Below are 57,671 nucleotides of genomic sequence, written 5' to 3' on the forward strand. Positions count from 1 at the left end.
CAACGTCATCCTCGAGATCTTTTATCGAGGATCTGCCTTGCTGTAATAATCACTTGAATTCAAATGGACTAACTGCAGATTCCGGCTCAGAAGCATTGCCGGAATGACGTAGAGATAACCATTGCCGGAATGACGTAAACATAAATAATATCGTGAATAACGTGAATAACGTGAATAACGTGAATAACAAGCAAAAAGTAACAAGCTTTGATTTTATAAGGTGAATGTAAACCCAACCACAAACAAAAAGAGCCACCATTCGAAAATGCTGACTCTTTCTCATGCGTTATGCAAAAGTGTTAGTCTAAGACCAAATTTTGTCATCTTCGTGCATTTTAAACAGGCTTTCAGCACGAGATACTAATAAGTTAGCAAACTTAAGCTGTGTTGCATCTCGTGTTGCTCCAGACTTATGTAAGTTTTCTGCTTTAAGTTGCCACATTAATGAAAAATGACGCACGGCTTCACGGGCTGTTTTGGCCACTTTCACATCAACATAGTCTGAAGGTAAATCACCCGACATAACCCAAAAAGTTTGCTTAGTAGGTTGTTTTGAATCCATTTTCCAAATAGCCAAATAAGGTGCTAGGTAACGACTTTCTTCAGGAAAAACCTTATTAGGAATAACACCCTTCTCCGCTAAAAAACTGTTGGCTTTTTGAAACTGAGTCCTTACCCATTGTTGTCTTAATGCTTCTTGATCCACTGTTTGCTCAGTTGCAGTGTCAACTACTTCTTCCGTCATGATAATTCCTATCTTATTGTTATTCAGTCATTAATGATTTTAAAACAATCAAAAATTAGTGTATTTATTATCCACAAACTCAAAATAGCTTACGTTTACGTAAAGTGGCAAGCAAAATTGCCAGCCCGATGATAAAAATTACACATTGATGCTTTATCGAGAGTATCGCTAAATGCTATCTTGCTGCAATACCCAAGACCACATTGAATAATCAATTAAGTGTTAAGTGCATTCAATTTGGTAATCATTTCCTGTGTTAGCCAAATGCTAACATTAGACCTTAAAGTAAGTGGAGAGTTTACGTGGCGGTATTTAATCATGTCTCGTTTGATGAGCACGAACAAGTGGTGTTTTGTCATGATAAAGAAAGTGGCTTAAAAGCCATTATTGCGGTTCACAATACCAATAAAGGCCCTGCTGTAGGTGGTTGTAGAATGTGGAATTATCAATCAGATGATGAAGCATTAAATGATGTATTGCGCCTTTCTCGTGGCATGACATACAAAAACGCCCTGGCGGGTTTAAATATGGGTGGCGGTAAAGCGGTGATTATTGCCGATCCTAAAACCACTGACCGTGAGAAACTATTCTTAGCTTTTGGCAGATTTGTCAATAGCTTAGGTGGTAAATATTATTCTGCAGAAGATGTTGGGGTATCAACGTCAGATATGATGATCGCTCATCAAGAAACACCTTTTGTTGCTGGTTTAGAGGGTAAGTCGGGTGACCCTTCTCCTTTAACCGCTTTAGGTACCTATTTAGGCATTAAGGCGGCGATTAAGCATCAACGCGGAATCGACAGTCTTAAAGGTATTAAAGTCTCTGTTCAGGGGGTGGGTCATGTTGGTTACTATTTGTGTAAACATTTACATGAAGAAGGTGCTGAGCTAATTGTCACTGATATTCATCAATCGTCTTTAGACCGCGTTGCAACCGAGTTTGGTGCCACCGTTGTTGAACCACAAGATATCTATAACCAAGATGTTGATGTCTATGCTCCTTGTGCATTAGGTGCAACCATTAACGATATTACTATTCCACTATTAAAAGCGACCATAGTAGCAGGCTGTGCAAATAACCAATTAGCAGAAACACGGCATGGTGAAACATTAAAGAAAATGGGCATTTTATACGCGCCTGATTATGTGATTAATGCTGGCGGCATCATTAATGTGTCATTTGAGAATAACTACGACAAAGCTGCCTCGGTTGCTAAAGTTGAACAAATTTATCATACCTTATTAACCATTTTTGAGCGCGCTGAACAAGAAAACCGTACCACTGGCGATGTCGCTGATGAAATGGCTCGCGCGATTATTAACGCATAAAGGTATTCACTCAATAAGGCATGACGAGCATTACCATCATTTGGTCATGCTCGTTATCTTATAAGCGGTTGTTCTCGTCTGCTTTGAATGGCTATCCTCGTCTGTCTTGAGCGGTTATTCCCTACATCCTTGAATGTTTGTTCTTGTCTTCCTTGAAGCTTGTTCTCGTCATCCTTGAAGCTTGTTCTCGTCATCCTTGAGGGCTTTTATCAAGGATCTGCTTTTGGGATTAAAGGCGTTAAGTCATATGAAAAAAGCTGATTCCGGTCCAAAAACATCACCGGAATGACGGGTATTTTAAGCTTTTACGGAATAACGAGTATTTGAAGCGGTACTGGGATGACTAGAAGTTTAAATGTTAGCTGAATGGCGTGTACAAATCTCATAGTGGTGAAACAGATTACATGCTAACTTATTGTTGTACTATACTTTCTTAACAAAATGCCGCACTTTTGGGATATTGTTGAGTGTGAAGATTCAGGAGATAAGTATGTCAGCAACAATCACATTAGTCCGCCATATTATGGTTACTCGACTGGTTACTATTTCAATGGATGATAGGTTAACTGTCGCTAAACATATTTTCGATAATGTCCATTTTCATCATTTACTGGTTGTAGATGAACATGATCAACTGCAAGGCGTGTTGTCCCACCGTGACTTTCTTAAAGCATTAAGCCCAAATTTAGGCACCGCTGCGGAACTGGTTCGTGATACAGAAACCTTAAATAGACGGGTGCATCAAGTCATGACTCACGATCCTATTTGTATTTCGGCAGATGCCAATATTAAGCAAGCAACTCAACTTATTCTTCAACACAATATAGGCAGTTTACCGGTAAAAGAAAACGGGAAACTGGTAGGCATTATTACCTGGAAAGATTTATTAAAAGCCTACTGCTCATCCGAAGAAGCTTGATGTTACATGAAAGTAGTCAATTTTTTAAAGCGGCAAAATTTTACACCAGCTTGAAACGTAAATAAGTGTATAAGGCCAATTTAAGCAAGAAAATATAATTAAAAAAAATTTTAGTTTTTGAACAATCAATTATCCAATTTTTATAAAAACTTCATTTTTTGGTACTGGAAACTGTCACATTGCTTTGCTTAGATTATAGGTATAACGGCATTACCTAACGGGGCAATATTGTGATTAAATTTAACTATCGTTTTGATCAAGATCAGCTTGAGTTACAAGCCAGTAGTTGGTGTGGGCTTGAGAAAGTGCTACTCAATGGTAAAGTGGTATCTAAAAAATTCAACTTCGGCATGTTAAGCAATCACTATATCTCACTGAATAATGGGAATAAATATCAATTTAAACTATTGTTAGACCCACAAACTAACTTACTGACCTGTCGTATTTACAATCAACAAAACTTAATCACTATTCTTAAACAAGGTAAAAACCAATTACAAAAAAGCCAACGTCTAATAGAAGCTGGCTTAGTGTGTATGTTGTTCTCAGTTTTAACGGTTTATGTGATTGCCTAAAATAGTCTATAAGCCATTGCCAAATTAGCCTTAACCTTAGCAATCTAATGTATCTTCATCGTTTAATCTAATCTGTAATCACTTTAAGCTGCGACTACTTCACCGTTGATAAACTTAGCAATATAACGCCCCATTAATTAACATTATATCAATTACTGACCATATAACGTTACAACAGCAGCACCGCCTAAACCAATATTATGCTGTAAAGCCAATTTAGCTTTGGGGACTTGTCGATTACCTGCATTACCGCGTAATTGCAACACGAGTTCTGCACATTGAGCTAACCCTGTCGCACCAATAGGGTGACCTTTAGACATTAGCCCCCCTGATGGGCCAATGACACATTTTCCGCCATAAGTATTACTGCCTTCAGTAATAAACTTTATTGCCTCTCCTTCTGGGCACAATTGTAATGCTTCATAAGTAATTACTTCATTGGGCGTAAAGCAGTCATGTAATTCAATAACGTCAATGTCTTCGGGGCTGACTCCAGATGAATCATAAACCTTATTTGCGGCTTGTTGGGTCATCGATTGACCCACTGCATTGATTGGATTTTTCCATGAGTCTTTTGTATCTGTTGTCATCGCTTGTGCGAGTATTTTTATGGGAGAATTAACACCATGCTGCTTGGCAAATTGTTCATTACATACGATCACTGCTGCTGCGCCACATGTTGGAGGGCAAGCCATTAAGCGAGTTAAGTAATTATCGTAAATAATTTTTTCAGCAAGCACTTGGTCTGCACACAAAGGCATTCTAAATAAAGCATGAGGGTTATTCATAGCATGACGGCGTGATTTTTCAGCAACTTGAGCAAACAACTTTGCACTGACATTATACGTGTCCATATAGTAACGTCCTGCTTGTCCAAATGCCTTAAGTGCCACAGGTCCTTGAGGTGCTGCAAACTCTGCTAATACTTGCTCAATTCTTGTCAAGGGAGACTCTCTATTAGACCATTGTTCTGTTAATGCACCGGGTTGCATTTCTTCAAAGCCAAATGCTAAGGCACAATCAACTTCACCAGACATTACCGCTTGTCTAGCCAAATACAGCGCAGTAGAACCACTAGCACAATTGTTATTTACATTGATAATTGGAATACCGGTTTGCATCACTTCATAAAGTGCGTGCTGACCACAAGTACTGTCACCATAAATGTACGAGCAAAAAGCCTGTTGAATTAAGTGTGGCTCTATATTTGCGTTAACTAGAGCTTGGCTAATGGCATTCGCTGCCATTAACCGATACGGCTTATGTAGGCCCGGTTTACAAAAAGGAGTGAGTCCAACACCTGCAACTGCCACATAATTCATTGGTTTTCCTTACATAACATTAAAGTTTCAGGTGTAAAGCATACTTGTTGAATATTTTGGTAACTTCCGCTACCTGCTGACACGGTGGTAATATTAATCGCTTGCATATCGTCTAATATTTCAACACCTGCAATAGTCCCATCCCGAGGAAAACTGACTGCACTAATAAAGTCACCAACAGAAAGATCATGGTACAGTTTGACTGTAATAGAACCGATTGATCTTGGCTCAAGCTGCCCTTCTTCTACCACAATGGTAATGTGATCATTGATAATAAATGCTTTTAAATAACCTGCATCTTGATGCTGACTTACTTCACCGCTTGCTTCAACTTTATGAGCAAAACAGCATAAAGATAACATTATCAATAAGCCAAAAAGATTGTTAAGTTTCATGTGGTTTACCTTCTTTAGGTTGATAACAATATGGATGACAATCTATCAAAACACAAATTTGCTGGATGTTTTTTATACGCCCTACTGTAGCATTCCACAAATTTATTTGACCTAAATCAAACTTAAGTAAATTTTTGTAACTAAACTGTTGTCATATTTAACATTCAAGGCAAACTGAATATTAGATTAAAAATATCTTAATAGTTATTAAAGTGTTTTGAATAAGGGAGGAGTAATGGCGGCATTGAAACAGCTTTTTACCTCCATGTTTAATAGTTTCAAAGATCTAGTCCCTATCATATTTGTTGTTGGATTTTTTGAAATATTTATCTTACAGCAAGCCCCCGATCACCTTGGTTCAATTTTAATAGGCTTAATCTTTATTGTCCTAGGGCTCACTTTTTTTGTATTTGGTCTAGAAATGGGTTTATTTCCTATAGGCGAATCACTAGCTGAAGCTTTAGCGCGTAAAGGCAGTATTGTTTGGTTAGTCATTTTTTCTTTTTCATTAGGGTTTGGGACGACATTAGCAGAACCGGCTTTAACCGCCGTAGCAAACGAAGCCGCTCAAGTAGCTGCTGAATCAGGTGCTATTCAATCACATCCACAAGCCCTTGCAGAATATGCTATGGGATTAAGGTTAACAGTGGCGATTTCAGTTGGATTGGCGATATTACTTGGGGTGATTAGAATTCTTAAAGGTTGGCCTATTCAATACCTTATCATTGGAGGGTATATCATTGTAATGGTACTCACGGCTTTTGCCCCCCCTAGCATTATTGGTATTGCTTATGACTCTGGTGGCGTGACAACCTCTACCATTACAGTACCGTTAGTTACCGCTCTAGGGGTTGGGTTAGCAACAGTGATTAAAGGTAGAAACCCAATGCTTGATGGTTTTGGTTTAATTGCCTTTGCCAGTTTAACGCCGATGATTTTTGTCATGCTATACGGCATGATATTTCTATAAGGAGCCTAAATGATCGGTCAACTATTGGATACCTTATTACTGACCGCCCGAGACGTTATACCTATAGCGGTAATTCTTTTTGGCTTTCAGCTCGGAGTGCTAAAAAGGCCCATTGCTAATTGGCGAAAAGTGGTGCTGGGTTTTATCTATGTGATCATAGGATTAACCTTCTTTTTAGTTGGCCTTGAAATGGCGCTATTTCCCATTGGCGAAAGCATGGCTAACCAACTCACCTCTCCTGAGTTTTTACACCCCAACGGAGAAGCTACGCCTTTTATTTGGCAAGACTATTTTTGGGTTTATGTGTTTGCAGCTGCAATTGGCTTTAGTACCACCATCGCAGAGCCCTCATTAATTGCGGTGGCGATTAAAGCGAATGACGTGTCAGGCGGAACCATAGGGATACAAGGTTTACGAATATCTGTGGCGATTGGAGTGGCATTTGGTATTGCTTTGGGCTGCTTTAGAATAGTGGTTGGCGATCCAATTCATTATTACATTATGGCTGGTTATATCGTGGTCGTTATTCAAACCTTTTATGCTCCTAAAATGATTATCCCCTTGGCATATGACTCAGGAGGTGTAACCACTTCAACGGTCACTGTGCCATTAGTTGCCGCCCTTGGTTTAGGCTTAGCAACCAATGTTGAAGGTAGAAATCCATTAATTGACGGCTTTGGATTAATTGCCTTTGCGAGCTTATTCCCCATCATTTCGGTTATGGCTTATGCCCAAATAGTAGAGTACTTAACTCAACGCCGAGACAACAAAAAGAACTTAGAGGAGCATAAAGATGCGCTTTAAATTGATTGTCGCCTTTGTTGATGATGATTGTACTGATGAAATACTCACAGCGGCTCGCTCTGCTGGCGCAACTGGCGCGACAGTGATCAATCATGCCAGAGGCGAAGGGCTTGAAAAGAAAAAAACCTTTATGGGCTTAGGCTTAGATGTGCAGCGAGATGTTGTACTCTGGCTGGTTGAAGAACATATGGCAAGACACATTCTAGAAACCATTGCTAAAGTTGGTAAATTCGATACTAATAAAGGTCGAGGTATTGCGTTTCAAATTGATGTTGAAGATGCCGTTGGAGTCGCCCATCAAGTAGAAGAACTCACAAAAGAGATTGAGGACCAGATATGAGCACCAAACACCCCATCAAAAATCGTGATGTATTAAATCAAGACTACGTTATGGTTGATGGCACAATTACGGTGTCGGAAGCCATCACAAAAGCCATTTTGAATAATGTCACCATCCTAGTGGTGAATAAGCGAACCGAACATGACGAGTACGGTTTGGTATTAATGAGTGATATTGCGCGCAAAGTATTAGCTAAAGATAAATCACCAGACAGAACAAATGTATATGAGATAATGATTAAACCGGTATTTTCAGTAGATGCAGATATGGATGTACGTTATACGGCCAGATTGTTTGAACGTTTTGGGATCAATAAGGCTCCAGTCATTGATGGTGGAAAAATACAAGGCTTTGTTACTTACAATGATATTGTGCTTAAAGGAATGATCGAACAATAAGCACAGAACTCACGGCTACTCCAATATAATTGTTTATTGTAAGTATGAACTCAACATAATATTAATCGTTTGAGTATATTGATAATTGAGTGAAGCATTACCATGTTGGCGTGATAAAAACATCAAAAAAATTAACCATAATATCTAGCTCATTTACAACAATATCAGGCTATACTGTTGAATTAGCCCCGCTGTTTTAACACTTTTTGACAAGGAATTCCCAATGGTAAGATGCAGTAAACTGATCGCCAGTATGCTTCCGTTATTCGCCCTAACTACCCAGCATGCTTTGGCTGATGACAAACAGGACTTTTCTTCTATGCAAATGCAAGGTGTAGAGCAAATTGAAGTTAAAGTGGACTTAGATAATGCAGTGAAACGCTTATCAAAAGCCGTTCAATTTAAAACCATATCTAATCAAGACAGAAATGATTTTGATGAGCAAGCTTTCAATGACTATCATGAGTTTATTAAACAATCCTACCCTTTAGTGCACAAAACACTCAAAAGAGAGATTATTGGCGACCCAAGGCCTTTCAGCTTACTTTATACCTGGAAAGGAAAAGACCCATCACTCGCACCCGCTATTTTTATGGCTCACCAAGATGTGGTACCTATTGCTGAAGAGTCACGTGATCAATGGCTAGTTGAGCCATTTTCAGGTGCAATTAAAGACGGTTATATTTGGGGGCGCGGCGTTTTAGACGATAAAAACCAAATCCATGCAATTCTTGAAGCAACGGAAATGAAAATTAAACAAGGTTTTCAACCAAGCCGTACTATCATGTTTGTGTTTGGCCATGATGAAGAAGTGGGTGGCCCAGAAGGCGCCAAAAGTGCTGCTGACTTACTAGAAAAGCGTGGCATTAAAGAAATTGCTTTCGTCATTGATGAATCTGCACCTCTTACCCCAGGTATTTTCCCTGGCATTCGAGAAAACACTGCATTAATTGGTATTGCTCAAAAAGGCTTCATTAGTTTAGAGCTCGCAATTAACAGCGTGGGTGGTCATTCATCACAACCTCCTTTAGAGTCAAACATTGTCGCATTAGCCAAAGCGGTTACTAAAGTTGAAGCAGCGCAATTCCCTTATAAACTTCACGATGCTGTACGCTACCAATACCGCTTTATGGGACCAGAATTACCTAAAGAGCAGCAAGCCATGTATAAAGCGGTGGCCTATGGTGATAATGACAATCTGACGCAACTTGAGAAAGACTTTATCAATGCTATGGCGGCAAACCAAGTTACTCGCTCAATGATTCATACCACAACTGCTGTGACTATGTTTAATGCCGGGATTAAAGATAACGTATTGCCCCCTTCAGCAACGGCTGTAGTCAACTTTAGACCGATGCCAGGTGATACCCCTGAAGTGATTATTGAACATGTTAAGAATGCGATTCAAGATGAACGTATTACGGTGCGGGACATATCAGCATCAACACCTGCAACCAATGTCGCCAACCCACATGGTCAAGGCTATAAACTGCTTGAAAAAACCATTCGTCAAACATGGGGTAACGACTTAATTGTGTCACCTTTCTTTGTGATGGGGGGGTCAGATTCTAAACATTTCCAAGCACGTTCGTTCGCACCTGATGTGTATACCATCACCGGGATTCAATTAGAGTCGACTAAAGAGTTTGAAGGCTTCCACGGAGTTAACGAACGTATTCTAATTGAAGAGTATGGTCGCTCTATTGGCTTCTTCTATTCGTTAATCGATAACCTAGAAGATTTATAACAAGCGATTTTTGAATAATATTAGGGTGTAGTTAATTTTAACTACGCCCTTTTTTATGAAAAATTCATCACTATCAAACAAACCAAGTTTAAGCAGTTATACCAATCACGATATGTATGTGATCAGAATTAGCGTAGGAAAAATGCTTGAGAACAAGGTAGATTTTTTCGATAAGTAGTTATTCTACAATCAAAAAATCTAACGCTGTTATCGAGTATTTTAACAAGCTAGGGTGAGCAATTATTTATCACGATTGGTATTAGCCCCAAATACAGCTTTATGCTGCTTAGAATTAATACATAGCAAAGTAAAACTATCGACTTTTTACGGCGCCGCGGCAACAGTTCTTTCACCACAACGGAGCCATGGTCATCAAGTAACTGTGACTTCCATAAAATAAACCACAAAATGGTTAATTTAAATGTCTGCTGTTGTATAACAACGGTCTGATGTTTTATTGGCCATAGAACCAAAAATGACAATAGAATTTGTTGATTGCTAGTGATACTAAAGCGAGTTGTAAAGCGATCGTAGCTAATCAGGATTTGCTCACCCGCAATGGTATGTGTTTGTTGTTGGGTCCGTTCGAACGGCATAGACTACTATCCATATATCGTGTCGCTTTTAAAAGCAAGTCACAAAAAAGGACGCCGAAGCGCCCTTTTACTTGTTGTTACTGATAGGTATTGATTACCAACCAGTACGAGTACGTAATGCTTTACCAATATCCGCTAATGAACGAACAGTGGTTACGCCAGCCGCTTCTAAAGCAGCAAATTTATCAGCAGCAGTACCTTTACCACCAGCGATGATTGCGCCAGCATGACCCATACGCTTACCTTCTGGTGCAGTTACACCAGCAATGTAAGAAACAACAGGCTTAGTTACGTTTGCTTTGATATATTCAGCCGCTTCTTCTTCAGCAGTACCACCAATTTCACCAATCATAACGATGGCTTCAGTTTGTGGATCGTTTTGGAACATTTCCAATACGTCGATGAAGTTAGTACCTGGAATTGGGTCACCACCAATACCAACACATGTTGATTGGCCGAAACCTTCGTCAGTAGTTTGCTTAACCGCTTCGTACGTTAATGTACCAGAGCGAGAAACAATACCTACTTTACCTGGCTTATGAATGTGACCTGGCATAATACCAATTTTACATTCACCTGGAGTAATAACACCTGGACAGTTAGGACCGATCATGCGAACGCCAGTTTCTTCTAGCTTCACTTTCACTTGTAACATGTCTAATGTTGGGATGCCTTCAGTAATACAAACGATAAGCTCAATGCCTGCATCAATTGCTTCTAAAATTGCATCTTTACAAAATGGTGCTGGTACGTAGATAACAGAGGCTGTTGCACCTGTTTCAGCTACTGCGTCTTTCACTGTGTTAAACACAGGAAGACCTAGGTGAGTTTGACCGCCTTTACCAGGAGATACACCACCAACCATTTGTGTGCCATAAGCAATTGCTTGCTCAGAGTGGAAAGTACCCTGACCACCAGTAAAACCTTGACAGATAACTTTGGTATCTTTGTTAATTAATACAGACATTATTTGCCCTCCGCAGCAGCAACAACTTTAACAGCAGCGTCTGATAATGACTCAGCAGCAATAATATCTAGGCCAGAGTTAGCTAAAACATCACGACCTAATTCAGCGTTAGTTCCTTCTAAACGAACAACAACAGGAACTTGAACACCCACTTCTTTAACTGCACCGATAATACCTTCAGCAATCATATCGCAACGTACGATACCACCGAAAATGTTAACCAATACCGCTTTAACATTGCTATCAGATAAAATGATTTTGAATGCTTCAGCAACACGTTCTTTAGTTGCACCACCACCTACGTCTAGGAAGTTAGCTGGCTTGCCACCGTGTAGGTTTACAATGTCCATAGTACCCATTGCTAGGCCTGCACCGTTAACCATACAACCTACGTTACCATCTAATGCAACATAGTTAAGTTCGAATTTAGCCGCGTGAGCTTCACGAGCATCATCTTGAGATGGGTCGTGCATGTCTTTGATTTTTGGTTGACGGAATAATGCATTGCCGTCGATACCAATTTTGCCATCTAAACAGTGAAGATTGCCTTCATCAGTAATCACCAATGGGTTGATTTCTAATAATGCGAAATCATGGTCATTAAACATGTTAGCAAGACCCATAAAGATCTTAGTGAACTGTTTCATTTGAGTTGGGTTTAACCCTAACTTGAAACCAAGATCACGTGCTTGATAAGCTTGAGGACCTGTTAATGGATCGATGATTGCTTTGTGAATTAGTTCTGGTGTTTCTTCAGCAACTTTCTCAATCTCAACACCACCTTCAGTTGACGCCATAAATACAACACGACGTGTTGCACGGTCAACAACTGCACCTAGGTACAATTCATTAGCGATGTCAGTGCAGCTTTCAACTAGAATTTTAGCAACTGGCTGACCTTTTTCGTCAGTCTGATATGTTACTAAGTTTTTACCTAACCAGTTTTCAGCAAATGCTCTGATTTCTTCTTTATCACCGGTAACTTTAACGCCACCAGCTTTACCACGGCCGCCTGCGTGTACTTGACACTTAACAACCCACATATTTCCGCCAATGTGGCCAGCTGCTTCAACTGCTTCTTGAGCAGTATCACATGCAAAGCCTTCAGAGACTGGTAAACCATATTCGGCAAATAAAGATTTTGCCTGATACTCATGCAAATTCATGATGATCTATCCATATACTTCTAATCAAATCCTACTGGCTCAAATGAGCCAGCTGCGAGGGTGTGTCTAGTTGACTCTTATAGGTCAAGCAATAGACGAGTTGGATCTTCTAAGAAGTCTTTAATCGCGACTAAGAAGCCAACAGACTCACGACCATCAACGATACGATGGTCATAAGAGAGTGCTAGGTACATCATTGGTAAGATTTCAACCTGACCATTGACTGCCATTGGGCGATCTTTAATAGCATGCATGCCTAAGATAGCGCTTTGTGGCAGATTTAAAATTGGAGTAGACATTAGTGAGCCAAAAACACCACCATTAGTCACTGTGAAGTTACCGCCGGTCATGTCATCAACAGTCAGTTTACCGTCACGACCTTTGATAGCTAATTCACGAACCGCTTTTTCAATTTCAGCAAGGCTCATAGTATCTGTGTCACGTAATACTGGCGTTACCAATCCACGTGGCGTAGATACTGCAATGCTCACATCAAAGTAGTTATGATAAACAATATCATCACCATCAATTGAGGCGTTTACTTCAGGGAAACGTTTTAGCGCTTCAGTCACTGCTTTTACATAGAAAGACATAAAGCCTAAACGAATACCGTGTTTTTTCTCGAATATTTCTTGGTACTGTTTACGAATATTCATAATTGGCTTCATGTTAACTTCGTTAAACGTGGTTAACATTGCCGTTGAATTTTTCGCTTCTAATAAACGATTAGCAATGGTTTTGCGTAAACGAGTCATAGGAACACGTTTTTGGCTACGACCTTCTAAAGGTGCAATTGGCGCAGCGGCTGCAGCAGGTTTAGCCGCAGAAGCAGACTTAGCAAACGCTTCCACATCTTCTTTAGTGATACGTCCACCAACACCTGTGCCTTTAATTTTTGAAGCATCAAGATTGTGCTCAGCAATTAAACGACGAACAGATGGGCTTAATGCGTCGTTAGATTCGTCAGACGACTCTTGTGCAACTGGCGCATCTTCTGCTTCTGCTTTTGTTACTTCTTGGCCTGCAACCGCACCCGCAACAAATTTAGCAATAACTTGTTCACCTAAAACGGTATCACCTTCTTGGAATAAAAATTCTGAAATTGAACCATCTTCAGGAGCAACAACTTCAAGAACAACTTTGTCTGTTTCAATATCAACTAAGTTTTGATCACGTGTTACCTGCTCACCAGGTTGAACATGCCAAGTAGCAATGGTTGCATCAGCAACTGATTCTGGTAATACCGGTACCTTAATTTCGATACTCATGGAAAGCTTCCCTTTATATAAATTATCTTTACGACAGTTTTAATGCGCTATTCAATAATGATTCTTGCTGTTGTACGTGTAACCCTGGATAACCACATGCTGGAGCAGCTGACGCTTCACGACCGGCATAAGTTAATTTTGCACCCGCTGGAATATTGGCCCAGAAGTGATGCTGGCTACAGTACCATGCCCCTTGGTTTTGCGGCTCTTCTTGACACCATACAAAATCCGTAACGTGTTGGTATTGCTCTAAAGCTTTACGCATTTCAACATCAGGGAATGGATATAATTGCTCAATACGAATGATGGCAATATTAGTCAAATTCTCTTTGCGACGTTTTTCAAGCAGCTCAAAGTATACTTTACCACTACAGAAAATGACTCTATCAACTTTGCTCGCTTCAAGGGTATCAATCTCACCAATCACGTTTTGGAATGTACCTTCTGCAAGTTCTTCCATACTCGACACCGCTAATGGATGACGTAGTAATGACTTAGGTGACATCACCACAAGCGGACGACGCATAGGACGCACGACTTGACGGCGTAACATGTGGTAAACCTGAGCTGGCGTAGAAGGAACACAAACTTGCATATTGTGGTTAGCACATAACTGCAAGAAACGTTCTAAACGTGCACTTGAATGCTCAGGGCCTTGTCCTTCATAACCATGAGGTAAAAGCATTGTTAGACCACATAAACGGCCCCATTTTTGCTCACCAGATGACAAGAATTGATCAATCACCACTTGGGCACAGTTAACAAAGTCACCAAACTGCGCTTCCCAAATAGTTAATCCACCAGGTTCTGCAGTGGCATAGCCATATTCAAATGCTAATACTGACGCTTCAGATAACACTGAATCAGTAATATCAATTGGCGCTTGTTCATCCGCTACATTACGTAATGGTAAATAAGTCGTCGCATCATTTTGATTATGTAAAACCGCATGACGGTGGAAGAAAGTGCCACGACCAGAATCTTGACCGGTAATACGAACGCGTTTTTTATCTTCAAGAATAGACGCGTAGGCTAAGGTTTCAGCAAAACCCCAATCAAGTAGCTTCTCGCCTTTTGCCATTAACACACGGTCACCATAAATTTTGGCAACACGAGACTGTAACTTATGGCTTTGCGGAATATCGACCAATTTATTGGCTAAGTTTTGCAGGCGCTCCATCGACATAGCACCAGCATAATCTTCATCCCATTCGCGATTCAGATACGGAGTCCAATCTACCGTATGTAGTGTCATTGGTCGCCATTCTTTAACCACACAATCACCTGCATCTAATGCATCACGGTAACCGTTAATTAATCCAGTGACTTCATCTGCCGCAATGCTGTTTTCAGCAATTAATTTATCTGCGTAGATTTTACGTGGTGTAGGATGTTTTTTGATTTTGGCATACATCAATGGCTGAGTTGCACTTGGCTCATCAGCTTCGTTATGGCCATGACGGCGATAACACACTAAATCAATGACCACATCACGTTTGAATTCATTACGGTAATCAACAGCAAGCTGTGAAATAAACGCTACCGCTTCAGGGTCATCTGAATTGACGTGGAAAATAGGCGCCTGCACCATTTTTGCGATATCTGTACAGTATTCAGTTGAACGCACATCAGCATGGTTAGATGTTGTGAAACCCACTTGGTTATTGACAACAATGCGAATACTTCCGCCAACCTTAAAGCCACGAGTTTGTGACATATTAAAGGTTTCTTGAACAATACCCTGACCCGTTATCGCAGAGTCACCATGAATGGTAATAGGCATAACTTGTAGGCCATCGTCACAGCCACGACGATCTTGACGTGCGCGCACGCTACCGATCACCACTGGGTTAACAATTTCTAAGTGAGATGGGTTAAACGCTAACGCTAGATGTACATTGCCACCAGGGGTTTCAAAGTCAGATGAGAAACCTTGGTGGTATTTAACGTCACCTGAGCCATGAGTATCAGCGTGTTTACCAGCAAACTCGTCAAATAATTCACTTGGACGTTTACCCAGAATATTCACTAATACGTTTAAACGACCACGGTGAGCCATACCCACAACAATCTCTTTGGTTCCGGCTTCGCCTGCACGATAAATGATTTCGCGCATCATTGGAACCAACGCATCACCACCTTCTAATGAGAAGCGTTTGGCACCAGGGAACTTAGCGCCAAGGTATTTTTCCATACCTTCGGCAGCATTTAAGCCTTCAAGAATACGCTTCTTAATTTGTGGGTTGTAATTGGCTTTACCTAATGTTGGCTCTAAACGTTGTTGAATCCAACGCTTTTCATCCGTATCAGTAATATGCATATACTCTGCACCAATAGAGCCACAATATGTGCTCTTAAGGGCATGAATAAGGTCGCCTAACTTCATGGTTTCACCGCCTAAGGCAAATGAACCCGTGTTGAACTCACGCTGCATATCTTCGGCTGTTAAGCCATGATAATTAGGGTCTAACTCTTGAACAGCTTCACGCTTCCATAATCCTAAAGGATCTAAGTTGGCATTTTGGTGGCCACGGAAACGGTGAGCATTAATAAGCTGAAGCACTTTAACTTGCTTTGCATCTAGCTCTGGGTCGCTTACGCGAGCAGCGCCTTTTGCACGGCTTTCGAGCGCTAAACTGCGGAAATAGTCACGCACTTTAGAGTGTGCCGCTTCAGGAGCTTCAGGTGAAGTACCATTAACAGGAGGGAGATTATCAAAAACAACCTGCCAATCAGCTGAAACTGATTGCGGATCTTCTTGATAGGCTTCATACATCTCTTCTACGTAGGTCGCATTCGAACCACTTAAGTGAGACGATTCGAGCCAGGCTTTCATGATGCCTTGGTGCATTGTTATTCCTTTCAAACTTGATACACGTGCTAGCCATAATGCATAACAATATTTCACATTGCTATACTTAACGTCTTACTCTGCCAATGACTTGTACTAAATATCGGATTTAACAAATTAGTGACAAAGAGGTTTCCAAAAAACACAAAAGAGTCATCTTCACTAAGGAAAATGACTCTATCATAGAGCTAATTAAATTGTCTAAATGGCTCACTTGCGTTCATTAAACTGCTCGCTTTAGCAACATCGACTTAATGTGACCGATAGCTTTTGTTGGGTTAAGTCCTTTAGGACAAACATCAACACAATTCATGATTCCATGACAACGGAAAACACTATAAGCATCGTCAAGCTCTGATAAACGCTCTTCAGTAGCGGTATCGCGGCTATCGATTAAAAAGCGATACGCATGTAATAAACCACTTGGTCCCACAAACTTATCTGGGTTCCACCAGAAAGATGGACAAGCAGTTGAGCAACATGCACACATAATACATTCGTACAAACCATCTAAGTGCTCACGCTCTTCAGGTGATTGTAAATGTTCACGTGCGGGTGTTTTTTCATCATTAATCAAGTAAGGTTTGATTTTCTCATATTGCTTGTAGAATTGAGTTAAATCAACTACTAAATCACGAACAACTGGCATTCCTGGCAGAGGTCGGATTTCAAGTTTTTTACCTTTGAATGTAGAAATAGGTGTAATACACGCTAATCCATTTTTACCATTCATATTAATGCCATCAGAACCACACACACCTTCACGGCATGAACGACGAAACGCTAGCGTAGGGTCTTGTTCTTTAAGCTTAATTAATGCGTCTAACACCATCATATCAGTGCCTTCTTGCACTTCAAGGGTGTAATCCTTCATGTATGGTTTAGTATCTACATCAGGATTATAACGGTACACTGCAAATGTTAATTTCATCTTTGCAACTCCTGCTTAGTAGGTACGTTTCTTCGGTGGGAAGGCTTCACGTAACTTAGGCGCCATGTTCACATCACGTTTTGTCATTGATGTTGCAACAGGGTCAAATAGACTATGGCATAACCAATTGTCATCATCACGCTCTAAAAAGTCTTCACGAGAATGCGCACCACGGCTTTCTGTACGGAAATTAGCAGCATAAGCTGTTGCTAATGCGGTAGCCATAAGGTTGTCTAATTCTAAACATTCAATACGTTGTGTATTGAACTCTTTAGAGTTGTCAGACAATTTAGCATTTTCAAGACGTTTTTGAATTGCTTGAAGTTGCTCTAAACCTTCAGCCATTGCTTTACCAGTACGGAAAACAGAGAAGTTTAGTTGCATACAAAGTTGTAAATCTTTACGGATAACCGCAGGATCTTCACCATCAGTATTACTTTCCCAACGATTTAATCGCGCTAATGAAGCATCGATGTTGGCTTGGCTAGCATCTTTAGGATCAGCCGTTGCGTCTAATGCTTTGCCTAAGTGTTGTCCTGCTGCACGACCAAATACCACTAAGTCAAGTAACGAGTTACCCCCTAGACGGTTTGCACCATGAACAGATACACAAGCAATTTCACCTACTGCAAATAAGCCGGTTACTTCAGATTCTGAACCGTCATTATCCATACGAATAACTTGACCACTCACTTTAGTTGGTAAGCCACCCATCATGTAATGACAAGTTGGTAAGACTGGAATTGGGCCATCTGCTGGATCAATGTGGGCAAAGGTACGTGAAAGCTCACAAACACCCGGTAAGCGTGCTTCTAATGTTTCTTTACCTAAGTGATCAAGCTTCAGTAAACAATGTGGACCTAATGGACCATCTAAACCACGACCTTCACGAATTTCAGTCATCATTGAGCGGGCAACCACGTCACGCGACGCTAAGTCTTTTGCATTAGGTGCATAACGTTCCATGAAACGCTCGCCATCTTTATTTAAAAGATACCCACCTTCACCACGACAACCTTCAGTTACAAGTACACCTGCGCCAGCAATACCCGTTGGGTGGAACTGCCACATTTCCATGTCTTGTAATTGCACACCTGCACGAGCAGCCATACCAACACCATCACCAGTGTTAATGTGCGCATTGGTAGTAGAAGCATAAATACGCCCTGCACCACCCGTTGCTAAAATTGTTGCTTTCGCTTTGAAGTAAACAATTTCACCTGTTTCAATTTCAATGGCAGTACAACCAACAATGGCACCGTCATCATTTTTAACTAAATCAAGTGCATACCACTCAGAGAAAACTTCAGTTTTATGCTTAACGTTCTGTTGATATAAGCAATGCAATAATGCATGACCTGTACGGTCAGCTGCAGCCGCGGTACGAGCCGCTTGCTCACCACCGAAATTTTTAGACTGACCACCAAAAGGACGTTGATAAATTTTACCATTTTCAAAACGAGAGAATGGTAGACCCATGTGCTCTAGTTCGATAATCGCTTCTGGACCGGTTTGACACATAAACTCAATAGCGTCTTGGTCACCGATAAAATCAGAACCTTTAACGGTATCGTACATGTGTTGTTCCCAGTGGTCTTCATGGGCATTACCTAACGCAACAGTAATACCACCCTGCGCTGAAACCGTATGAGAACGAGTTGGGAAAACTTTTGATAAAAGCGCACAGCTTTTACCTTCTTTAGAAATCTGTAATGCTGCTCGCATACCAGCGCCACCTGCGCCGATTACGATTGCATCAAATTCGCGTACTGGAATACTCACTTATACACCCCACACTATTACAATGCCGGCCGCTAAATAACTGAATGCGGTCACAACAAAGGTAAACTGTAATACACCACGTAACGAGGTACATTTCACATAATCAGTCAGTACTTGCCATACACCAATCCACGCGTGAATTAATAAAGCAACTAATGCGAGTAATGTGAATACCTTCATTGGCAATGAACTAAATAAACCTTGCCAAATTTCGAAAGTTAATGGCGCACTACATGCTATAAAGCCAACCAAAAAGATGGTATAGCAGGCTAAAATAACTGCGCTGGCGCGTAATAAAATAAAGTCATGAACACCGCTGCGTCCAAAACTTGCTGCATTTGTTACCATACCCAAATCCCCGCTATGACTGAAAAGGCAACGGCTAAAACAAATACTGCTTTAGCTGAAGCTGCACCTGACGCTAATTCTTCCCAACGACCGGTATCCATAATTAAATGACGAATGCCACCTAATAAGTGATAACCCAGCGCGGTAAGAATGCCCCAAAGGATAAACTTCATTACGAAACCATCGAACAAGGATTGGACGCTAGCGAATCCCTCAGCAGAAGTTAAAGTTGAATTTAACAACCACAAAAGAATACCGGTAGCAAATAGCATAATAACACCGGAGATACGGTGTAGAATTGACGCGATCGCTGTCGCAGGGAAGCGAATCGTCTGCAGGTCTAGATGGACAGGTCTTTGCTTTTTCACGTTCTGCTCACTCAGCTCCATTGAGCATTATTTTTGTTATGTATCTCTTTTTTGCTTAAAACATCAACGCCAAAAAGTGTTAACAACATGTTTAAGCAAAAAACAAACTACTATCAAACACCTAACCAGTTGAGGGATCACTAATTTAGTTTGTAAAGTAATAATTTCTAAACTGTGATGTTTGTCGCCCTTAGGGACGCAGGCAAGTATACTCGTGAGAATTGTCAAATACAAACCTCACATTATGCAAATTCTGTTTTTTTATGAATTTTTTATTCTAAGACCCATGTCACATGGGTTTTGAAGCGTTATATACCATGGTCTAACAAATTTAAACGCTTATTTAAATTGATCTATGAACTAAATTCACTGTAAAGTAATGTCCGCTTAACATGCCGCACTCAATAAGAGAATGAAGTAAGGAGAACGGGGTATGGCTGAAAATATAGCCAAATTAGAGTTACCAGGTAACGATTCAATCGACTTACCAATTAAATCAGGTACTGAAGGTTTTGATGTAATCGACATTAGTACATTGGGGAAAAAAGGCTATTTCACTTTCGATCCAGGCTTCTTAGCGACGGCTTCTTGTGAGTCTGCAATTACCTATATCGATGGTGCACAGGGTATTTTATTACACCGTGGCTATCCAATTGATCAACTAGCTACTGAGTCAACCTACTTAGATTTATGCTACTTGTTATTGTACGGTGAGTTACCAAGTAAAGCAGACTTCGATAAGTTCGAAACCACAGTAAAGCAACACACTATGGTTCATGAGCAAATTGAATTTTTCTTCAGAGGTTTCCGCCGTGACGCACATCCAATGGCGATGCTTTGTGGTGTGACTGGAGCGCTTTCTGCTTTCTATCAAGACTCTCTTGATGTAAATAATCCTAAGCACCGCGAAATTGCTGCGTATCGTTTAGTGTCGAAAATGCCTACTATTGCTGCAATGTGTTACAAGTACTCAATGGGTCAACCATTTGTATACCCACGTAACAACTTAAGCTATGCGGGTAATTTCTTGCATATGATGTTCGCAACGCCTTGCGAAGATTATGTCGTAAATCCTGTTGTTGAACGTGCAATGGATAGAATCTTCGTATTACATGCTGATCATGAGCAAAATGCGTCAACTTCAACCGTACGTTTAGCCGGTTCATCGGGTGCAAACCCATTCGCTTGTATTGCTGCAGGTATTGCTTCACTTTGGGGCCCTGCACACGGCGGTGCTAATGAAGCATGCTTACAAATGCTTGAAGAAATTGGCAGTGTTGATCGTATTCCAGAGTTTATCGAGAAAGCGAAAGACAAGAATGATCCATTCCGTCTAATGGGCTTTGGTCATCGTGTTTATAAGAACTTCGACCCTCGTGCAAAAGTGATGCGCGAAACTTGTCATGAAGTCTTGAAAGAGCTTAAAGTGGTTGATCCGCTGTTAGATGTAGCAATGGAGCTTGAGCGTATTGCCTTAGAAGATGAATACTTTATCTCTAAGAAACTTTACCCGAACGTTGATTTCTACTCAGGTATCATCATGAAAGCCATTGGTATTCCGACTAGCATGTTCACAGTGTTATTCGCACTGTCACGTACTGTTGGTTGGATCTCTCACTGGAAGGAAATGCTTGATCAACCTGGTCACAAAATCAGCCGCCCTCGTCAATTATATACTGGCGAATCAGCTCGTGAATTTGTTAGCCTAGATAAACGTTAATAATTTAATTAATGTTTTGTTCAAAAAAGCGCCTATTTAGGCGCTTTTTTATTGTCGCTATCTATGTGCACTTGGTTCATTTAATAAAAAATTGACCATATGCTAGGTTATATTTCTTTCAGTAACCAGTCAGTTTTTGGTTAAAAATCAAGCGAACCTGTCATTTTTAAGTCAATTTTCGCCCACGATACAAAGTGTAGCAAAATAATTTATTGCTAATGAGTAATCCATAATAACGCTAAACTATCGCCATTTATTAAACACTTTTAAAAAGAAAATCTACTTTCGACCACTAAATTTTGCTTACTGCTCTGTCACTTTTCAATTTTGTTTAGTGCACAAAAAAAGCTAGGAGCATCTGCCCTAGCCTTTTAGTGATAAATCAAAATAGATGTATTTAATGCTTAATTCAGCCTCATTAAATACGGATCTTGAATTACTTGTATAATTAGAACGGCATTTTCATACCAGGGGGTAATTGCATTCCACCTGTTACTTCAGCCATTTTCTCTTTCTGATTTTCTTCAATTCGACGAGCAGCATCATTACATGCCGCTGCAATCAAGTCTTCTAGCATTTCTTTATCATCTTCCATAAGACTTGGATCAATTTCAACACGTCGAACATTGTGAGTGCCAGTCATAGTCACTTTAACTAGTCCTGCGCCTGCTTCACCGGTCATTTCTGCACGTGCGATTTCTTCTTGTGCCTTAGCCATTTTGTCTTGCATCATTTGGGCTTGCTTCATTAAGTTGCCCATGCCGCCTTTTCCAAACATAATCTTTATCTCTTTCTTTATTAAAAATCTAAGTGGTAGCAAGTCGCCTGAATGGGCGTAATCTTACTGAATTTATTTAAATTAGCAAACCGCTAAATACAATTATGCGAGTTAGATTACTTAGTTTGCTTAATTTGATTCTTTATCTTGGTTCTGAGCTAATAACGCTGGTATTTTTTTAGCTACTGCGCCTAATTGCTCCGTTGGGTACATTATTGAATCATCGTCTAATTGTGCGTCAAAACGATTAATCATCCACTGAATGTTGTCGTCGCCCAGAATATTATTTTTCGCTTGCTGAACTAACTCACCATGGAAACGCTTGCGCAGTTCTAGGGGTGTTTCACGAGTGTTGTCTTGGCCAATACTCACATTAACGTTAATTTGTTCACCTAAAAATTCTGACAAAGCGGCTTGTAATTGTTCAATCGCCACCTCTGCACTGAGATGTTTTTGATCAGGTTTTAACGTTAGCTGCAGATTAGCGGATATCTCATGACATAACGAGTTTACGCCTAACTGTCTTACTCGGCCACCCACTTTTATTTGAGTCATGATTTGGAACCAGTGCAAATCTATAGGGTTTCCAGTAATGGTATGACCAATATTAGCCAGCTCGCTATGTTGCTCAATTTGATGATGACTAATTATAGTATTTGATTGAGTTACCCCTTCCGCTTGAGCTGTAACACTTTGCTGTTGAAGATTGGCTTCAGGTAATTTAGTGCTCGTGACGATTGGGCTTGGTGTTGCTATGTCACTTTTGGGGGCATTAGCGGGCATCTGAGCAATTTGACTCGCTTCAGTCTCCTCCTCAAGATGAGTCACTTGTTGATGAGTAACATCTTGTGGTGGTTTTTCCCATGGAGGCCGATCATACTCAGCTTCAGTGCTTACATCTGCACTCATATCATTGCTGGTTTCTGATGCTGCAGTAGCAGGTTCAGAGTCAGAGTCAGAGTCAGGTTTAATAGCCTGCTTAATGTTACGCGGTTGAACCGTTTCAATAGTAGAACTTGAATTTGGTTTACTCTCTGAGGTTTGCTGATTTTTGATAGCATCAACATCAGCCAATAATGAATTACGGCTGGCTAGCACAAGATCTAAAATATCATCTTCTTCTGTCGGGGTATTATCGCTAATTGCCGAAGTATCGCTAACGTCTGAAGAAGAGCTGACAATAGAGGTATTTGTAGCAGGTGTGTTTACAGGTATAGGCTCAACACTCGCTTGCTGATTAAAGGCTAAATAGTCTTCATAGTCATTATGTTCATTTTGCTCATCTTCTAAATCAGTATAACCAGCCGTTTCATATGATGAAAATGCATCATCAGCCCTCATAGATAGAGAGTTTTCATCTACTAAATCAGCAGATGTTTGTGCCAAAGGTTGATTAGTGATGTCTTGAGATAATGTCGATACAACGGGCTCACTTTGCGCAATAGGCTCATCTGGAGTTGTTGACTCAAAACCCATCGACTCAGCTTGATTGATCAGCATCGCTTGTTGCGCATTTAACGCTACAGTCTCTTCTGAAACAACTGGATCATCGACTTTATTTAAATGATTATCATCTAAGCTTGATGGCTCTTTTATATCACTAGGCGCTTGCACTTGTTGCTTATTATCGGCAGTGTTTTGCAAGTCATCAGCTTGGGCAGCAATATTTGGGTCTTGAGTTGCTACTGTTGCCTGCTCATCAATGGGCTTTGGGCGAGTCTCAATGACCTCTTTATTAGTTGCTTGCGAATCCTGAGATGAAGCGGTTAATTCTGGCAGGTCAATTTTTGCTGGCTGCTCAGTCTCCCAACGCTTAATTTGTTTTTCTGGCACAAATGCCACCGCACGTAATAAAGCCATTTCCAAACCAGATTTAGGATCTGGCGCATACGGTAGGTCTTTTCTGCCTGCCAGTAACATTTGATAATAAAGCTGAATCTGTTCGGCTGAGATTTGCTGGGCAAATGCCTGAATTTGTTCACTGTATAACGATGACTGTGCAGCAGCTGGGGCAAATTGAGTTAAGGTAATTTGATGCAATAACTCCAGTAAACTGCGAAGCACTTCTTGTGCATCTGCACCAAAAGCCAGTACTTTGGCTACTGTTTTCATTAGTGGCTCAACGTCAGCATCACATAATGCTTTAAGTAATGCGATAACTTGCTGCTGGTCAATGCTGCCCAACATAGATTGCACTTGTTGGTGCATCACCTGCCCTGAACCAAACGCAATAGCTTGATCTGTGAGACTTAATGCATCACGCATGCTGCCATTGGCGGCTTTAGCCAATAACGATAACGCCTGCGGTTCAAATTCTAATGCTTCTTGGGTTAGCACATAATCAAGCTGTTTGACAATTTCATCTTGAGATAAACTTTTCAAATTAAACTGCAAACAACGGGATAACACTGTCACAGGCAGTTTTTGAGGATCAGTTGTCGCCAGTAAAAATTTAACGTGCTCAGGGGGCTCTTCAAGTGTTTTTAGTAAAGCGTTAAAACTGCTACGCGAAAGCATATGTACTTCATCAATTAAGTACACTTTATAACGACCACGAGAAGGACGATATTGAACATTATCAAGTAGCTCACGGGTATCGTCTACTTTGGTACGAGATGCCGCATCGACCTCAATTAAATCAACAAAGCGACCTTGGGCAATTTCTTCACAACTGGAACAAACTCCACAAGGGTTAGCAGTCACTCCTTGCTCACAATTGAGTCCTTTAGCAAACAAACGAGCCAAACTGGTTTTGCCCACTCCGCGTGTACCAGTAAACAGGTAAGCGTGATGTAAGCGTTGTTGGCTTAAAGCGTTAGTCAATGCCAATAAGACATGAGACTGACCCACCATTTGTTCAAATTTGGCAGGGCGCCATTTACGGGCTAACACCTGATAAGACATGAAATTCCCCAAACTAATTTATTCGGGAAATCTTCCCGCTAACTTAAGTCAAACAATACCATGCAAAACTCATTCAAGCTATTATTTGACTGCTGTTAGCTGGCTTTATCTACAAATTAAAAGATAGCAATATGGCAATTATTCACCGTCAAAGTCACATAAACTCAGTACTTCAATATTCATTGCTTTTAATTTCGCTTCACCGCCAATATCAGGCAATGAAATAACAAACGCTGCGTGATTAACTTCACCACCTAACTGACGGATAAGTTTTACGGTGGCTTCAATGGTTCCACCGGTTGCTAATAAGTCGTCTATAACAAGTACTTTGTCGTTTTCATTTATTGCATCTGTATGAATTTCTAGTGTATCAGTACCATATTCAAGCTCATAGCTTTGAGCAATAGTCGCGCGAGGCAGTTTGCCCGGTTTTCTTACCGGCACAAAACCAATACCTAACTCTAGTGCCAAAGGAGCACCAAACAAGAAGCCACGCGCTTCCGTCCCGACGACCTTGGTAAAACCTTTTGATTGATAATGCGCGACTAATAAAGCAATTGTCGCTTTGTAAGCTTCAGCATTTTCTAGCAAGCTGGTGACATCACGGAACATAATGCCCGCTTTTGGGTAATCTGGAATAGTTTTAATGCTTTGCTTAATTAGCGATAAACTGTCTTTATTGATCATAATAAAAAGCTCTTTGATATGTTAAATGCAATAAAAAAGTCCCCTACGGGACTCATTTCATTTTTAGACTGATCTTATGCCTGTTGTGGACGCCTTGCAACTATTGAGCAATTATTCTGTTAAGTCTGGGATCCGCCACAAGAAAAGTAATAATCCACATAACATACAAAACAACATCACCTTAACCCAAACAAGGGGCACAATCATGATACTGACGACAAAACTTAGCGTCGTCATAATCATAGCTCGTTTTTTTAACTTCTTTGATAACGCGCGTTTTGTTTGCCAATTATTCAATGCTTCAGAAAACCAAGGATGAGTCATTAACCAGTTATGTAAGCGGTCACTTGAACGAGCAAAACAATATGCAGCTAGCAAAATAAAGGGCACCGTAGGTAATAATGGTACCACTATACCGATCGTCCCCAAAGTGACACTGGTTAAGCCAATCAACAAAAATAAGCCACGCTTTAACGCCATTTAATTCAACCCTTAAAAATAAAAAACCACTCATTAGAGTGGTTTGAGTCTGTGGCGTTAATTATAACGTATACCCGAGACTAAATTAAGCCCGCAAACTTTAACCATGAAAGGCTAGCAGGTAATGTTGGTATTAGTAAAACAGCAATAAAACCTAATAAATATAAGGCATTGAAAGGATCTTTAAACGGCTTGCTCATGATTATTCCTTGGGCATAAAAGATAAGTTATTGTTGCACTTGTGCTCAAGGTAGCATTCAGCATTTCAACTTACGCAAAGAATGTGAACCTGATCACAACCCGCGCATTCTACTGATTAAACTATCAAATATAAACCATAAATTAATTAAGGGATTATGTGTAAAAACTAAAAATGCTGCTACCTAGTGGTAACCACAATATGTTTGTCTATCATTTGTGATAATAATTGTACACAGCCATCATAAAGTACCTCATTATCCATTGTCGGATAACACTCTACTAGCCATGCCATAAGATCATCAAACATTAACGTGTCATGTTGATTTGTGTTTTGCTCAATGAATGCCAACACTTGCGCGGTTAATGGGTTCAATTGTAAAAAAGACACTTCTTCTTGTTGATCTCGATAAACACAAAAGTACTGTGGTTGTTGTGGTGGCTCTATAGGTTGGTAATCGACACTAATATGCTGAACATCAAATTGGTATTGAGCGACTTTGGCTGAACTAGCCATTTGCAAAGGAGTGCTTTGCAGCACATCAACCGAAAAACTTTTTTGTGACTGGTTTGATTGTACAGTGGCAATATAAAGTTCTAACCACTCATAGTGAGCCAATTCAAGCATAAAAACAGGATCGTTTTCTGTTAACTCATATTGCTGTAAGAACTGCAAAAACTCCCCTGCTATATCGATAAATATTGGCGAATGACAATCATGCTGACTGAAGAACTGTTGAACTAATGATAACCAGTGCTCTTCAGCATAAAGGCTATTGAGTACCGGGAAAGCATTAGTCACAAAACCGTTAACATTATTAAAAAAGAGTTCGCGATACACCTTCATTCGTCTAGGTTCAATATCGGCCGGCAATGGTTTTTTCGGGTCGCGAATATAGTCCATAAACCCTTGCTGAGTTTCAATAAAATGCATTAGGCTGTCCTTGTCGATAAACCCGCTAGTGCGCGCTGTTGATATTGGTGTATCTGATTTATTTCAGTTAATAACACTTCTGTTGGTGGGATATTAAAATCTCTTTCTAGCAATGTTGGGTGAACTCCATGAATTTGATAACACTGAGCCAATAAATCCCAAACAGGATCAATAATATCGGCACCATGAGTATCGACCATTAAATCGATATCCTCTTGATAATGACCTGCGATATGTAAATAAGCGATACGCTCAGTTGGCATGGCAGCCAAAAACTCTGCGGCATTGTATTGGTGATTAATTGAATTAACATAAATGTTATTGACATCTAATAACAACTTACAGTTGGCTTCTGCTAATACCGCATTGACAAATTGTTGCTCGCTCATTTGGGCACCAGGAGCAGCATAAAAAGACACATTTTCAGCAATAAATGGTCGCTCTAAAATATCTTCGACTTGTTTAATTCGATTAGCGGTATGAATAACAGCTTCATCTGTAAAGGGAATGGGCATAAGGTCATACATATGACCGGCTCCAGAACAATAGCTTAAATGTTCAGAATAAATTTCAATGTCATGTTCATCAAGAAACGCTTTGATATTTTTAACAAAATCAGTATCTAACTTTGCAGGACTGCCGATAGATAATGATAAGCCATGGCAAAAGAAAGTATGCTGCTCAGTAAGTTGCTTGAATTGACGGCCAAACTTACCCCCTAATGTCATCCAGTTTTCAGGCGCCACCTCAAAAAACTCAATCGCTTTGGGAGTGGTTTGACAAAACTCGTCCAACATTTCTCGTCTTAAACCTAAACCAACACGAGGTAAACTTGTCGGTAGTTCAACTGCAGACATGGGAAAATCCTTAAGTTAAATAGAACTTAAAATATTATATAAAAAAAGGCCTGATATTACAGGCCTCAAAAGTGATGGTATCAGCTAGTTAAACAGTAGCAATTATTTCATTCCACCGCACTTGCCTTCACCACATTTACCTTCTTTGGCTTTGTCAGCTGCTTTTTTCATATCACCGCCACACTTGCCTTCACCACACTTGCCTTCTTTGGCTTTGTGAGCCGCTTTTTTCATATCGCCGCCACACTTACCTTCACCACATTTGCCCTCTTTGGCTTTGTGAGCCGCTTTCTTCATGTCGCCGCCACACTTACCTTCACCACACTTGCCTTCTTTGGCTTTGTGAGCCGCTTTCTTCATGTCGCCGCCACACTTACCTTCACCACACTTACCTTCACCACATTTGCCTTCTTTGGCTTTATCAGCAGCTTTCTTCATATCGCCGCCACACTTGCCTTCACCACACTTACCTTCACCACCATCAAGTTGATAGCCTTGAGTTAATTGTTCAAATCCAAATGGGTTGGCTTGTGCTTCTGTAACAACGCCAGCACTCATCACTACGGCACCTAAAGCAACTGCAACAGTAGTTTGTTTAATCGAGTTCATAATATCTTTCCTTTTAAATTATTTTTGAATGATGACCAACATCATTGCTGGCTTGCATTAATAGACCTACCAAGTTAACAAATAATTTCTAAAAAATTCAAATTATTTTAAATAGATCCTTTATTTTCTAAAAAATACGCGCTAGGGAGTCATTTACAACTCAATAAGCATAGATTATAAATCTTTGTTTTCAAGGGCTTTAAATTCACAAACTCATATCATTAAAACTAACACTGGCATAAGCAGAATATCAGGTTAAAATAGCGCCCTTTTATTGATAATGAGAAATAGCTGTGCGACTGATATTAGCGCCGATGGAAGGTGTTGTTGATGATTTGATGCGAGATATTTTGTCTACCATCAACCCTTTTGATCTTGTAGTAACTGAATTTGTTCGCGTGGTAAACCAGTTATTACCTGAAAAAGTCTACTATAAATTATGTCCCGAACTTCACAATCATGGGTTAACGCCCAATGGTACACCTGTCCGTGTACAGCTTTTAGGCCAAGAACCCAATTGGATGGCAGAAAATGCTTATAGAGCAGTCGCTTTAGGATCATGTGGCGTTGATGCTAATTTTGGTTGCCCTGCCAAAATCGTTAATAAAAGTAAAGGTGGCGCTGTTTTACTGCAATACCCAGACAATATTCATAATATAGTCAAAGCCATGCGAGAAGCAGTGCCAGCTGAACAACCGGTCACCGCAAAAATTCGTCTAGGCTACGAAGATAAGTCGTTATTTATGGAAAATGCTTTAGCTATCTATGAAGCAGGTGCGACAGAAATTGCCATACATGCACGTAGTAAAGTGGATGGCTATAAGCCCCCCGCCTATTGGGAATATATTACTGAAGTCAAAAAGCGTCTACCCATTCCGGTTATCGCCAATGGTGAAATCTGGAGTGAAGCTGATGCTAAACGGTGTATGGAAGTTACTGGTTGTGACGATATCATGATAGGTAGAGGTGCCATTTCATTGCCCAACTTAGGGGCTTGCATCAAAAATAGTAGTCACGCCTATACTTGGGAACAAACTTTAGCCTTATTACTCAGTTATACTGACAAACAGCTAAATGGCCGTAAAGCCGACTATATTCCAGCACGGATCAAACAATGGTTTACTTATTTGAATCGCCAATACCCTGAGGCTGATACATTATTCAGAGAGTTACGGGTTTTTAAAACAACTGAAGAAATCATCACCGTTTTACAACAAGCACAACAAAAGTTGCCTTAACACTTGCCCCTATCAATCCATTTTAACAAAGTCACGGCTTAAGCCAGTAGATTAATAATTATTAATCTACTGGTTAGCCATATTGGGTAATTTCTTACTCAGAATTGATCTTTATCATAACGACTTTCATACAAACTCGTAGAATTAAATCCTATACAGATATTCATTTATCAAGGATATACGGTGGTAGATCAGCATATAAATTTACAATTGGCACATATCGGCATGCAATTACGTTCTGAAATCGCCATACTGTTAACTCAACAGAATATGCCCCTCAATGATGTTGACCAACTGAACGGCCAAGATTTATCGACATTGATAGATTTTTTAAGCCTGCATAAGTTAACAGACGAACCTGTTTTTGAACGATTAATGCGTTTAGATGCCGCTATTTGCCAACTAGAGTTAGGGCTGTATGGGTTATGTTCTGACTGTGAGTCAGAAATAGAGCAAAGTCGATTACAATCCGACCCTACAGAACAACGTTGTGAAGATTGTGCTAAGCGTCACAGCCAAGAACATCGCCAAGAGTTAAGACTGAATTACTAACAAGTTATGGTGCTAATAAATTAGGGGATAACATGTTCTTATCCATAAAAAAACCTCCGCAAGCGGAGGTTTTTGAGTCTCTAGGGAGTAGAGTTTTATATTAGAACTTTTGATTTAGACGTAGGTAAACAGTTCTACCTAATACGTCATAAAGGTTAGTGTTGATGTCACGATAATCAGCATAATCATAGAATGTAGGTGCTGTTTCATCTAACACATTATTCACACCAATTGTTACCGAACCATTGTAAGCATGTTGGTAAGCAAACTGGATGTTATGCTTGAAGTATGCATCGTAATCTTGATATCCATCAAAACCAGTTAGGTCACGATAGTACTGAGCTGATTGGCTACCGATATAAACGGTTGTCCAAGCTGCAGAATAATCATCGTAGCTCCAGCTTAGTGCTAAGTTACCACGTAAATCTGGAGTATCTTGAAGACCAGCATAGTCAACCATTTCAGCGTCAGCACTTGACTGCTCTTTAAAGTCTAAGATGTGGCTGATGTCTGCTTTGATGTTAAAATCACCTACAGATGTCTCAAAGTTATAAGCTGTAACGAAGTCGATACCTGAAGTTTCAACAGTTGCGATGTTACGTACACCAGACTCGATGTATAAGATTTTGCCTGTGGCAGGGTCACGAGTTACGAACTCAGAAGAACCGTCACGAATCTCATCACGTAAAATATCATCAATACTTACTGACTCAATCTTGTTGTCATAAGTAATTGAGTAATATGAAAGCTCAATGTTCCATGCGTCAGTTACGTTCCAAACACCACCAAATGTGAATGAATTACCTTCTTCAGCTTCTAACTGAGAGTTACCACCAAACCAAGTTTTATGTTGTTGGCTAGGGTCACAGTAAGTTGGGTCAACATTACCTGGAGTGTTACACCATAAATTATCTAAAGAATCTTCAAAGCTTAAAGATTGTGAAGAGAACATCTCGCCCATATTAGGTGCACGGAATGAATCACCATAACTAGCACGTAGCAATAACGAATCAATCGGTCTCCAGCTTAAGCCAAGCTTTGGAACTACCGCATCAAAAGTAGATGAGTTAACAACTACACCTTCTGGACCAGTTAAAGAACCTTCTTGCTCATAGCGCTCATAACGAACAGCAGCAGAGATTTCAAAATCAGCAGGCAAACCTACTTGGAACTCTAAATAACCCGCAGTACGGTCACGTGTTGCGTCTACGTCATCACCACCTGAACCACCAGAAATGATGCCAGCAGCAGACTCTGGATCAGAAACTTGCTTAAAGTCAATCATTTCGTACTCTGCACCAGCAACCATAGCAACTGTTACATTGTCACCGTCAAGTAAAAGTGTAGAAACTAAACCATCAACTTGTGTGCTGTTAAATTTACCTTGATAAACACCAGTGTGAGCAGCAGCAGAGTACAGCTGAGTCATCTGCTTGTTCCAATCATCAAATGACATGCCAGTAGTGTTGAAGATGTCATATTTCTCAGAATCTATTTCACGTTGAACAATGCTGTCATTGACTAAGTTGTAGTTGAATGAGTTAGTTGTAGAAGCTGAACTTTGAACATTAACTTCCCAATCCAAACCATTACCTACATCTGCATAACCAACTAAACCAGCTAAGATATCGAAGTTGTTTGTTTCTGTTAATGTGTCACGTTCACCGATTTGAACAGAACGCATATAAACAGTGATATCTTCTCCACCTGTTGCAGCATATGGGTTATACATGTTATCAGCAGACATTACAGGGAAGTTAGTTGATACAGGAGTACCTGCATAACGAGTGTTTGTTTCTGCTAAAGAAGCGGTTGCACGCCCACGGAACTTAATATCATCAGTTATATCGTAGCTGAAGTTTGATAAGAAAGAGTTACGCTCTACATCACCAAATAACTTTGTTACTGCACCGTAGCTATATAGACAACGACCGTCGCTGATACCTACTGTATTTTCAACTTCGTCACATAATGCTGAATTATCAACCCAACCAGACTTTGAAGCACCATTTGGTACAGAACTAAATGTACTGTATGCACCGTAAGTAGGGTCGTCCATACGCCATACATCACGATCCATTACTGAATCTGCTTTGTAGTACTCATAAGTTAGCGTGATATTACCTTTATCAGTGTTATAGCCTGTTGCTAGAGAAAAACGAGTAGCATCACCACCTTCAACTTCAGGCATTTCATGACTTAGGTCTAATTGAACACCATCAAATTCTTTTTTAGTGATAATGTTAATAACACCAGCGACAGCATCCGAGCCATAAACAGCTGATGCACCATCACGTAAAATTTCAATACGCTCAACAATAGACATTGGTATTGATGAAGTATCAGCTTCAGCGCCAGAACTAGAGCTAGTACCAGGCATACGACGACCATCTAATAACACTAATGTTGCAGAAGAACCTAAACCACGTAAGTTAACGCTGCTAGTTGAACTTGCACCAGCACCATAACCAGATGTACCACGCCATGAACCGAAACTGTTAATTGCAGAGTTATTTAATACGTCTGCTACAGTTTTTTCACCGGTCATTGCAATAGCTGAGGCATCAATTACTGTAACTGGTGATACAGTTTCCATATCAACTTGTTTGATACGAGAACCCGTTACTTCTATACGCTCAACTTTTGCACCCTCTTCAGCCACCGCTGAAGCACTTATAAATCCAGTTGCCGCAACCGATGTGGCAGCAACAGCTAATAAACTTCTTCTCACAGCTTTAGCTGTCAATGTTACAGAACTCATTTTTAATCTCCCTTTACGTTAAAAAAAGATAACGCAATGTTTTTTATTGTTTTAACAGTTAATCGGACGTTAACTGCTTACCCCGATACTGTTAAGTTTCGGTAACAACCGCAATCAGCAAAACAACAAAACAACAACAGAAAAACATCTTGTAACAAGTGTGAAATTTAAGATTAGAAAAACTAAGCACAAAGCATTGATAACCACGTCACGCACAACAAAGCTGTAACAAGCTAACCCAAAAGAACGCGACGAAACTTATTGATACAAGATTTAATTATCGGTTAAAGAGTCGCGCTTTTGCGCAACAACATAGGCAGTCAGGGAGGGGGTAAATGATGTAAGAAGGTATAACAAAATTGAAATGATGCTTAAGCTAGCTAACGAAGCGCATTAAGCTAGAATTAATACTCTATGTATGGAAAGCCAAATCAGTAAGTTGATGAGAAAAACAACATAAAAAAGCCCTAGCAAGTGCTAGGGCTAATATTGTTACATAAGATTAGAAACTAGATCTTATAATTGCCGCCTAAGAAGAATGCGCGACCCTGTGTGTCGTAATAGCCAGCGCCATCATAAACATATGGGTTACGTGGTGGTGCTTTATCAAAGGCATTTTTAACACCAAATCTTAATGTAAAGTCATCAGTAAAGTCATAACGTCCAGTGAAGTCCCATACGGTATGTGATGGAATATCGTTGTAGTTATTGTTCTCTGGTAACCAATCATTACTTGCTACTGCTGAATGGCGGTAGTTAGAACGAGCTTCTAAACTAAGATCTTGATAATCCCACCCTAAGCTAAACATTGCTTTCCAGCGTGGATCAGTATACTCACCGACATCAACTTGCAAGTCAGCTTCAAAACCCGTTGGGTTATATTCCCATTCCTCTAGGTAGGTCGCAATTAAGTGAACGTTAAAGTTACCTATACTTGCAGTCTCTAAAGTGTAGTTACCTTCTATATCAACCCCTTTAACATTAAATGAGGCCGAGTTAACTGGTTTTTGAACAAAATCAATGATATCGCCAGTGGTGTTATCACGAGTAAACAAATCACAATAAATATTGTCTAAAGACTCTGAGTCATAACAATACTTAACGGCTGTTCCAACAGTGATATAATTGATCGCATCTGAAATATCAAAAGCCCAATAATCAACGGTAAATGATAAGTTATCAACATAACTAGGGCTATAAACAAAGCCAACAGTATAATCATCTGATACTTCAGCCGTTAAATCTTCATTACCGGCATTAAAACCAGGATGATTACTTAAATACCAAGAATCACTTGGGTTCCAACCGTTGCCAAGACCTACTGCTTCACAGTTCTTTTTACGGTTGCCATCTGAACCTAACTCGATGTTTATTTTGTCACACACGTCGGTGAAACTTGAAAAAGTTTGACCTGGAGGAGAGAAAAGCTCACCAATATTAGGTGCTCTTACTGATTTAGAACGCGTTGCACGAATTCTTAAATCTTCAATTGGCGACCAATTTAAACCTAGCTTCCAAGCATCATCTTGCCCTGCTGTGCTGTAATCCATCCAGCGGTATGCTAAATCTAAGCTCAAATCATGCGCTAAAATAACATCTTGCAATAATGGCACACTAAATTCAGCGGCTAATTCTACAACATCATATTCACCAGACATAGGTGAAGCTAAATTACCAAAAATAGTGCCATCAATTAACGCTTGATCTGGGTCAGTTGAAGACTCTTCTTTGCGGTAATCAGCTGAGAACGCAGCTGAAATAAAACCTGCTGGTAACTCTAAAAAGCTACCATTAATTACTAAACCAGCACTCGTTTGAACTGTTTCAGCTGTTTGACCTGCTTCAGTTGACACCCAATCAATAGACTCTTGACTCGCTTGGCCTATCCCTAATAAATTTAAAGGAACACAACCTGCAGCGCGAGCCTCTTCATCGCGACATACAATATTACCATTACCATCAAATACAGCATCTTTTGCTTGCTCATAACGATCTGCCCAAATCTCACCACCCCAAAGAGTTGTTTCATTCAGCTGACCACGTTGTGCATGGAAAGAGTAATCCCAGTAATCATTAATCGTTCCTTCAACACCAAGTAAGAAGCGGAATGTTTCACGGTCTTGGTTGTAAGTACGATTACCAAACTCGGTATCCATTCTGTACAGATTGAATCCACCCATGCCTGTATCTGCTAGTAACTGTTTAGTCTCATCAGATAGGAATGCGTTATCAGCATAAACAGGGTTATAAGTATGGAATACAGGAGAGCTTTCACCATTCGACTGGTAATCTACATAGGTGATTTCTGTAAATATCTTATGATCATCATTAATTTGATAATCTGTATTTAATGAAAATACCATGCGGTCTAGAGGAGTACGAATTAAACCATAATTAACAGGATCATATCCCTCACAGCTAGGGCCACAATAATTACCATTATTACCAGGTCCTTCAATTAAACCCTCACCATAATCAAATAACTTCATATTGCCATTAGCATCAAAAGTATATTGATTACCGTCTGCGGCAAAGAAAGTACCAGCTTCATTAATCCAAGATAATGGCTTGCGACCTTCATATTGAATTCTTGCAGGCCCATCTGGATCTGGGTTATAAATTGAACCTACTGGATTATTTAAAAAGTCACGTTCAGAAGCTCTAAGCTCTTTCTGTTGCGCAAAAGTCGCGTTAAATATAGTAGTTAACTTATCGTTTAAGAAATCACCGCCCGCAGTGATAGAAAATTGTGACTCTTCACCACCACCTTGTTCAGGCAATGTATAGCTCGCATCTAATTCAACGCCATCAGTGTGTTTACGTGTAATAATATTAACTACACCAGCAATAGCATCTGATCCATAAACGGCCGAAGCACCACCAGTAATCACTTCAATGCGTTCAACCATTGCTGAAGGAATGGTATTTAAATCAACCGCTGAAGCACCATTTGAACCTGCTACAAATCTACGGCCATTTACCAAAACCAAAGTTCTATCTGAACCTAAACCACGAAGGTTGGTTTGGTTCAAACCGTTGGCAAAAATAAAGTTATTTGACGTCTCTGGAGAAATACCAACAGTTGAAGAAGGAATTTTATTTAAAATATCAGCAACGTTGGTGATTCCCATCTCAGCCATATCACTACCTGATATCACTGTAACTGGAGTTGGCGCTAAATCACCAATACGTTTAATTTTTGAACCTGTAACTTCTATACGTTCAACAACTTGATCGCCTTGTATTTCTTCTGCTACAGATATATTTGAAAATGCTACGCTAGTTACTGCAAAAGCAAGTAAGCTTTTACGAACTGCTTTAGCCGTTAATGATACAGAGCTCATCTTGAATCTCCCTATTTTGTTATTAACACCAGCCAATTGATCGGTAGTGTTTATTTTTAGTTAACACGGTGTTACGTGCTTGTTTTGATAATGTGTGCACACAGAAAAAAAAACAATAAGAGCTAAAACAAAAAGCAAAAACGAATACAAAGTGTTACACCTAGGTGGGTAATATAAATAAATTCAGCGCTATGACTGAGGCTGATAAGGGAGCAAGCTTGTTTAGAGGTTATATGACGAGAACATAGTGGTGATACAAATTGCAAAAAAAGGTTAACCAAAGGTTAACCCCAGACTTTGTTAAGTCCATGTTACTTATTTAGTAAAATATTTATTATTTATAGCCAACAAAAAAGGCGCCGAAGCGCCTTTTACAATATTTATCTTAATATTAACGAGTACGTGGGCATAACTCGTCAGCACTGAAGAAGTATGCGATTTCACGCTCAGCAGAAGCAACAGCATCTGAACCGTGTACCGCATTTTCATCGATGCTTGAAGCATAATCAGCACGTAAAGTACCACGAGCTGCGTCAGCTGGGTTAGTCGCACCCATAATTTCGCGGTTAGCTAAAACGGCGTTTTCACCTTCTAAACACTGAACCATGATTGGACCAGAAGTCATGAAAGCAACTAAAGCGCCAAAGAAAGGACGCTCGCTGTGTTCAGCGTAAAATCCTTCAGCTTGTTCTTTAGTTAAATGTACCATCTTAGAAGCAATAATCTTAAGACCAGCTGATTCAAAACGGTTATAGATAGCACCAATGTGGTTGTTAGCAACAGCATCAGGCTTAATGATAGAAAATGTGCGTTCGATCGCCATAACAAGCTTCCTTTATGTGAGCAAGTTTAAAAAATTCGCGCGAATTATACGTAATTAATTGTTAACTGCATAGATGTGATAGCAAAAAGGTTCAAAAAACATTGACTACTGCGCAGTAAAACATCAATACGCCCTAAAACTTATAAAGCTCAATAAGCAAACATAGCTTAAATAATAAATAATACATTCATGGGCTACTTTTTCAGTTACCCGCCAAGATACAAAGTTTGATTATATGTTACTTAGGCCATTCAAAAAGAAATGACGCATGCCTAATAATTACAATCAATAAACGGTACAAGAATGAATTTTTATATTTCTAGTATCTTCTAGCCCAAATAAGTCAGAAATTTAAAAAGCAAGTATTAGCTTAATTAAGTTAACTTAAAGCAAAGGAGTTTCGTTTCTTGAACTTTTTTACCACAAGTGACCATATTAGTATCACTTTTGTAACCGATATAAAATTGTTTCAACGTTTCTACAAACCCTTTAGAAGGTTCATCTTTATGATTTGAAATATGGCTATATACAATCTCATTATAAAAAATTATTGAAGAACCACTAAACATTTTCATCATATAGTCTAAATCACTTTCTGACTTACCATACACATTGTCAATCCTATATGAGAAGTTATCATTAATACCATTATGAGAAACAGTACCAGATACTTTAATCATAATATCGTTTTCTAATTCATTAGTGGACAATGTCAACGTTGCATAGTGAAAATCACTGGTTACGTGCATTTTAATGGAAATTTGACCTAAACTTCCGTCTTCAAGCTCAACATAGTCCACCTTCTGGATATTGAAATCAGCGATCTTATCTCCAAAATATTTAGAGCTAATAAATATGCCTAAAAATAAAAAGAAAAGTACATACGCTACAATCCTACTTAACCAAAAATATTTTTCATTAAATATCATATTTACACGCCCCTGGTGATGTTAAAAAACTACGTGCTTTATCCTGATTTTCAGCTGAAATTGAATAAACTCCTTTATCATCAATACAGTCAATTTCATATGAAATTGAAAAATCATTAATAACGTATAATTTGCTGATGTTATCTGTCATTACATCTGCAAAGTCTCTTTGAATAAGACTTTTAGCACCATTAAACTTTTTTAAGTACTCTTCATTTAGCGAAATATAACTGACATCACCTTGACTATAAAAATAAACTAATGTTTTCTCTGGTTTAAACATTAAGTTTGCTGCCACTGCGGAAAGTCCAATAACAACAATAAAAATAAAAACATCAAGTTTTAATAAACGATTTCTAGTTTTTATTTTACTCTGATTAACAATATCATCAGAGGGAAGTTCTTCACCAATCAGCTCAATAATGACTGATTTATCTAGCTGATATCCATTATCACAAGTCACAAGTAAATCTGCAGGAATGATCTTACGTATCTTGGTAATAGCAACAGATACAGAGTTTGTTGATACAACTCTTTCAGGCCAGCCTGCAGCAATTAACTCGTCACGGGTAGCTTCTTCACCCCTTTTAAAAAAAAGAAAGATGAGCATATTAAGCTCAGCTTTGGACATTTTATAATTATTATTCTCATGATAAATCAGCTTTCTACTTGTATCTATTGATAGTTTCATTTCAACTCACTCGTTTCAAACTTACTTTAACAATCATTTTAGTGATGCGGCATAACCAACACACCGTCTCCCGTAACACTTATTACAAATATTAAATGAACCTTAACACCGGAGAATGATAATTAAAAATAATTAAAAATAATTAAACAAGCAAGCAACAACAAAGCGGAAAACTAGGCAAGAAAGATATTCAATCACTTAAACCCAATACCCGATTTAAATGTCTCAACATTATAGTTAAAAATCAAAAAAATTAAATTAAATTCTTAAAATCAATAACTTACACACGAATATTATTGGGGTTAATTCAATATGAAATGTAAAAGTTAAAACATTATGTGGCCTAATTAATATTTTTAATCCATATTTAGCAACCCTACATATGATAACAAAAGGTATCATTTGAGTAACATGAAAGTAAAAAACCGGTTTACTTGTCGGCACTTTAAATAAATGAATGAATTCCAGTGACTTACAGAAGTCTTACTGACTAACAGGCCACATCCACAACCGAAAAAGATTAATCAATAATAAATGGCTTTTGCTAATTTTAACATCATGTTCGAGGTGATTAGGTAAAAGTTACTTCCATTCTTCACATCAAAAATGTTCTTTCTGATTACGGATAATCCAGAACACAAACTTCTGCCATTACCACCTATCCAACTGTTTTTTAAATGATAAACTTATCGATTGGTAAATTGACTTTTAATGAGAATGATGATTTATTCAGCACGACTGACATAAACTCTGGCTAAAAATTAACAATCATAATCAGTTCAATACTCTTAAAAAAATAAGCTTAACCAACTTTAAACACAGAGTTAACCCGACACCAACTTTATACCAACCTGAGATCAACAGAAGTAACCCGACATTCAAATTATAATTAGACTGCCGATAACTTATGCTTTGCTTATACAGGATTCAATATCGGTGAACATGATAGCCATGGCTTACAACCTAGCTATTGATTAAAACAATTAAATTTGAAATTAATCAGTTTAGCTCAATAGTCATTGATGGGTGATTAAAGTTGCTATCAATGGGAGGATATTACAAATTATTGCAGATAAATATCACTATTAGTTACCATAGTAATAGTTGTAATAAAAAAGTCACAACCGTCAAACACGTAGCATGAAATTGAAAATAAAGTTTAATAGCATTAAAGTTCAATAATGACTATAAGTCGGTAATTACAAGCAATCTCCACGACTAGTTTGTAACTCAAGTCCAGATGAATAATTTAAAGTAAGCATGAACTATATTCTACTTAAGCATCAAAACAAGGTATGAATAAATTCGAAATTTTACGACTGTATTGAAGATAAAGAAATTATTAATAATCGATAGCGCTATCTATTTAAATTTAAAAAGGCAAAACCTGATCACTAAACTCTTATGGAGTCTGTACTAGGTTTTATCAACATAAACGATTGCGTGATGGCTTCATTACATTGATTTACATCAGTACAATCTAGGGTTGAATTGATAGAAGTAACCACTTTAAGACATGTCGTATATCACTATTTAGCTTTCGAAAGAATAAAGGCTTAAGTTAAGGTAAGATCTTCAGATGAGAAAATTGAATAAGGGTGAATGTGGCACATTCACCCTTGAATTGATTAGTGCTTAATGACCTTCTGATACCATGTTAATAGTGTATTTAGGAATATCAATTACCATATCACATTCAACAACTTTGGCTTGGCAAGATAATCGACTTTCTGGCTCAAGTCCCCATGCTTTATCAAGCATATCATCTTCAAGTTCATCACTTTCTTCAAGTTCGTTAAAGCCTTCACGAACTACAACATGACAAGTTGTGCAGGCACAAGACTTCTCACACGCATGTTCAATATGAATACCATTACGTAATGCAACGTTTAATATGGTCTCCCCTACTTCAGCTTCTAATACAGCCCCATCAGGACAAAGCTCTTCGTGAGGTAAAAAAACTAATTGTGGCATGCTCTCACCTATATATTATCGACAGACTGGCCCTTTAAAGCCGCTTTGATCGAGTTATCCATACGTTTTGCCGCAAAGTCTTGAGTTTGGGCATCTAAATCATTGATGGCTTTTTCAATTGCATCAACATCATCTTTCTGTGCAGTTATTCCGAGGTTTGCTATTGCATCTTGTAGTGCAACACGCTCATCATCAGGCAATAAGTCACCATCTTTTTGAAGAGCTGCACTCAGAGACTCTATTACTCTTGCTGCTTCAACTTTCTGTTCGGCTAACATACGACGCGTTATATCATCTTTAGCATGTTTCATCGAGTCTTTTAACATGGTCGCAATTTCGTCATCAGATAAACCAAAAGACGGTTTAACCTGTATCGACGTTTTAACTTCAGTTGACTTTTCCATTGCTGTAACACTTAGCAAGCCATCAGCATCTACTTGGAATGTTACGCGAATATGTGCTGCGCCTGCGGCTAAAGCAGGTATGCCTTGCAATGTAAACCGAGCTAATGAACGACAATCATCCACTAGTTCACGTTCACCTTGTACAACATGAAAAGCCATTGCTGTTTGGCCATCTTTAAAAGTGGTAAATTCTTGTGCTTTAGCAACAGGAATAGTGGTATTACGCGTCACTACTTTTTCAACCAAGCCGCCCATGGTTTCAATACCAAGCGAGAGTGGAATAACATCTAACAGCAATAAATCAGACTCAGGCTTATTGCCCACCAAAATATCGGCCTGAATTGCTGCGCCAATGGCAACCACTCTGTCAGGGTCAATTGAGGTTAACGGTGTTTTATTAAAAAAGTGCTCAACTTCACTTCGCACTAATGGCACACGAGTTGAACCGCCTACCATAACCGTTTCGATAACTTCATCAATAGACACTTTTGCATCACGTAAAGTACGACGACAACTGCTAATGGTTTTTTTCACTAGCGGAGCAATAATAGTGTTAAATGTTTCTTGGCTAACTTCACATTCTAGTAATTGGTTATCAAAGGTCACTGTGGCAGTCACCTCGTTTGAAACTGTTAAAGCTTCTTTAACTCTGCGAGCTTCAATCAGTAATTGTCTTGCTTGTGAAGACGTTAATTGGCTTAATTGCCATGTGTTTTTGAAATGCTCAACTAATAAGCGGTCAAAGTCGTCACCGCCTAGGGCTGAATCACCACCCGTTGCTAATACTTCAAATACCCCTTTGTTGAGGCGCAGGATTGAGATATCAAAAGTGCCACCGCCTAAATCATAAATAGCAATAACGCCTTCTTGCTTAGAGTCTAATCCGTAAGCAATAGCTGCCGCTGTAGGTTCGTTTAACAAGCGAAGCACTTTAACACCTATCAATTCAGCGGCATCCTTAGTGCCTTGTCGCTGAGCATCGTCAAAGTAGGCTGGTACTGTTATCACTGCACCTTGTAAATCACCACCGAGTGTCTTTTCTGCTCTTGCTATAAGCGGCTTTAAGATTTCAGCAGAAACTTGAACAGGGTTAACTTTTCCCTGCTGAGTCACAAACACAGGTAAACCATTTTCACTGGCTTCAAATTGATAAGCAAGTTGGCCGTCGCGTTGTTGAATGTCTTGTAGGCTTCTACCCATAAAACGCTTAACGGAAACGATGGTGTTACTAGGATCCATTGCTGACAAAGCCTGAGCTTCATCGCCAACTAGGACATTTTTTTCACCGTAATGTACAACAGAAGGTAATGAATGCTGCCCTTGTTCATCGGTTAAGGTAGAGGCTTCTCCACTTCGAACAGCCGCGACTAAAGAGTTAGTTGTACCTAAGTCAATTCCAACAGCAAGCTTATGTTGGTGAGGTGCTGCGCTCTGTCCTGGTTCAGCAATTTGCAAAAGTGCCATAGTTTTCCAACTTTTTTAATAATAAACTCAATAAGTTTATAAAAATTTAGTCCAATAGATCATCTTCAATACGAGTTAATTCATCTTGCAGCTTAGCCATAAATTTAAGCTTACGCACTTGTTCAGCAGCAGATTTGTCATCTTGCTCCTGCTCTGAGGCTAATAATTCTGCTAATAAATTAAAAAGTGATTTTTCATAGGATGCAAACGAATCATACAACTCATCAATCTTGTCTTGTGGCGCATTGGAGTGAGAAATATCATCTAGCATTTCACGCCATTCCATTTGCTGCATTAAGAAGGTTGTATCTTTTACGGTGGTTGTTTCGTGACTTAAATCTATTCCACGCAGGCTAAGCATATGCTCTGCACGTCTTAGCGGATTTTTGAGTGTTTGGTAACCATCATTAACTTGTGCTGTACGTTGTACAGATAAAAGTTTTTGTTGTTCTGATTGGCTAGCAAATTTGTCTGGATGAACCGCCTTTTGCAGTTCGCGGTAGCGTTCTGCAAGGTTGGCGGTATCAACAGTAAAGACAGGATCAAGGTCAAAAAGTTCGAAGTAATTCATTAAATCGGAATCTTACTTACAGTGTGTATCGCTAGCGAATACTTAGACGGTAAAACTTTCACCGCAGCCGCATTCGCCTTTAGCGTTTGGATTGTTAAACTGAAAACCTTCATTAAGGCCTTCTTTAACAAAGTCTAACTCGATGCCTTGCAAATAGATAAAGCTTTTGGCGTCGATGATGATGTTTACACCATCAATAGTATATAACTCATCATCGTCATTTAACTCATCTACAAACTCAAGTACATAAGCCATTCCTGAACAACCAGATGTTCTTAACCCAAGGCGTAAACCCAAACCTTTGCCACGATTATCGAGGAAAGATCTTACACGTTCAGCCGCTGCTGGGGTCATTGAAATTGCCATCTTTAACTCCAGGAATTACTTAGACTGTTTAGTTTTGTACTCTTCAATTGCTGCTTTAATGGCGTCTTCAGCCAAAATTGAACAATGAATTTTTACAGGGGGTAAAGCAAGTTCTTCGGCTATATCTGCATTTTTAATGCTCGCAGCTTCGTCTACTGTTTTACCTTTTACCCATTCAGTAACAAGTGAGCTTGATGCAATTGCACTACCGCATCCATAGGTTTTAAACTTGGCATCTTCAATAATACCATTGTCACCTATTTTAAGTTGTAATTTCATTACGTCACCACAAGCGGGTGCGCCAACCATACCGGTGACAACTGATGAGTCATCTTTGTCAAATGAACCTACGTTACGTGGATTCTCATAATGATCGATTACTTTTTCACTGTAAGCCATGATACTGCTCCTAGATCTCTTTCGTTAATTCAGTTGGTATTAGTGGTAAATCATCAATTAGTGATGAGCCCATTGAACCTGATTCAAATCGATACCATCTTTAAACATCTCCCATAATGGAGACATTTCACGCAACTTATCGATAGAGTTAGTGATTGTGTTAATTGCATGTTCAATTTCTTCATCAGTGGTAAAACGACCGATTGAGAATCGAATTGAACTGTGTGCCATTTCATCATTTAGCCCTAATGCACGAAGTACATAGCTAGGCTCTAAGCTGGCTGAAGTACATGCAGAACCCGATGAAACCGCTAAATCTTTTAACGCCATCATTAATGATTCACCTTCAACAAAGTTGAAACTGACATTAAAGATACCGCAATAGCCTTGTTCCATATCGCCATTAATATAGGTTTCTTCGATATGGTTAATACCCGCCCAAAGCTTGTCTCGTAAGCGGCGAATACTTGCGCTATCTTTTTCCATGTCTTGTTTAGCTATTGCCGCAGCCTCACCTAAACCAACAATTTGATGGGTAGCAAGCGTACCACTACGCATACCACGTTCATGTCCACCACCGTGCATTTGAGACTCTAAACGGATACGAGGTTTACGACGAACATAAAGTGCACCAATCCCTTTAGGGCCGTACATTTTATGGCCAGAAATTGAGATCAAATCAACTTTTGTTTGTTGAACATCTAGTGGAATTTTACCCGCGCTCTGTGCCGCATCCATATGGAAGAAAACACCCTTAGCGCGACATAATTCACCAATCGCATTGATATCCTGAATCACACCAATTTCATTATTAACATGCATGATGCTCACTAAAATAGTGTCTTCTTTTAATGCTTCTTCAACGCGTGAAATTGGGATAATACCATTAGCATCAGGCTCTAAATAAGTGACTTCATAGCCTTCACGCTCTAACTGGCGGCATGTATCTAAAGTTGCTTTGTGCTCAGTCTTGCTGGTAATAATATGTTTGCCCTTCTTATTATAGAAATGGGCAATACCTTTAATAGCAAGGTTAGTTGATTCTGTTGCACCTGAGGTGAAAACAATTTCGCGATGGTCAGCATTAATTAAATCAGCAACTTGATTTCGGGCGACGTCAACCGCCTCTTCAGCTTGCCAACCATAACGATGTGAACGAGAGGCAGGATTACCAAATACTCCGTCCATAGTCATATGTTGAACCATTTTCTCTGCGACACGCGGATCTACAGGGGTTGTTGCGGCATAATCTAGATAGATAGGAAGCTTCATAACACACTCCGTACTTAGCAGTCTCAGCTGAGGCTACATACAACGTACAAATAATAATTATATTTAAATCAACATCATGACGTTATAATTTATAAACTAACACGATGTTCCTGCTGCATTTCATCTTGCTTTAAAGAGATAAACTGTACGTCTCTTTTGTTCATCAAACCTGCAAGTGTAATACTGTTCAAAAATTCTGAAATCTGTTTACTTAAATCACCCCATAATGAATGGGTTAAGCAACGAGTACCACTTTGGCAATTACCTTGCCCTTGGCAACGAGTAGCGTCAACAGACTCATCAACGGCATGGACAACCATACCCACTGATATATCGTCTGCTTCTAAACCTAATCGATATCCGCCACCTGGGCCACGTACACTTGATACGAGGCCATGCTTACGAAGCTTTGCGAAGAGTTGCTCAAGATATGACAGCGAAATCCCCTGCCTTTCAGATATATCTGCTAATGGAACGGGTCCTGTAGCAGAGTGAATCGCAACATCCAGCATAGCTGTTACTGCGTAGCGACCTTTGGATGTTAGTTTCATAACGTTTACTGCTCCCAAATAGTATGGAGCAATTTGAACATACCCGAGTATTTTAGTCAAGTATTTATCCTACTAATTTAGTAGGGTATATACTTGAGTGAAAGACTCGAAAAATGACATAAAGGAAACACTAAAACAGCATTAAAATTTGCTGACGTATTTAACCTTTTTATGGGATAAGATTCAATGCCAATACAGGATTAATTGGTATATTGGCATTGAATCTTAACTGTTTGTGACTGAATTAGATTTTTGTACAAATTTTGTGAACAATTTTTGTACTAATCAACAACGCAAAGCGATTAGATGCTGGGATCAAATTCGGTGATTTCTTTCTGACGCTTTTTAGCGGCTGCCTTTTCTGCTTCATCAAAATCATCCACATTCAATTCTGGTAGCTTGTCAGTACACACCTCACCACCCATTGTCTGCACAGCTTGACATAACTCTTGCACTTTTGAGTCCATTAGATGCATGTGGTCCAACATTTGGCCAATAGCATTTGCGACAGGGTCGGGATTGTCAGGCGACACAGCATAAGCATCAAAGCCATATTTTTTTGCCATTTCTGTGCGGCGTTCGGTTTTCTCTTTAGACTGTTTGCTGGGTGAGGCAACGACTCTTCCAGGAATACCAACAACGGTATGATCAGGTTCTACGTCTTTAACCACCACAGAGTTTGAGCCCACTCTGGCCCCATCATGCATGGTGATTGGTCCAAGTATTTTAGCACCCGCACCAATAACAACATTATTACCTAATGTAGGGTGACGTTTACCCGCTTGCCAAGTTGTTCCACCTAAAGTAACTGAGTGATATAACGTGCAATCATCACCAATTTCAGCAGTTTCACCAATCACAACGCCCATGCCATGGTCGATAAAAAAACGCCTACCAATGGTTGCACCAGGATGAATTTCAACGCCGGTTAACCAACGAGAAAAAGTAGACAAACAACGTGCCGTTAAGCGCCAGTTATTTCGCCAAAACTTATTACTTAGCCTATGGAGCCAAATAGCATGCATACCAGGATAGTTAAGTAGAATTTCGATGGTACTATTAGCCGCAGGATCACGATGATAGATTGATTCGATATCTTCTTTTAACCTAGATCTTACACTCATGTTAATCCCTTATTGATCGCTAGTCTTTATTCATCTTTTTATCTACTGAGGTTAAAATACCACGTAAAATATTCATTTCTTGAGCTTCAACTCGCGCACGACTGAATAATCGCCTCAGTTTTGTCATCACTTGCCCTGGGTGATTTTTGATCACAAACCCCGTGTTTGATAATGTCGTTTCTAAATGCACAAAAAATCGTTCTAAATCTTCAGAATGAGGATACTCTTCTTCAGGAGCGACTTGTTCATTGAGTGCCAAATGAGCCACTCGAGTTTCATAGCAGATAATCTGAACAGCTTGAGCTAAATTAAGCGAGCTGTATTCTGGGTTAGCAGGTATGGCAACGTGATAAGTGCATTTCTGTAACTCTTCATTACTCAGGCCATGATTCTCTCTGCCGAATACAATTGCCACTGGGCCTTTAATACTTTCTAATGACAGTTTTTCACCCGCTTGACGAGGGTCTAGCATCGGCCAATCTAAAGTTCGGCTTCTCGCGCTAGTGGCAATAACTAAACTGCAATCGGCAATCGCATCAGCCAAAGAATCGACTTTGGTTAAATTTTTTAAAATATCTGAAGCGCCAGCGGCTAAGGCAATAGATTGTCCATCGGGCTCTACTCTTGGTTCCGCTAAATATAAATTAGACAAGCCCATGGTTTTCATTGCTCTTGCAGTTGAACCAATATTTCCTGGGTGAGACGTGCCAACAAGCACAACACGAATATTACTTAACATTAGACCACTTTATATCAAAAAATAATGCTCGCATGTTAACACAAGCCTTGTTTGTATCGTTATATGAAAATTTTCATTTTATATAACTTTATCCTTTGACCACTTAGCGAAAATGTCATCTGTTAGTATATTTATCATGCGAAAACAGCATTAAAAACATCAATAGGTTAGTGCGCATATTAATAACTCAAACATAATCAAGTTGAGTTAACCAAGTTAATGCATTATAATATGCGCCGCTATTTATCGTTCTTTAACATCCAGGGGATTGCAATGCATCCGATGCTGACTATTGCCACACGCGCTGCGCGCGCTGCGGGCCAAACTATTATGCGCGCCTATACTGAACTCGACCGTGTTGAGGTTAGTGCCAAAGGAATAAATGACTTTGTTACCAGTGTAGACAAGGAAGCAGAAGCTACTATTACATACCAAATTCGTAAATCTTACCCAGATCATACTATTGTGGGTGAAGAAGACGGTGAAAACCGTGGTACGAATAAAGATTACGTATGGATAGTCGATCCTTTGGATGGTACCAATAACTTCGTTCGTGGTATCCCTCATTTTGCCGTTTCAATTGCAGTTCAATACAAAGGCGTTATTGAAGTTGCCGTTGTTTACGATCCTGTTCGTGAAGAATTATTCTCAGCTGTGCGTGGTAAAGGCGCTAAGTTGAATGATTTCCGCATGCGTGTCACTAATGTAAATGAATTAGATAACACCATAATTGGTACCGGTTTCCCATTCAAAGCACGTCAACACACTGAAAGCTACATGAATATTTTAGCGGAATTGTTCCCACAATGTGCTGACTTACGTCGTGCAGGTTCTGCTGCGTTAGATTTAGCGTATGTTGCTGCTGGCCGTTTAGATGGTTATTTTGAAATTGGCCTAAAACCATGGGACATTGCCGCTGGCGACTTAATTTGTCGTGAAGCAGGTGGTACTGTTACCGACTTTACTGGTGGTCACAATTACATGGCGTCAGGCAATATTGTTGCTGGTAGCCCTAAAGTGACTTCGTCACTTGTAAAACTAATGCGTCCTTTACTTAATGAAGGTTTAAAGCGCTAAGTTTCGATTTTAACTGACATTGTCCAGTTCAGCCGCTAACGTCTGGCGAATACAATGCTCAGAGTATTCATTAAACCGCTAAATATATTAGCGGTTTTTTTATGTCTGTGATTTAGATCACTGGGCAATTAGCTCGCTATGTTCAATAATGTGATCACAACTATTATTTTAAGAATTACCATGCATAGAGTTAAACACGCCAGTATCCAATCTCTTAAAACTGTCGAATATTTGGTGCTATTTATTATCGCCATCGCGACGTTATTTGCCATAGGCGAAGAAATTTTGCACATGTTTTCTATTAAAACCGTGCAACTAGCAGATTTATTATTACTGTTTATATATTTAGAAGTCTTGGCGATGGTGGTCAATTATATCGAGTCAGGTAAATTACCCATTCGAATGCCGTTGTATATTGCCATTGTCGCATTAGCCCGCTATCTCATTTTAGATATGAAAGGCATGGATGACTGGCGAATTCTAGCCATTTCATTGTCCACCATTCTATTAGCATCCACCGTGATTGTTATCCGCTGGGGACAACTTAAAATGCCATACCCCAAAAATCAAGATTACGACAGTTAACTCAAAATTCAATCGGAACGCCAAGCAAAATTGCTTGGCGTTTTTCGTTTTATCAAGCGTATAATTTTGCTTATAAAAGCGAATATGCTAAAACTAAAGTATAGGATAAGCAGGAGAATATAAAATGGATCATGAACCAAAGGGTTTCGAAGAAAAACGCTCTTCTTTAAGAGTAGACATGGAAGCTGAAAGAGTTAAATTGCACTGGATTGCAAAATCTGGAGAAAGCTTTGAGGATGACGGAGTTTGTATCGACCTTGCCCGCAAAGGAGTGTTAATCGATTATCGCCAACCCTTTGAACTCGGTGATCTAGTTGCTATCACGTTCAACTCCGGCACGGATAAACAAAATACAATTAAAGGACAGGTCTGTCGGTGTATTGAAAACTCACCTCAAAGTTTTCATATTGCATTGCAATTAATTTAATTTACATCGATAAAAGCTAACTAATTAGCTAGAAGTAAATATTGTTCTATACTTTATAACAATAATGGTAAGTAACAAAAATAAACATGTTGGAAGGGGATGAGCATGATAATTCTGGTTGGTGGTGAGAAAGGAGGAAGTGGTAAAAGCTGCTTAGCGCAAAATCTTGCTGTATACATTACCCAAAAATTCGAAGCCAATGTATTAATGGTTGATTGTGACCCTCAGCGAACCACTTCTGACTGGATTCAAGCCCGTAATAACGATCCTAGTTTAACCCCCATCAACTGTATTCAGCTTTATGGAAAAATTCGTAACGATTTGCTGAGTCTTGATGAGCGCTTTGACTATGTGGTTGTTGACTGTGGCGGTCAAGACAATCTCGCCATGCGTGCAGCAATGTCTGTTGCCACATATGTTGTTATCCCATTAAGGCCTAAAAGGCGTGATTTAAAAACCTTACCACACATGGAAGACATGCTAAGCACGTGTAAAATGGTAAACCCCAAAATGGTTGCCACCATTGTGATGACTCAATGTCCTGCCCTACCCACTCAATTCAAAAGAATTTTAGAAGCCAAAGAAGTAGTAGAGTCATACAACTTGAGAGCATTAAATTCGGTAACTTTTAATCGTAATATTTACGATGACAGTGAAGAAAGTGGCTCATCGGTTATCGAAATCGAACCTGATGGCAAAGCTGCTGATGAAATTAGAGCAATAGCTGACGAGCTATTTGCCATACCACCAGAAAATAGCCATGAGTTTATCTGACTTAAAGCGCAAGAAACCAAAACATAAGAATAATGTCGTCTCGGTTGATGATTTTATTGAAGATGCCAATAATTATGCTTTTGGTAAAAAGTCTGTGCTGGATGATAGTCCGAAAAATCAACAGTCTACTCAAGACTTCATTAGAGGTCTAGACAAAAAGACCACTAAAATATACAAACATGCTACCTTCACTCTCACTCAAAAAAGTATTCTTCAATTAGATGAATTGTCTAAAAACTCAGGCATCGCCAAGTCTAAATTATTGCGAATCTTTATTGATGACTTTTATCAACTCAGCAAAACCGCTCAACAAAAACGACTAAAATAGCGACCGAGTTAACTATACTGAAAGTGAGTTACTCTTCGCTATTTGAGCTCTGTTATACTGCGCGTCACTCTTACCAGTACCAAGCGAACACCTAGCTAACATGGTTAATCTAACAATATACTTTTGTAGCGTATTACTACTTTTAGTTTCACTATTAATTAACCGTGCTCAAGCTACGGGGTTTAATTTTTGGGAATCTTCAACGCTAAACACTTCACTCGCCAATGCCAATGGCGCAAGTGCTCGCGATGCCAGCGTACAAGCCATGGTGCCAGCAAGTATTACGCAATTAAATCAACCTATGGTCAATGCTAATGTTACTCACTATGGAGTATCTACTGACTATGACATATTCAATCAACAAAGCCATTATGAAGTTGCCAACCCTATTCCTTCAGGTTTTTTTAGTATGCCAATAAGTGAACATTGGTTCTTTGGTGTAGGAATAGCCAGCCGAGCAGCCGCTGATATTAGTGTGCCTTCAATACCACTCGTTCATCCAAATGAAACAAGAATTCAACCTATTACAGTCTCTATTGCCCCAACGGTAGCTTACAAATTTAATAACTTGAGTGTGGCTGTGACAGGTGAGTATATTGTGGCGAATGGGCACTTAGAATCAACAAAATGCTTCTTGGGGATGTGTAATGAACAACAAACAGATTACCAAACAAGTGGGTTTGGTAGCGCAATAAGTGCAACATGGCAAGCCAATGACTGGCTATCAGTTGCAGCAACCCACCGTTTTGAAACCGATTTTGGCGATCAGCACTTGCTGTTTGAATTGCCTTCTATTACTAGTGGCTATATCAATATTAAACTGAATCAACAGCTGAATTGGGATAGTAGTTACAGTTATAGTCGCTGGCATAATAAAGGGATCAGTTTCGCTGAATACCATGACATATTAGGTTTATTTCAAGGCTTTCAGAACAGTAAACGATTTGCGACAGGATTAGAGTACCAAGTCGAACGTTGGTTTTTTAGAGCAGGATTTAGTATTGATGAAGCTATTGATATGCAAGGTGGCAACGACAAACGCTATCGCCTAGGTGTGGGGTATCACTTTAGTCCAAACTTACAGTTGAACATTGCCGCATTTAAAGAAGATTATGCGACCAAACAATTTAGTGCAGGCGAAATTAACTTAGTAGAAGTTCAAAATAAAGGCAATGGGTATAGTCTTGGGATTAGTTATCAACTGTAACAACAAGTGATATTGAATATTTGATAGTTGTCTTACCTACGTTTATCGTTTTTATAGCGTATAATCTAAGTTAAATTTAAACGGGATCGAACCTATACATGAATCAGCCAAATAACCCTCTTCACGGCATAAAGCTTGAAACCATCGTCACCTATTTAGTCGATAAATATGGCTGGCAAGAGCTGGGGGAACGAATCAATATTCGCTGTTTTAAAGAAAACCCAAGTGTTAAATCCAGTTTGAAATTTCTGCGCAAAACCCAATGGGCTAGAGACAAGGTGGAATACTTATACCTTAAAAGTAATAAACTGCCGTTACCGATAAGAAAAGACACGCCATCTAGCGATTCAAATGAAAACCGCCCGCAACAAACAAGTGAAACTCAATCAAACGCAAACGTTAATGCACATATTTGGGGCAAATAATCGCGTTAATATTGTGATGGTAAATGAGGCTACAATGGGAACTCGAATATAAGGCGCCACACTTTTATGCCTCCCCCCACTTGGTAACTAAATCCTAGACGGTCAAATTTTAGGCCGTCCCAGCCAAAAAATTCATAACCTAAAGGCTTTGAGAATTTCACCGTAGCGCCAACTTCATAGGCGTGATTAGTCATCACGTCATCACCGATTGGATTAACGAATTTCAACTCATCAAAATACCATTTACCCGAAAAAAACAATCTCGGCTCAATTTCATTATCTCGCCACTTCCACTTCACACCTAAGCCAAAATCAAATCCACTTTGAAGCACTGAGTAACTTTCTGCTCGATCATTCAGCGTACTGCGATAACCCGCAAAATATAATCGGTTAACCCAAATTGGACTATATTTCTGATTGTCTAATTGATAAACAGACGACACACCAGTAGAGAAAATCCCGACATTGGTTTTTGTTGATGAATTAAAGCCGTAGCCGATATCTAAATAACTTTCGATGGTTAATTTATCATTCACAAACCAATCATATTCTATTCCCGGTGTCACCGTCATGGTGCCAACCCCCTCTGGAAACTCACCACTAGGCAAGTCTTCAAATGAGTAGTTTAAAAAACCTAATGAAACAGGGAGCCGCAGCTTTACTTGGTGGTTGTCATCTTCATCAATTAAAAATGATAACGGGATATTTAACACCGCAGCACTTTGGCCGGCAGTTCGATAAATTCCGCTGCCTAAGTAATTCGCAAACGCATAATGAGAAGCATCAGGGGTAGGTTTTCTTTCTGAAGAATACCCATAAGAGACACATAAAAAAGCCATAACAAGTGCTATGGCTTTAAATTGGCTAACCACATTAGATGGCCGCAGGTAACTTCGCATATTAACTTTGATCATCATTAAAGTGATGTTCGGACATCATATGACCTAATTCGGTTGATTTGGTTTTCAAATAAGATTCGTTGTAGCGATTTTTACCGACTTGAAGAGGTACACGTTCAACAACCTCAATGCCTTCTTGCTGCATTGCTTTAACTTTGCGCGGGTTATTGGTCATTAAACGCACCTTGCTAACATTTATTTGCGCTAACATGGGTTTAATCATGTCATATTTACGCATGTCAGCTTTGAAACCTAACTGCTCATTTGCTTCAACGGTATTAGCGCCACCATCTTGTAATTCATATGCACGAATTTTATTCAGTAAACCGATACCGCGGCCTTCTTGGCGTAAATACAGAATAAAGCCTTGCCCCGCTTCAGCAATATTTTGCATTGCTGTTTGCAGTTGAAAACCACAATCACAACGCAGGCTAAATAATGCGTCTCCGGTTAAACATTCAGAATGAATACGCCCCAGTACCACTGACTGAGCATCTATTTCGCCAAATGTAAGTGCCACATGCTCTTTTTGGGTTTCAGTATCTTCAAAACCATGCATAGCAAACACGCCCCAAGGGGTAGGTAATTTAGAAGTAGCAATGTACTTTATTGTCATGAACTAAACCTTACAACAACGCTCAATCAGAGAGGTTAAACAATAACGAATACTAAAAAGATGCAAAAGACATCTAGAAATGAAACTAAAACTTAGCAGGAGCGAAACCTGTTACCGCTTTAATCCCCATTTCACGACCGAGTGCAGTTAAAGGGTGCACAACAACTAAGCCTTTTACAGACTTCTTCAATTTACCCATGTCAGCTTGCTCAGCTTTAGTTAACTCGCGCTTAAACGCTAAACTTTTAAGCTGGCCGCCTTCTTTACTGAGTTGGCGAGTTTGTTGGTTTTTAACATTATTAATTCGCTTAGTGACCGCAGCGATTTCTTTTTTGAACTGCATCATGACAGCCGTGTCGCCACGCTGTTCTGCCGCCGCTAATTTACGACGAAACTTATCTAACTTATCATTTAGAGTTTGCAGTTCTTGCTTTAAATTCATTACATTACCTTTAAACTATTTATAAAATTGCTCTGTGGACCCTGTAGACACTACTTGATATAAAACACCCAGCAATTTGAGCTGGGAATTATATACCCAAACCTTATATATTTGCGAACTTCTATTGCATGTTTGCGAACAATTACCGCATTTAAATAACCCATCATTAGCGTGCGATTAAACAAACGGCTCAAATCGAACCAGTAACATATAAGACAGGCGGTTCAAAGCCTAATAAAAAGCCGCCTTATCAAAGACGGCTTATATTAATTAGACTTTTAAATGTTTATTCAGTGGTAAGTCTCGATACCGTTTGCCTGTAGCAGCGAAAATAGCATTGGTTAAACTAGGTGCAACAGGTGGAACTCCTGGTTCACCCACGCCCGCAGGGTTAGCTTTAGACTCAACCACAATCACCTCAATATCTGGACATTGAGGTAAACGAAGCAACGGATAATCATGGAAATTTGACTGCTGTACTTGACCATTTTTATAGGATATCTCACCCATCATAGCCAAGCTTAGTCCAAAAATAATTGCCCCTTCCGTTTGCGATATCACCCTGTCAGGGTTAACCACCAATCCAGCATCGATAGCAGCAATTGACTTAATAACCTTAAGCTGTCCATCAGTGACTTCAACCAATGTCGCCACAGCAACATAACTCACAAAGCTACGATGAATTGCAAAACCCCAACCCTGGTTTTTACCAGCTTTGGGTGCATTAGCCATTTTAGCCTCTATAACATCTAATAAATGATGATAACGGCCTACATCTACTGGGTGATCAGCTAATTCCTCACCATAGTTGCCATATTTAAAACCTTGGTCTGTGAAAGTTTCCAGCCTTGGTTTACCCAACATTTCTCGCCACATTTGCAAACAAGGCTTACCGGCTTTTACCGCTAACTCATCAACAAAACTACCAATACCAAAAGCATGTTGAATATTACATACAGAACGCATCCAACCTATGCGGGTATGCGCCTTCGCCTTTACCGCTTCAAGCTGTATATTCTCAACCGCTAAAGGCACATCACTGAAGCCTAAATCAAGCTCACCATCTGACGGATACTCCACACCTTCGGCAAAAGTTGAGCTGATTGAAGGGAAACCTGTTCGCGCTAATAATGCCTCAACTTGGTTGTTATCAGCTAATTTTGCCTGATAGAACTGGGCACTAATAGCATGATAATAGCCATTTTGAATTTCGTCTTCTCGTGTCCAAGACACCTTTACGGGCTTGTTTAACTTTTTAGACAGTACCGCGGCTTCAACACTGTAATCAGGTTTTGATTTTCGACCAAAGCCACCCCCTAATAAAGTTACATTCACTTTGACTTTATCTTCAGTCAACCCAAGTGCTCCAGCCACATTTTGTTGGGTACTTTGTGGTGTTTGACTTGAAGCCCAAAGCTCACACCCCTCTGAAGTTACATGGGCTGTTGCTACAGGGGGCTCCATCATGGCATGGGTTAAATACGGCACGGTGTAGGTCGCGTTAACCGTAGTGTCTTTTGGCCAATCAGTTACGGGGTTACCTAGCTGACGAATCACTTTGCCAGATTGCTGTACTTTACCCACCAGCTCAGACAAATATTGATCGCTGTCATGGCTGTCATTAACAGAGTCAGTCCAAGTGACATTTAAGGCTTTGCGGCCTTGTTCGGCACTCCATGTATTGGTGGCAATAACCGCAATGCCACCTAAAGGCTGAAATAAAGGTGCGCCTTTAGGCACATCTAGTTTAATTACTTCTATCACACCAGCCACTTTACGCGCATTGGTATCATCAAATGATGCTACATCACTTCCCAAAACAGGCGGCCTTGCAATACTAGCGTACACCATGCCATCAATGTTGATGTCGTAACCATATTTGGCTTTGCCATCTAACATACTTTGCATGTCCACGATGGTTTTAGATTTACCAATCAAATTAAATTCGTTGGCTGACTTTAACGTTAAGCTTTCAACCTTAGGCGTAGGGAGTTTAGAGGCTTCAACGGCCAGCTCACCAAATGACAGCTTTTTATCGGAATGTTTATGATGAACATAACTGGCTTTAGCAAACACGTCGTCAACGGAAACCTTCCACTTGTTAGCAGCAGCTTGTTCCAGCATGGTTCTCGCGGTTGAGCCCATTTGACGCATACGTGTAAAGTGTTTACGAATACTGCGGCTGCCATCAGTATTCTGGCTACCATAACGCTTATCAGCCAAACCTTGAATAACTACAATATTATCCCAATCAGCTTCTAACTCATCTGCCAATACTTGTGGAATACCGGTTCTAATGCCTTGGCCCATTTCACTGCGATGACAAGTCAAATACACCTTGTTGTCTTCGCCAATAGCAATAAACAAATTTAAAATGGCAGTTTTGTCTTGCGCCAACGCCATAGGGCTCCAAGCTAAGCCTGTGGCTCCTAATGCTAAGCCGCCTCCTGTTGCACCAAATAGCTTTAACACGTCACGACGACTAATATTTTCTACTGCGGTAAATGTTGTCATATTAAACCTCCACAGTACGTTCAGAATTTACCGCCGCAGTCGTTTGGGCTGCGGTAGCTTTAATCGCTGATTTAATTCTTGGGTAGGTACCGCAACGACATATGTTGCCTGACATCGCTTGATCAATTTGTTGCTCTGTTGGTGCTGGCGTAGTGGCTAGCAAGGCCGCGGCTGACATTATTTGCCCC

At 39.7% G+C, this 57,671-nt stretch carries 55 protein-coding genes (1 of these 55 running past the window's edge); 18 read left to right on the forward strand and 37 right to left on the reverse strand.

Going from position 1 to position 57,671, the window contains the following annotated elements:
• Positions 1–304 precede the first annotated feature (304 nt).
• Positions 305–745 carry a DUF4826 family protein gene (locus L2672_RS14910; protein WP_248996638.1) on the reverse strand — a complete coding sequence of 147 codons (441 nt, stop codon included), beginning with the start codon at positions 743–745 and terminating at the stop codon, positions 305–307.
• 302 nt (positions 746–1,047) lie between these two features.
• Between L2672_RS14910 and L2672_RS14915 the strand changes: the two genes are divergently transcribed.
• The 3 genes from L2672_RS14915 to L2672_RS14925 all read left to right on the forward strand — a co-directional run bounded on the left by L2672_RS14915 (position 1,048) and on the right by L2672_RS14925 (position 3,567).
• Positions 1,048–2,073 (forward strand): Glu/Leu/Phe/Val dehydrogenase dimerization domain-containing protein, encoded by a 1,026-nt coding sequence (locus L2672_RS14915; protein ID WP_248996639.1) that lies wholly within the window; start codon positions 1,048–1,050, stop codon positions 2,071–2,073.
• Between the two features lie 490 nt (positions 2,074–2,563).
• The gene (locus L2672_RS14920) at positions 2,564–2,992 is read left to right on the forward strand and encodes a CBS domain-containing protein (protein WP_248996640.1); all 429 of its coding nucleotides are present in this window, start codon (positions 2,564–2,566) and stop codon (positions 2,990–2,992) included.
• Between the two features lie 230 nt (positions 2,993–3,222).
• Positions 3,223–3,567, forward strand: coding sequence for a hypothetical protein (locus tag L2672_RS14925; protein WP_248996641.1), 345 nt, complete (start codon positions 3,223–3,225; stop codon positions 3,565–3,567).
• Positions 3,568–3,719: 152 nt separating this feature from the next.
• On the opposite strand, the gene L2672_RS14930 is transcribed toward L2672_RS14925, so the two are convergent.
• Positions 3,720–4,889 (reverse strand): lipid-transfer protein, encoded by a 1,170-nt coding sequence (locus L2672_RS14930; protein WP_248996642.1) that lies wholly within the window; start codon positions 4,887–4,889, stop codon positions 3,720–3,722.
• The gene (locus L2672_RS14935; RefSeq protein WP_248996643.1) at positions 4,886–5,284 is read right to left on the reverse strand and encodes a PliI family lysozyme inhibitor of I-type lysozyme; all 399 of its coding nucleotides are present in this window, start codon (positions 5,282–5,284) and stop codon (positions 4,886–4,888) included. Before L2672_RS14935 ends, L2672_RS14930 begins: the two co-directional genes overlap by 4 nt.
• Positions 5,285–5,519: 235 nt before the next feature.
• On the opposite strand from L2672_RS14935, the gene L2672_RS14940 reads away from it, so the two are divergent.
• The 5 genes from L2672_RS14940 (at position 5,520) to L2672_RS14960 (ending at position 9,543) form a co-directional block, all read left to right on the forward strand.
• On the forward strand, positions 5,520–6,254 hold the full coding sequence (locus L2672_RS14940) for a DUF1538 domain-containing protein (protein WP_248996644.1): 735 nt from the start codon (positions 5,520–5,522) through the stop codon (positions 6,252–6,254).
• Positions 6,255–6,263: 9 nt separating this feature from the next.
• Positions 6,264–7,058, forward strand: a complete 795-nt coding sequence (locus L2672_RS14945) for a DUF1538 domain-containing protein (RefSeq protein WP_248996645.1) — start codon at positions 6,264–6,266, stop codon at positions 7,056–7,058.
• A complete protein-coding gene (locus tag L2672_RS14950) occupies positions 7,048–7,398 on the forward strand; it encodes a P-II family nitrogen regulator (RefSeq protein WP_248996646.1) in 351 nt (116 codons plus the stop codon). The genes L2672_RS14945 and L2672_RS14950 overlap by 11 nt, the downstream gene beginning before the upstream one ends.
• Positions 7,395–7,796, forward strand: a complete 402-nt coding sequence (locus tag L2672_RS14955; protein WP_248996647.1) for a CBS domain-containing protein — start codon at positions 7,395–7,397, stop codon at positions 7,794–7,796. Before L2672_RS14950 ends, L2672_RS14955 begins: the two co-directional genes overlap by 4 nt.
• Before the next feature lie 223 nt (positions 7,797–8,019).
• Complete coding sequence (locus L2672_RS14960; RefSeq protein ID WP_248996648.1) at positions 8,020–9,543, forward strand: M20 family peptidase; 1,524 nt, start codon at positions 8,020–8,022, stop codon at positions 9,541–9,543.
• 690 nt (positions 9,544–10,233) lie between these two features.
• On the opposite strand, the gene sucD is transcribed toward L2672_RS14960, so the two are convergent.
• From sucD to sdhC, 8 genes are all read right to left on the reverse strand, one after another.
• On the reverse strand, positions 10,234–11,106 hold the full coding sequence (gene sucD / locus L2672_RS14965) for a succinate--CoA ligase subunit alpha (protein WP_248996649.1): 873 nt from the start codon (positions 11,104–11,106) through the stop codon (positions 10,234–10,236).
• Positions 11,106–12,272, reverse strand: a complete 1,167-nt coding sequence (sucC, locus tag L2672_RS14970) for an ADP-forming succinate--CoA ligase subunit beta (protein ID WP_248996650.1) — start codon at positions 12,270–12,272, stop codon at positions 11,106–11,108. Before sucC ends, sucD begins: the two co-directional genes overlap by 1 nt.
• Positions 12,273–12,349: 77 nt before the next feature.
• Positions 12,350–13,540: a 2-oxoglutarate dehydrogenase complex dihydrolipoyllysine-residue succinyltransferase gene (odhB, locus tag L2672_RS14975; RefSeq protein WP_248996651.1), complete on the reverse strand. Its 1,191-nt coding sequence runs from the start codon at positions 13,538–13,540 to the stop codon at positions 12,350–12,352.
• 28 nt (positions 13,541–13,568) lie between these two features.
• On the reverse strand, positions 13,569–16,391 hold the full coding sequence (sucA, locus tag L2672_RS14980; protein WP_248996652.1) for a 2-oxoglutarate dehydrogenase E1 component: 2,823 nt from the start codon (positions 16,389–16,391) through the stop codon (positions 13,569–13,571).
• A gap of 223 nt (positions 16,392–16,614) precedes the next feature.
• Entirely contained in the window at positions 16,615–17,322 is a 708-nt protein-coding gene (locus L2672_RS14985; RefSeq protein WP_248996653.1) for a succinate dehydrogenase iron-sulfur subunit, read from the reverse strand.
• Positions 17,323–17,337: 15 nt separating this feature from the next.
• The gene (gene sdhA / locus L2672_RS14990; protein WP_248996654.1) at positions 17,338–19,104 is read right to left on the reverse strand and encodes a succinate dehydrogenase flavoprotein subunit; all 1,767 of its coding nucleotides are present in this window, start codon (positions 19,102–19,104) and stop codon (positions 17,338–17,340) included.
• On the reverse strand, positions 19,105–19,452 hold the full coding sequence (gene sdhD / locus L2672_RS14995) for a succinate dehydrogenase, hydrophobic membrane anchor protein (RefSeq protein ID WP_248996655.1): 348 nt from the start codon (positions 19,450–19,452) through the stop codon (positions 19,105–19,107).
• Positions 19,446–19,841 (reverse strand): succinate dehydrogenase cytochrome b556 subunit, encoded by a 396-nt coding sequence (gene sdhC / locus L2672_RS15000; RefSeq protein ID WP_248996656.1) that lies wholly within the window; start codon positions 19,839–19,841, stop codon positions 19,446–19,448. Before sdhC ends, sdhD begins: the two co-directional genes overlap by 7 nt.
• Positions 19,842–20,253: 412 nt before the next feature.
• Between sdhC and L2672_RS15005 the strand changes: the two genes are divergently transcribed.
• On the forward strand, positions 20,254–21,540 hold the full coding sequence (locus L2672_RS15005) for a citrate synthase (protein WP_248996657.1): 1,287 nt from the start codon (positions 20,254–20,256) through the stop codon (positions 21,538–21,540).
• A gap of 448 nt (positions 21,541–21,988) precedes the next feature.
• Here the strand turns inward: L2672_RS15005 and L2672_RS15010 are convergent, their stop codons facing one another.
• From L2672_RS15010 to L2672_RS15040, 7 genes are all read right to left on the reverse strand, one after another.
• Positions 21,989–22,318, reverse strand: coding sequence for a YbaB/EbfC family nucleoid-associated protein (locus tag L2672_RS15010; RefSeq protein ID WP_248996658.1), 330 nt, complete (start codon positions 22,316–22,318; stop codon positions 21,989–21,991).
• Between the two features lie 129 nt (positions 22,319–22,447).
• The gene (gene dnaX / locus L2672_RS15015) at positions 22,448–25,222 is read right to left on the reverse strand and encodes a DNA polymerase III subunit gamma/tau (protein WP_248996659.1); all 2,775 of its coding nucleotides are present in this window, start codon (positions 25,220–25,222) and stop codon (positions 22,448–22,450) included.
• Positions 25,223–25,360: 138 nt separating this feature from the next.
• Positions 25,361–25,912 (reverse strand): adenine phosphoribosyltransferase, encoded by a 552-nt coding sequence (apt, locus tag L2672_RS15020; RefSeq protein ID WP_248996725.1) that lies wholly within the window; start codon positions 25,910–25,912, stop codon positions 25,361–25,363.
• Between the two features lie 108 nt (positions 25,913–26,020).
• Positions 26,021–26,389 carry a YbaN family protein gene (locus L2672_RS15025; protein WP_248996660.1) on the reverse strand — a complete coding sequence of 123 codons (369 nt, stop codon included), beginning with the start codon at positions 26,387–26,389 and terminating at the stop codon, positions 26,021–26,023.
• A gap of 379 nt (positions 26,390–26,768) precedes the next feature.
• The gene (locus L2672_RS15030; RefSeq protein WP_248996661.1) at positions 26,769–27,521 is read right to left on the reverse strand and encodes an HvfC family RiPP maturation protein; all 753 of its coding nucleotides are present in this window, start codon (positions 27,519–27,521) and stop codon (positions 26,769–26,771) included.
• Positions 27,521–28,378, reverse strand: coding sequence for an HvfB family MNIO-type RiPP peptide maturase (locus tag L2672_RS15035; RefSeq protein ID WP_248996662.1), 858 nt, complete (start codon positions 28,376–28,378; stop codon positions 27,521–27,523). The genes L2672_RS15030 and L2672_RS15035 overlap by 1 nt, the downstream gene beginning before the upstream one ends.
• 102 nt (positions 28,379–28,480) lie before the next feature.
• Positions 28,481–28,987: an HvfA family oxazolone/thioamide-modified RiPP metallophore gene (locus tag L2672_RS15040; RefSeq protein ID WP_248996663.1), complete on the reverse strand. Its 507-nt coding sequence runs from the start codon at positions 28,985–28,987 to the stop codon at positions 28,481–28,483.
• A gap of 293 nt (positions 28,988–29,280) precedes the next feature.
• Between L2672_RS15040 and L2672_RS15045 the strand changes: the two genes are divergently transcribed.
• Together L2672_RS15045 and L2672_RS15050 are read left to right on the forward strand one after the other, a co-directional pair.
• The gene (locus L2672_RS15045; RefSeq protein ID WP_248996664.1) at positions 29,281–30,225 is read left to right on the forward strand and encodes a tRNA-dihydrouridine synthase; all 945 of its coding nucleotides are present in this window, start codon (positions 29,281–29,283) and stop codon (positions 30,223–30,225) included.
• Positions 30,226–30,408: 183 nt separating this feature from the next.
• Positions 30,409–30,777: a TraR/DksA family transcriptional regulator gene (locus L2672_RS15050; RefSeq protein ID WP_248996665.1), complete on the forward strand. Its 369-nt coding sequence runs from the start codon at positions 30,409–30,411 to the stop codon at positions 30,775–30,777.
• Positions 30,778–30,877: 100 nt separating this feature from the next.
• Here the strand turns inward: L2672_RS15050 and L2672_RS15055 are convergent, their stop codons facing one another.
• The 14 genes from L2672_RS15055 to trmJ form a co-directional block, all read right to left on the reverse strand.
• Positions 30,878–33,538 carry a TonB-dependent receptor gene (locus L2672_RS15055; RefSeq protein ID WP_248996666.1) on the reverse strand — a complete coding sequence of 887 codons (2,661 nt, stop codon included), beginning with the start codon at positions 33,536–33,538 and terminating at the stop codon, positions 30,878–30,880.
• A 509-nt stretch (positions 33,539–34,047) separates the two neighbouring features.
• Positions 34,048–36,882 (reverse strand): TonB-dependent receptor domain-containing protein, encoded by a 2,835-nt coding sequence (locus tag L2672_RS15060; RefSeq protein WP_248996667.1) that lies wholly within the window; start codon positions 36,880–36,882, stop codon positions 34,048–34,050.
• Between the two features lie 391 nt (positions 36,883–37,273).
• The gene (gene ndk / locus L2672_RS15065; protein ID WP_248996668.1) at positions 37,274–37,705 is read right to left on the reverse strand and encodes a nucleoside-diphosphate kinase; all 432 of its coding nucleotides are present in this window, start codon (positions 37,703–37,705) and stop codon (positions 37,274–37,276) included.
• Positions 37,706–38,079: 374 nt separating this feature from the next.
• Positions 38,080–38,634 carry a hypothetical protein gene (locus L2672_RS15070; RefSeq protein ID WP_248996669.1) on the reverse strand — a complete coding sequence of 185 codons (555 nt, stop codon included), beginning with the start codon at positions 38,632–38,634 and terminating at the stop codon, positions 38,080–38,082.
• The gene (locus tag L2672_RS15075; protein ID WP_248996670.1) at positions 38,624–39,325 is read right to left on the reverse strand and encodes a winged helix-turn-helix domain-containing protein; all 702 of its coding nucleotides are present in this window, start codon (positions 39,323–39,325) and stop codon (positions 38,624–38,626) included. Before L2672_RS15075 ends, L2672_RS15070 begins: the two co-directional genes overlap by 11 nt.
• A gap of 1,635 nt (positions 39,326–40,960) precedes the next feature.
• Positions 40,961–41,299 (reverse strand): ISC system 2Fe-2S type ferredoxin, encoded by a 339-nt coding sequence (gene fdx, locus L2672_RS15080; protein WP_248996671.1) that lies wholly within the window; start codon positions 41,297–41,299, stop codon positions 40,961–40,963.
• An 8-nt stretch (positions 41,300–41,307) separates the two neighbouring features.
• Positions 41,308–43,167, reverse strand: coding sequence for a Fe-S protein assembly chaperone HscA (gene hscA, locus L2672_RS15085; protein ID WP_248996672.1), 1,860 nt, complete (start codon positions 43,165–43,167; stop codon positions 41,308–41,310).
• 46 nt (positions 43,168–43,213) lie between these two features.
• Positions 43,214–43,738 carry a co-chaperone HscB gene (hscB, locus tag L2672_RS15090; protein WP_248996673.1) on the reverse strand — a complete coding sequence of 175 codons (525 nt, stop codon included), beginning with the start codon at positions 43,736–43,738 and terminating at the stop codon, positions 43,214–43,216.
• Between the two features lie 42 nt (positions 43,739–43,780).
• A complete protein-coding gene (iscA, locus tag L2672_RS15095) occupies positions 43,781–44,104 on the reverse strand; it encodes an iron-sulfur cluster assembly protein IscA (protein WP_248996674.1) in 324 nt (107 codons plus the stop codon).
• A gap of 15 nt (positions 44,105–44,119) precedes the next feature.
• Entirely contained in the window at positions 44,120–44,503 is a 384-nt protein-coding gene (iscU, locus tag L2672_RS15100; protein ID WP_248996675.1) for a Fe-S cluster assembly scaffold IscU, read from the reverse strand.
• Between the two features lie 57 nt (positions 44,504–44,560).
• Complete coding sequence (locus L2672_RS15105) at positions 44,561–45,775, reverse strand: IscS subfamily cysteine desulfurase (protein ID WP_248996676.1); 1,215 nt, start codon at positions 45,773–45,775, stop codon at positions 44,561–44,563.
• Between the two features lie 89 nt (positions 45,776–45,864).
• Positions 45,865–46,326, reverse strand: a complete 462-nt coding sequence (gene iscR / locus L2672_RS15110) for a Fe-S cluster assembly transcriptional regulator IscR (protein ID WP_248996677.1) — start codon at positions 46,324–46,326, stop codon at positions 45,865–45,867.
• Positions 46,327–46,628: 302 nt separating this feature from the next.
• On the reverse strand, positions 46,629–47,450 hold the full coding sequence (gene cysE, locus L2672_RS15115) for a serine O-acetyltransferase (RefSeq protein WP_248996678.1): 822 nt from the start codon (positions 47,448–47,450) through the stop codon (positions 46,629–46,631).
• Between the two features lie 19 nt (positions 47,451–47,469).
• Positions 47,470–48,189: a tRNA (cytosine(32)/uridine(32)-2'-O)-methyltransferase TrmJ gene (gene trmJ / locus L2672_RS15120; protein ID WP_248996679.1), complete on the reverse strand. Its 720-nt coding sequence runs from the start codon at positions 48,187–48,189 to the stop codon at positions 47,470–47,472.
• A gap of 273 nt (positions 48,190–48,462) precedes the next feature.
• On the opposite strand from trmJ, the gene suhB reads away from it, so the two are divergent.
• The 7 genes from suhB to L2672_RS15155 all read left to right on the forward strand — a co-directional run bounded on the left by suhB (position 48,463) and on the right by L2672_RS15155 (position 53,012).
• Positions 48,463–49,266 (forward strand): inositol-1-monophosphatase, encoded by an 804-nt coding sequence (gene suhB, locus L2672_RS15125; RefSeq protein WP_248996680.1) that lies wholly within the window; start codon positions 48,463–48,465, stop codon positions 49,264–49,266.
• Between the two features lie 180 nt (positions 49,267–49,446).
• Positions 49,447–49,851, forward strand: a complete 405-nt coding sequence (locus L2672_RS15130; protein ID WP_248996681.1) for a phosphate-starvation-inducible protein PsiE — start codon at positions 49,447–49,449, stop codon at positions 49,849–49,851.
• 124 nt (positions 49,852–49,975) lie between these two features.
• A complete protein-coding gene (locus L2672_RS15135; protein ID WP_248996682.1) occupies positions 49,976–50,278 on the forward strand; it encodes a PilZ domain-containing protein in 303 nt (100 codons plus the stop codon).
• Positions 50,279–50,383: 105 nt separating this feature from the next.
• A complete protein-coding gene (locus tag L2672_RS15140; protein ID WP_248996683.1) occupies positions 50,384–51,052 on the forward strand; it encodes an AAA family ATPase in 669 nt (222 codons plus the stop codon).
• Entirely contained in the window at positions 51,039–51,380 is a 342-nt protein-coding gene (locus L2672_RS15145) for a replication protein RepA (RefSeq protein ID WP_248996684.1), read from the forward strand. Before L2672_RS15140 ends, L2672_RS15145 begins: the two co-directional genes overlap by 14 nt.
• 100 nt (positions 51,381–51,480) lie before the next feature.
• Positions 51,481–52,587 carry an OmpP1/FadL family transporter gene (locus L2672_RS15150; protein WP_248996685.1) on the forward strand — a complete coding sequence of 369 codons (1,107 nt, stop codon included), beginning with the start codon at positions 51,481–51,483 and terminating at the stop codon, positions 52,585–52,587.
• A 98-nt stretch (positions 52,588–52,685) separates the two neighbouring features.
• Complete coding sequence (locus L2672_RS15155) at positions 52,686–53,012, forward strand: VF530 family protein (protein ID WP_248996686.1); 327 nt, start codon at positions 52,686–52,688, stop codon at positions 53,010–53,012.
• Positions 53,013–53,041: 29 nt separating this feature from the next.
• Here L2672_RS15155 and L2672_RS15160 read toward each other — a convergent pair whose 3' ends face one another.
• The 5 genes from L2672_RS15160 to L2672_RS15180 form a co-directional block, all read right to left on the reverse strand.
• A complete protein-coding gene (locus tag L2672_RS15160; protein ID WP_248996687.1) occupies positions 53,042–53,929 on the reverse strand; it encodes a hypothetical protein in 888 nt (295 codons plus the stop codon).
• Positions 53,913–54,527, reverse strand: a complete 615-nt coding sequence (gene ribA / locus L2672_RS15165; protein ID WP_248996688.1) for a GTP cyclohydrolase II — start codon at positions 54,525–54,527, stop codon at positions 53,913–53,915. Before ribA ends, L2672_RS15160 begins: the two co-directional genes overlap by 17 nt.
• A gap of 85 nt (positions 54,528–54,612) precedes the next feature.
• Positions 54,613–54,969: a YibL family ribosome-associated protein gene (locus L2672_RS15170; RefSeq protein WP_248996689.1), complete on the reverse strand. Its 357-nt coding sequence runs from the start codon at positions 54,967–54,969 to the stop codon at positions 54,613–54,615.
• Between the two features lie 270 nt (positions 54,970–55,239).
• On the reverse strand, positions 55,240–57,483 hold the full coding sequence (locus tag L2672_RS15175) for a xanthine dehydrogenase family protein molybdopterin-binding subunit (protein WP_248996690.1): 2,244 nt from the start codon (positions 57,481–57,483) through the stop codon (positions 55,240–55,242).
• Position 57,484: 1 nt separating this feature from the next.
• Positions 57,485–57,671, reverse strand: partial view of a (2Fe-2S)-binding protein gene (locus L2672_RS15180; RefSeq protein ID WP_248996691.1) — the 3' end only. The gene runs 305 nt beyond the window's last position; the window shows 187 of its 492 coding nt (coding positions 306–492); its start codon lies beyond the right edge, outside the window — the gene reads right to left on this strand; it ends in the stop codon at positions 57,485–57,487.

The organism is Shewanella gaetbuli, assembly GCF_023284065.1.
Taxonomy (GTDB): domain Bacteria; phylum Pseudomonadota; class Gammaproteobacteria; order Enterobacterales; family Shewanellaceae; genus Shewanella; species Shewanella gaetbuli.

Bases quoted from the DNA above. Each gene is read 5' to 3' on its own strand.
- L2672_RS14910 (WP_248996638.1), bottom strand. From the start codon at position 745: ATGACGGAAGAAGTAGTTGACACTGCAACTGAGCAAACAGTGGATCAA.
- L2672_RS14920 (WP_248996640.1), top strand. From the start codon at position 2,564: ATGTCAGCAACAATCACATTAGTCCGCCATATTATGGTTACTCGACTG.
- L2672_RS14930 (WP_248996642.1), bottom strand. From the start codon at position 4,889: ATGAATTATGTGGCAGTTGCAGGTGTTGGACTCACTCCTTTTTGTAAA.
- L2672_RS14935 (WP_248996643.1), bottom strand. From the start codon at position 5,284: ATGAAACTTAACAATCTTTTTGGCTTATTGATAATGTTATCTTTATGC.
- L2672_RS14940 (WP_248996644.1), top strand. From the start codon at position 5,520: ATGGCGGCATTGAAACAGCTTTTTACCTCCATGTTTAATAGTTTCAAA.
- L2672_RS14945 (WP_248996645.1), top strand. From the start codon at position 6,264: ATGATCGGTCAACTATTGGATACCTTATTACTGACCGCCCGAGACGTT.
- L2672_RS14950 (WP_248996646.1), top strand. From the start codon at position 7,048: ATGCGCTTTAAATTGATTGTCGCCTTTGTTGATGATGATTGTACTGAT.
- L2672_RS14955 (WP_248996647.1), top strand. From the start codon at position 7,395: ATGAGCACCAAACACCCCATCAAAAATCGTGATGTATTAAATCAAGAC.
- L2672_RS14960 (WP_248996648.1), top strand. From the start codon at position 8,020: ATGGTAAGATGCAGTAAACTGATCGCCAGTATGCTTCCGTTATTCGCC.
- sucD (WP_248996649.1), bottom strand. From the start codon at position 11,106: ATGTCTGTATTAATTAACAAAGATACCAAAGTTATCTGTCAAGGTTTT.
- sucC (WP_248996650.1), bottom strand. From the start codon at position 12,272: ATGAATTTGCATGAGTATCAGGCAAAATCTTTATTTGCCGAATATGGT.
- odhB (WP_248996651.1), bottom strand. From the start codon at position 13,540: ATGAGTATCGAAATTAAGGTACCGGTATTACCAGAATCAGTTGCTGAT.
- sucA (WP_248996652.1), bottom strand. From the start codon at position 16,391: ATGCACCAAGGCATCATGAAAGCCTGGCTCGAATCGTCTCACTTAAGT.
- L2672_RS14985 (WP_248996653.1), bottom strand. From the start codon at position 17,322: ATGAAATTAACATTTGCAGTGTACCGTTATAATCCTGATGTAGATACT.
- sdhD (WP_248996655.1), bottom strand. From the start codon at position 19,452: ATGGTAACAAATGCAGCAAGTTTTGGACGCAGCGGTGTTCATGACTTT.
- sdhC (WP_248996656.1), bottom strand. From the start codon at position 19,841: ATGGAGCTGAGTGAGCAGAACGTGAAAAAGCAAAGACCTGTCCATCTA.
- L2672_RS15005 (WP_248996657.1), top strand. From the start codon at position 20,254: ATGGCTGAAAATATAGCCAAATTAGAGTTACCAGGTAACGATTCAATC.
- L2672_RS15010 (WP_248996658.1), bottom strand. From the start codon at position 22,318: ATGTTTGGAAAAGGCGGCATGGGCAACTTAATGAAGCAAGCCCAAATG.
- dnaX (WP_248996659.1), bottom strand. From the start codon at position 25,222: ATGTCTTATCAGGTGTTAGCCCGTAAATGGCGCCCTGCCAAATTTGAA.
- L2672_RS15025 (WP_248996660.1), bottom strand. From the start codon at position 26,389: ATGGCGTTAAAGCGTGGCTTATTTTTGTTGATTGGCTTAACCAGTGTC.
- L2672_RS15030 (WP_248996661.1), bottom strand. From the start codon at position 27,521: ATGCATTTTATTGAAACTCAGCAAGGGTTTATGGACTATATTCGCGAC.
- L2672_RS15035 (WP_248996662.1), bottom strand. From the start codon at position 28,378: ATGTCTGCAGTTGAACTACCGACAAGTTTACCTCGTGTTGGTTTAGGT.
- L2672_RS15040 (WP_248996663.1), bottom strand. From the start codon at position 28,987: ATGAACTCGATTAAACAAACTACTGTTGCAGTTGCTTTAGGTGCCGTA.
- L2672_RS15055 (WP_248996666.1), bottom strand. From the start codon at position 33,538: ATGAGTTCTGTAACATTGACAGCTAAAGCTGTGAGAAGAAGTTTATTA.
- L2672_RS15060 (WP_248996667.1), bottom strand. From the start codon at position 36,882: ATGAGCTCTGTATCATTAACGGCTAAAGCAGTTCGTAAAAGCTTACTT.
- ndk (WP_248996668.1), bottom strand. From the start codon at position 37,705: ATGGCGATCGAACGCACATTTTCTATCATTAAGCCTGATGCTGTTGCT.
- L2672_RS15070 (WP_248996669.1), bottom strand. From the start codon at position 38,634: ATGATATTTAATGAAAAATATTTTTGGTTAAGTAGGATTGTAGCGTAT.
- L2672_RS15075 (WP_248996670.1), bottom strand. From the start codon at position 39,325: ATGAAACTATCAATAGATACAAGTAGAAAGCTGATTTATCATGAGAAT.
- fdx (WP_248996671.1), bottom strand. From the start codon at position 41,299: ATGCCACAATTAGTTTTTTTACCTCACGAAGAGCTTTGTCCTGATGGG.
- hscA (WP_248996672.1), bottom strand. From the start codon at position 43,167: ATGGCACTTTTGCAAATTGCTGAACCAGGACAGAGCGCAGCACCTCAC.
- hscB (WP_248996673.1), bottom strand. From the start codon at position 43,738: ATGAATTACTTCGAACTTTTTGACCTTGATCCTGTCTTTACTGTTGAT.
- iscA (WP_248996674.1), bottom strand. From the start codon at position 44,104: ATGGCAATTTCAATGACCCCAGCAGCGGCTGAACGTGTAAGATCTTTC.
- iscU (WP_248996675.1), bottom strand. From the start codon at position 44,503: ATGGCTTACAGTGAAAAAGTAATCGATCATTATGAGAATCCACGTAAC.
- L2672_RS15105 (WP_248996676.1), bottom strand. From the start codon at position 45,775: ATGAAGCTTCCTATCTATCTAGATTATGCCGCAACAACCCCTGTAGAT.
- iscR (WP_248996677.1), bottom strand. From the start codon at position 46,326: ATGAAACTAACATCCAAAGGTCGCTACGCAGTAACAGCTATGCTGGAT.
- cysE (WP_248996678.1), bottom strand. From the start codon at position 47,450: ATGAGTGTAAGATCTAGGTTAAAAGAAGATATCGAATCAATCTATCAT.
- trmJ (WP_248996679.1), bottom strand. From the start codon at position 48,189: ATGTTAAGTAATATTCGTGTTGTGCTTGTTGGCACGTCTCACCCAGGA.
- suhB (WP_248996680.1), top strand. From the start codon at position 48,463: ATGCATCCGATGCTGACTATTGCCACACGCGCTGCGCGCGCTGCGGGC.
- L2672_RS15130 (WP_248996681.1), top strand. From the start codon at position 49,447: ATGCATAGAGTTAAACACGCCAGTATCCAATCTCTTAAAACTGTCGAA.
- L2672_RS15135 (WP_248996682.1), top strand. From the start codon at position 49,976: ATGGATCATGAACCAAAGGGTTTCGAAGAAAAACGCTCTTCTTTAAGA.
- L2672_RS15140 (WP_248996683.1), top strand. From the start codon at position 50,384: ATGATAATTCTGGTTGGTGGTGAGAAAGGAGGAAGTGGTAAAAGCTGC.
- L2672_RS15145 (WP_248996684.1), top strand. From the start codon at position 51,039: ATGAGTTTATCTGACTTAAAGCGCAAGAAACCAAAACATAAGAATAAT.
- L2672_RS15150 (WP_248996685.1), top strand. From the start codon at position 51,481: ATGGTTAATCTAACAATATACTTTTGTAGCGTATTACTACTTTTAGTT.
- L2672_RS15155 (WP_248996686.1), top strand. From the start codon at position 52,686: ATGAATCAGCCAAATAACCCTCTTCACGGCATAAAGCTTGAAACCATC.
- L2672_RS15160 (WP_248996687.1), bottom strand. From the start codon at position 53,929: ATGATGATCAAAGTTAATATGCGAAGTTACCTGCGGCCATCTAATGTG.
- ribA (WP_248996688.1), bottom strand. From the start codon at position 54,527: ATGACAATAAAGTACATTGCTACTTCTAAATTACCTACCCCTTGGGGC.
- L2672_RS15170 (WP_248996689.1), bottom strand. From the start codon at position 54,969: ATGAATTTAAAGCAAGAACTGCAAACTCTAAATGATAAGTTAGATAAG.
- L2672_RS15175 (WP_248996690.1), bottom strand. From the start codon at position 57,483: ATGACAACATTTACCGCAGTAGAAAATATTAGTCGTCGTGACGTGTTA.